Source organism: Ruegeria sp. YTSA168 (assembly GCF_059610045.1).
In genome coordinates this window covers 54,201-107,407 of the sequence record NZ_JBXWMW010000007.1, presented here as the reverse complement: position 1 = coordinate 107,407, position 53,207 = coordinate 54,201, and the positions used below count along the sequence as shown (strand labels likewise).

Annotated in this window: 67 protein-coding genes (1 of these 67 only partly in view); 38 read left to right on the top strand and 29 right to left on the bottom strand. The window is 57.4% G+C overall.

Annotation, left to right across the window (positions count from 1 at the left end; genetic code table 11):
• Positions 1 to 133 carry the beginning of an acetyl-CoA carboxylase carboxyltransferase subunit alpha gene (locus tag AC2FFE_RS14075; protein WP_496819803.1) on the bottom strand. 830 nt of this gene lie to the left of the window's left edge, so the window shows 133 of its 963 coding nt (coding positions 1–133); its start codon is at positions 131 to 133; its stop codon lies beyond the left edge, outside the window.
• A 124-nt stretch (positions 134 to 257) separates the two neighbouring features.
• Between AC2FFE_RS14075 and AC2FFE_RS14070 the strand changes: the two genes are divergently transcribed.
• Positions 258 to 1,091, top strand: a complete 834-nt coding sequence (locus tag AC2FFE_RS14070) for an AraC family transcriptional regulator (protein WP_496819805.1) — start codon at positions 258 to 260, stop codon at positions 1,089 to 1,091.
• Here the strand turns inward: AC2FFE_RS14070 and AC2FFE_RS14065 are convergent, their stop codons facing one another.
• Entirely contained in the window at positions 1,092 to 1,688 is a 597-nt protein-coding gene (locus tag AC2FFE_RS14065; RefSeq protein WP_496819806.1) for a LysE family translocator, read from the bottom strand.
• Positions 1,689 to 1,761: 73 nt separating this feature from the next.
• On the opposite strand from AC2FFE_RS14065, the gene AC2FFE_RS14060 reads away from it, so the two are divergent.
• On the top strand, positions 1,762 to 2,214 hold the full coding sequence (locus AC2FFE_RS14060) for an Lrp/AsnC family transcriptional regulator (protein WP_353013236.1): 453 nt from the start codon (positions 1,762 to 1,764) through the stop codon (positions 2,212 to 2,214).
• Positions 2,215 to 2,333: 119 nt separating this feature from the next.
• Complete coding sequence (locus AC2FFE_RS14055; protein WP_496819807.1) at positions 2,334 to 2,915, top strand: PA14 domain-containing protein; 582 nt, start codon at positions 2,334 to 2,336, stop codon at positions 2,913 to 2,915.
• Between the two features lie 54 nt (positions 2,916 to 2,969).
• On the opposite strand, the gene AC2FFE_RS14050 is transcribed toward AC2FFE_RS14055, so the two are convergent.
• Complete coding sequence (locus AC2FFE_RS14050) at positions 2,970 to 3,932, bottom strand: L-malyl-CoA/beta-methylmalyl-CoA lyase (RefSeq protein WP_496819808.1); 963 nt, start codon at positions 3,930 to 3,932, stop codon at positions 2,970 to 2,972.
• 295 nt (positions 3,933 to 4,227) lie between these two features.
• On the opposite strand from AC2FFE_RS14050, the gene dgcN reads away from it, so the two are divergent.
• Genes dgcN through AC2FFE_RS14035 form a run of 3 tightly spaced genes read left to right on the top strand, consistent with a single transcriptional unit; the run spans position 4,228 to position 7,134 of the window.
• Positions 4,228 to 5,229 carry an N-acetyltransferase DgcN gene (gene dgcN / locus AC2FFE_RS14045; protein ID WP_496819809.1) on the top strand — a complete coding sequence of 334 codons (1,002 nt, stop codon included), beginning with the start codon at positions 4,228 to 4,230 and terminating at the stop codon, positions 5,227 to 5,229.
• 52 nt (positions 5,230 to 5,281) lie between these two features.
• Positions 5,282 to 6,262 carry an N-acetyl-D-Glu racemase DgcA gene (gene dgcA / locus AC2FFE_RS14040; RefSeq protein WP_496846936.1) on the top strand — a complete coding sequence of 327 codons (981 nt, stop codon included), beginning with the start codon at positions 5,282 to 5,284 and terminating at the stop codon, positions 6,260 to 6,262.
• An 11-nt stretch (positions 6,263 to 6,273) separates the two neighbouring features.
• Entirely contained in the window at positions 6,274 to 7,134 is an 861-nt protein-coding gene (locus tag AC2FFE_RS14035) for a D-amino-acid transaminase (RefSeq protein WP_496846935.1), read from the top strand.
• Positions 7,135 to 7,176: 42 nt separating this feature from the next.
• Here AC2FFE_RS14035 and AC2FFE_RS14030 read toward each other — a convergent pair whose 3' ends face one another.
• The 3 genes from AC2FFE_RS14030 to AC2FFE_RS14020 form a co-directional block, all read right to left on the bottom strand.
• Positions 7,177 to 7,491 (bottom strand): DUF1244 domain-containing protein, encoded by a 315-nt coding sequence (locus tag AC2FFE_RS14030; RefSeq protein ID WP_496846934.1) that lies wholly within the window; start codon positions 7,489 to 7,491, stop codon positions 7,177 to 7,179.
• A 76-nt stretch (positions 7,492 to 7,567) separates the two neighbouring features.
• The gene (locus AC2FFE_RS14025) at positions 7,568 to 7,807 is read right to left on the bottom strand and encodes a DUF6868 family protein (protein ID WP_496846933.1); all 240 of its coding nucleotides are present in this window, start codon (positions 7,805 to 7,807) and stop codon (positions 7,568 to 7,570) included.
• 58 nt (positions 7,808 to 7,865) lie between these two features.
• Positions 7,866 to 8,603: an N-formylglutamate amidohydrolase gene (locus tag AC2FFE_RS14020; protein WP_496846932.1), complete on the bottom strand. Its 738-nt coding sequence runs from the start codon at positions 8,601 to 8,603 to the stop codon at positions 7,866 to 7,868.
• Positions 8,604 to 8,730: 127 nt separating this feature from the next.
• Here AC2FFE_RS14020 and pyk point away from each other — a divergent pair, with 127 nt between their 5' ends.
• The 5 genes from pyk (at position 8,731) to rplT (ending at position 13,178) form a co-directional block, all read left to right on the top strand.
• Positions 8,731 to 10,176 (top strand): pyruvate kinase, encoded by a 1,446-nt coding sequence (gene pyk, locus AC2FFE_RS14015; RefSeq protein ID WP_496819815.1) that lies wholly within the window; start codon positions 8,731 to 8,733, stop codon positions 10,174 to 10,176.
• Between the two features lie 239 nt (positions 10,177 to 10,415).
• Positions 10,416 to 10,853, top strand: coding sequence for a universal stress protein (locus AC2FFE_RS14010; protein ID WP_496819817.1), 438 nt, complete (start codon positions 10,416 to 10,418; stop codon positions 10,851 to 10,853).
• A 12-nt stretch (positions 10,854 to 10,865) separates the two neighbouring features.
• Positions 10,866 to 12,413: an alanine/glycine:cation symporter family protein gene (locus AC2FFE_RS14005; RefSeq protein WP_496846931.1), complete on the top strand. Its 1,548-nt coding sequence runs from the start codon at positions 10,866 to 10,868 to the stop codon at positions 12,411 to 12,413.
• Positions 12,414 to 12,597: 184 nt separating this feature from the next.
• Positions 12,598 to 12,798, top strand: a complete 201-nt coding sequence (gene rpmI / locus AC2FFE_RS14000; protein WP_010443552.1) for a 50S ribosomal protein L35 — start codon at positions 12,598 to 12,600, stop codon at positions 12,796 to 12,798.
• A 14-nt stretch (positions 12,799 to 12,812) separates the two neighbouring features.
• Positions 12,813 to 13,178, top strand: a complete 366-nt coding sequence (gene rplT, locus AC2FFE_RS13995; RefSeq protein WP_152457001.1) for a 50S ribosomal protein L20 — start codon at positions 12,813 to 12,815, stop codon at positions 13,176 to 13,178.
• Positions 13,179 to 13,269: 91 nt separating this feature from the next.
• Here the strand turns inward: rplT and AC2FFE_RS13990 are convergent, their stop codons facing one another.
• Entirely contained in the window at positions 13,270 to 14,226 is a 957-nt protein-coding gene (locus AC2FFE_RS13990) for an AraC-like ligand-binding domain-containing protein (RefSeq protein ID WP_496846930.1), read from the bottom strand.
• 128 nt (positions 14,227 to 14,354) lie between these two features.
• Between AC2FFE_RS13990 and AC2FFE_RS13985 the strand changes: the two genes are divergently transcribed.
• From AC2FFE_RS13985 to AC2FFE_RS13955, 7 genes are all read left to right on the top strand, one after another.
• Complete coding sequence (locus AC2FFE_RS13985; protein ID WP_496819821.1) at positions 14,355 to 15,368, top strand: carbon-nitrogen hydrolase family protein; 1,014 nt, start codon at positions 14,355 to 14,357, stop codon at positions 15,366 to 15,368.
• 66 nt (positions 15,369 to 15,434) lie between these two features.
• Complete coding sequence (locus AC2FFE_RS13980; RefSeq protein WP_496846929.1) at positions 15,435 to 16,124, top strand: pyridoxamine 5'-phosphate oxidase family protein; 690 nt, start codon at positions 15,435 to 15,437, stop codon at positions 16,122 to 16,124.
• Positions 16,125 to 16,179: 55 nt separating this feature from the next.
• Positions 16,180 to 17,442 (top strand): ABC transporter substrate-binding protein, encoded by a 1,263-nt coding sequence (locus AC2FFE_RS13975; protein WP_496846928.1) that lies wholly within the window; start codon positions 16,180 to 16,182, stop codon positions 17,440 to 17,442.
• A gap of 68 nt (positions 17,443 to 17,510) precedes the next feature.
• Positions 17,511 to 18,386, top strand: coding sequence for a branched-chain amino acid ABC transporter permease (locus AC2FFE_RS13970; protein WP_496846927.1), 876 nt, complete (start codon positions 17,511 to 17,513; stop codon positions 18,384 to 18,386).
• A gap of 4 nt (positions 18,387 to 18,390) precedes the next feature.
• Entirely contained in the window at positions 18,391 to 19,353 is a 963-nt protein-coding gene (locus AC2FFE_RS13965; protein WP_496846926.1) for a branched-chain amino acid ABC transporter permease, read from the top strand.
• Entirely contained in the window at positions 19,350 to 20,054 is a 705-nt protein-coding gene (locus AC2FFE_RS13960; RefSeq protein ID WP_496846925.1) for an ABC transporter ATP-binding protein, read from the top strand. Before AC2FFE_RS13965 ends, AC2FFE_RS13960 begins: the two co-directional genes overlap by 4 nt.
• Positions 20,055 to 20,058: 4 nt before the next feature.
• Positions 20,059 to 20,760 carry an ABC transporter ATP-binding protein gene (locus AC2FFE_RS13955; RefSeq protein WP_496846924.1) on the top strand — a complete coding sequence of 234 codons (702 nt, stop codon included), beginning with the start codon at positions 20,059 to 20,061 and terminating at the stop codon, positions 20,758 to 20,760.
• Positions 20,761 to 21,359: 599 nt separating this feature from the next.
• Here the strand turns inward: AC2FFE_RS13955 and AC2FFE_RS13950 are convergent.
• Positions 21,360 to 22,751 (bottom strand): aminotransferase family protein, encoded by a 1,392-nt coding sequence (locus AC2FFE_RS13950; protein ID WP_496846923.1) that lies wholly within the window; start codon positions 22,749 to 22,751, stop codon positions 21,360 to 21,362.
• Positions 22,752 to 22,974: 223 nt separating this feature from the next.
• On the opposite strand from AC2FFE_RS13950, the gene AC2FFE_RS13945 reads away from it, so the two are divergent.
• The gene (locus AC2FFE_RS13945; RefSeq protein WP_496846922.1) at positions 22,975 to 24,603 is read left to right on the top strand and encodes an acyl-CoA synthetase; all 1,629 of its coding nucleotides are present in this window, start codon (positions 22,975 to 22,977) and stop codon (positions 24,601 to 24,603) included.
• A gap of 1 nt (position 24,604) precedes the next feature.
• On the opposite strand, the gene AC2FFE_RS13940 is transcribed toward AC2FFE_RS13945, so the two are convergent.
• The 4 genes from AC2FFE_RS13940 to hmgA all read right to left on the bottom strand — a co-directional run bounded on the left by AC2FFE_RS13940 (position 24,605) and on the right by hmgA (position 28,335).
• The gene (locus AC2FFE_RS13940; protein WP_496846921.1) at positions 24,605 to 24,934 is read right to left on the bottom strand and encodes a DOPA 4,5-dioxygenase family protein; all 330 of its coding nucleotides are present in this window, start codon (positions 24,932 to 24,934) and stop codon (positions 24,605 to 24,607) included.
• A 91-nt stretch (positions 24,935 to 25,025) separates the two neighbouring features.
• Positions 25,026 to 25,661 carry a maleylacetoacetate isomerase gene (gene maiA / locus AC2FFE_RS13935; protein WP_496819829.1) on the bottom strand — a complete coding sequence of 212 codons (636 nt, stop codon included), beginning with the start codon at positions 25,659 to 25,661 and terminating at the stop codon, positions 25,026 to 25,028.
• 43 nt (positions 25,662 to 25,704) lie between these two features.
• Entirely contained in the window at positions 25,705 to 26,961 is a 1,257-nt protein-coding gene (fahA, locus tag AC2FFE_RS13930; protein WP_496846920.1) for a fumarylacetoacetase, read from the bottom strand.
• 18 nt (positions 26,962 to 26,979) lie between these two features.
• Positions 26,980 to 28,335 carry a homogentisate 1,2-dioxygenase gene (hmgA, locus tag AC2FFE_RS13925; RefSeq protein ID WP_496846919.1) on the bottom strand — a complete coding sequence of 452 codons (1,356 nt, stop codon included), beginning with the start codon at positions 28,333 to 28,335 and terminating at the stop codon, positions 26,980 to 26,982.
• Between the two features lie 56 nt (positions 28,336 to 28,391).
• Here hmgA and AC2FFE_RS13920 point away from each other — a divergent pair, with 56 nt between their 5' ends.
• The 4 genes from AC2FFE_RS13920 (at position 28,392) to AC2FFE_RS13905 (ending at position 32,146) form a co-directional block, all read left to right on the top strand.
• The gene (locus tag AC2FFE_RS13920) at positions 28,392 to 28,844 is read left to right on the top strand and encodes a MarR family winged helix-turn-helix transcriptional regulator (RefSeq protein WP_496819832.1); all 453 of its coding nucleotides are present in this window, start codon (positions 28,392 to 28,394) and stop codon (positions 28,842 to 28,844) included.
• 48 nt (positions 28,845 to 28,892) lie between these two features.
• On the top strand, positions 28,893 to 30,140 hold the full coding sequence (locus AC2FFE_RS13915) for an adenylate/guanylate cyclase domain-containing protein (protein WP_496846918.1): 1,248 nt from the start codon (positions 28,893 to 28,895) through the stop codon (positions 30,138 to 30,140).
• A 144-nt stretch (positions 30,141 to 30,284) separates the two neighbouring features.
• Entirely contained in the window at positions 30,285 to 31,496 is a 1,212-nt protein-coding gene (locus AC2FFE_RS13910; protein WP_496819834.1) for a GTP-binding protein, read from the top strand.
• On the top strand, positions 31,493 to 32,146 hold the full coding sequence (locus AC2FFE_RS13905; protein WP_496819835.1) for a DUF1826 domain-containing protein: 654 nt from the start codon (positions 31,493 to 31,495) through the stop codon (positions 32,144 to 32,146). The genes AC2FFE_RS13910 and AC2FFE_RS13905 overlap by 4 nt, the downstream gene beginning before the upstream one ends.
• A 29-nt stretch (positions 32,147 to 32,175) precedes the next feature.
• Here AC2FFE_RS13905 and AC2FFE_RS13900 read toward each other — a convergent pair whose 3' ends face one another.
• The 3 genes from AC2FFE_RS13900 to rplS all read right to left on the bottom strand — a co-directional run bounded on the left by AC2FFE_RS13900 (position 32,176) and on the right by rplS (position 33,870).
• A complete protein-coding gene (locus AC2FFE_RS13900) occupies positions 32,176 to 32,985 on the bottom strand; it encodes a division plane positioning ATPase MipZ (protein ID WP_496819836.1) in 810 nt (269 codons plus the stop codon).
• A 268-nt stretch (positions 32,986 to 33,253) separates the two neighbouring features.
• Entirely contained in the window at positions 33,254 to 33,475 is a 222-nt protein-coding gene (gene rpmE / locus AC2FFE_RS13895; RefSeq protein ID WP_496819837.1) for a 50S ribosomal protein L31, read from the bottom strand.
• 11 nt (positions 33,476 to 33,486) lie between these two features.
• Positions 33,487 to 33,870: a 50S ribosomal protein L19 gene (gene rplS / locus AC2FFE_RS13890; protein ID WP_170531453.1), complete on the bottom strand. Its 384-nt coding sequence runs from the start codon at positions 33,868 to 33,870 to the stop codon at positions 33,487 to 33,489.
• A 373-nt stretch (positions 33,871 to 34,243) separates the two neighbouring features.
• Here rplS and AC2FFE_RS13885 point away from each other — a divergent pair, with 373 nt between their 5' ends.
• Both AC2FFE_RS13885 and AC2FFE_RS13880 read left to right on the top strand, forming a co-directional pair.
• Positions 34,244 to 35,047 carry a glycoside hydrolase family 25 protein gene (locus tag AC2FFE_RS13885; RefSeq protein ID WP_496819838.1) on the top strand — a complete coding sequence of 268 codons (804 nt, stop codon included), beginning with the start codon at positions 34,244 to 34,246 and terminating at the stop codon, positions 35,045 to 35,047.
• Positions 35,026 to 35,241: a hypothetical protein gene (locus tag AC2FFE_RS13880; RefSeq protein ID WP_496846917.1), complete on the top strand. Its 216-nt coding sequence runs from the start codon at positions 35,026 to 35,028 to the stop codon at positions 35,239 to 35,241. The genes AC2FFE_RS13885 and AC2FFE_RS13880 overlap by 22 nt, the downstream gene beginning before the upstream one ends.
• Before the next feature lie 120 nt (positions 35,242 to 35,361).
• On the opposite strand, the gene trmD is transcribed toward AC2FFE_RS13880, so the two are convergent.
• The 12 genes from trmD to AC2FFE_RS13820 form a co-directional block, all read right to left on the bottom strand.
• Positions 35,362 to 36,171 (bottom strand): tRNA (guanosine(37)-N1)-methyltransferase TrmD, encoded by an 810-nt coding sequence (gene trmD / locus AC2FFE_RS13875; protein WP_496819840.1) that lies wholly within the window; start codon positions 36,169 to 36,171, stop codon positions 35,362 to 35,364.
• A complete protein-coding gene (locus AC2FFE_RS13870; RefSeq protein ID WP_496819841.1) occupies positions 36,168 to 36,983 on the bottom strand; it encodes a hypothetical protein in 816 nt (271 codons plus the stop codon). The genes trmD and AC2FFE_RS13870 overlap by 4 nt, the downstream gene beginning before the upstream one ends.
• On the bottom strand, positions 36,983 to 37,486 hold the full coding sequence (gene rimM, locus AC2FFE_RS13865; protein ID WP_496819842.1) for a ribosome maturation factor RimM: 504 nt from the start codon (positions 37,484 to 37,486) through the stop codon (positions 36,983 to 36,985). The genes AC2FFE_RS13870 and rimM overlap by 1 nt, the downstream gene beginning before the upstream one ends.
• Positions 37,479 to 37,628, bottom strand: a complete 150-nt coding sequence (locus tag AC2FFE_RS13860) for a hypothetical protein (RefSeq protein WP_496819843.1) — start codon at positions 37,626 to 37,628, stop codon at positions 37,479 to 37,481. The genes rimM and AC2FFE_RS13860 overlap by 8 nt, the downstream gene beginning before the upstream one ends.
• A gap of 3 nt (positions 37,629 to 37,631) precedes the next feature.
• Entirely contained in the window at positions 37,632 to 38,267 is a 636-nt protein-coding gene (bluB, locus tag AC2FFE_RS13855; RefSeq protein ID WP_496846916.1) for a 5,6-dimethylbenzimidazole synthase, read from the bottom strand.
• Positions 38,268 to 38,280: 13 nt separating this feature from the next.
• Positions 38,281 to 38,670, bottom strand: a complete 390-nt coding sequence (rpsP, locus tag AC2FFE_RS13850) for a 30S ribosomal protein S16 (protein ID WP_496846915.1) — start codon at positions 38,668 to 38,670, stop codon at positions 38,281 to 38,283.
• A 71-nt stretch (positions 38,671 to 38,741) separates the two neighbouring features.
• Positions 38,742 to 39,038 carry a chorismate mutase gene (locus AC2FFE_RS13845; RefSeq protein ID WP_496846914.1) on the bottom strand — a complete coding sequence of 99 codons (297 nt, stop codon included), beginning with the start codon at positions 39,036 to 39,038 and terminating at the stop codon, positions 38,742 to 38,744.
• Entirely contained in the window at positions 39,035 to 39,574 is a 540-nt protein-coding gene (locus tag AC2FFE_RS13840) for a GNAT family N-acetyltransferase (protein WP_496846913.1), read from the bottom strand. Before AC2FFE_RS13840 ends, AC2FFE_RS13845 begins: the two co-directional genes overlap by 4 nt.
• On the bottom strand, positions 39,571 to 40,161 hold the full coding sequence (locus AC2FFE_RS13835) for a GNAT family N-acetyltransferase (RefSeq protein ID WP_496846912.1): 591 nt from the start codon (positions 40,159 to 40,161) through the stop codon (positions 39,571 to 39,573). Before AC2FFE_RS13835 ends, AC2FFE_RS13840 begins: the two co-directional genes overlap by 4 nt.
• The gene (locus AC2FFE_RS13830; RefSeq protein ID WP_496846911.1) at positions 40,158 to 40,670 is read right to left on the bottom strand and encodes a GNAT family N-acetyltransferase; all 513 of its coding nucleotides are present in this window, start codon (positions 40,668 to 40,670) and stop codon (positions 40,158 to 40,160) included. The genes AC2FFE_RS13835 and AC2FFE_RS13830 overlap by 4 nt, the downstream gene beginning before the upstream one ends.
• Before the next feature lies 1 nt (position 40,671).
• Entirely contained in the window at positions 40,672 to 42,174 is a 1,503-nt protein-coding gene (gene ffh / locus AC2FFE_RS13825) for a signal recognition particle protein (RefSeq protein ID WP_496846910.1), read from the bottom strand.
• Positions 42,175 to 42,382: 208 nt separating this feature from the next.
• Positions 42,383 to 42,901, bottom strand: coding sequence for a hypothetical protein (locus tag AC2FFE_RS13820; protein ID WP_496846909.1), 519 nt, complete (start codon positions 42,899 to 42,901; stop codon positions 42,383 to 42,385).
• A gap of 89 nt (positions 42,902 to 42,990) precedes the next feature.
• Between AC2FFE_RS13820 and AC2FFE_RS13815 the strand changes: the two genes are divergently transcribed.
• From AC2FFE_RS13815 to AC2FFE_RS13795, 5 genes are all read left to right on the top strand, one after another.
• Entirely contained in the window at positions 42,991 to 43,521 is a 531-nt protein-coding gene (locus tag AC2FFE_RS13815; protein WP_496846908.1) for a prolyl-tRNA synthetase associated domain-containing protein, read from the top strand.
• 252 nt (positions 43,522 to 43,773) lie between these two features.
• On the top strand, positions 43,774 to 44,655 hold the full coding sequence (locus AC2FFE_RS13810; protein WP_496846907.1) for a LysR family transcriptional regulator: 882 nt from the start codon (positions 43,774 to 43,776) through the stop codon (positions 44,653 to 44,655).
• Entirely contained in the window at positions 44,648 to 45,562 is a 915-nt protein-coding gene (locus AC2FFE_RS13805) for a DMT family transporter (protein WP_496819854.1), read from the top strand. The genes AC2FFE_RS13810 and AC2FFE_RS13805 overlap by 8 nt, the downstream gene beginning before the upstream one ends.
• Before the next feature lie 66 nt (positions 45,563 to 45,628).
• Entirely contained in the window at positions 45,629 to 45,901 is a 273-nt protein-coding gene (locus AC2FFE_RS13800) for a hypothetical protein (protein WP_496846906.1), read from the top strand.
• 86 nt (positions 45,902 to 45,987) lie between these two features.
• The gene (locus AC2FFE_RS13795; protein WP_496819856.1) at positions 45,988 to 46,401 is read left to right on the top strand and encodes a universal stress protein; all 414 of its coding nucleotides are present in this window, start codon (positions 45,988 to 45,990) and stop codon (positions 46,399 to 46,401) included.
• On the opposite strand, the gene AC2FFE_RS13790 is transcribed toward AC2FFE_RS13795, so the two are convergent.
• The gene (locus tag AC2FFE_RS13790; RefSeq protein ID WP_496846905.1) at positions 46,394 to 46,735 is read right to left on the bottom strand and encodes an ArsR/SmtB family transcription factor; all 342 of its coding nucleotides are present in this window, start codon (positions 46,733 to 46,735) and stop codon (positions 46,394 to 46,396) included. The two genes, AC2FFE_RS13795 and AC2FFE_RS13790, sit on opposite strands and share 8 nt — an antisense overlap.
• A 231-nt stretch (positions 46,736 to 46,966) precedes the next feature.
• On the opposite strand from AC2FFE_RS13790, the gene AC2FFE_RS13785 reads away from it, so the two are divergent.
• The 6 genes from AC2FFE_RS13785 to AC2FFE_RS13760 all read left to right on the top strand — a co-directional run bounded on the left by AC2FFE_RS13785 (position 46,967) and on the right by AC2FFE_RS13760 (position 50,501).
• Positions 46,967 to 47,299 carry an AtpZ/AtpI family protein gene (locus AC2FFE_RS13785; protein WP_496846904.1) on the top strand — a complete coding sequence of 111 codons (333 nt, stop codon included), beginning with the start codon at positions 46,967 to 46,969 and terminating at the stop codon, positions 47,297 to 47,299.
• Between the two features lie 2 nt (positions 47,300 to 47,301).
• Positions 47,302 to 48,060: a F0F1 ATP synthase subunit A gene (locus AC2FFE_RS13780; protein ID WP_496819858.1), complete on the top strand. Its 759-nt coding sequence runs from the start codon at positions 47,302 to 47,304 to the stop codon at positions 48,058 to 48,060.
• A 48-nt stretch (positions 48,061 to 48,108) separates the two neighbouring features.
• Positions 48,109 to 48,333 (top strand): F0F1 ATP synthase subunit C, encoded by a 225-nt coding sequence (locus AC2FFE_RS13775; RefSeq protein ID WP_005981269.1) that lies wholly within the window; start codon positions 48,109 to 48,111, stop codon positions 48,331 to 48,333.
• Between the two features lie 86 nt (positions 48,334 to 48,419).
• Complete coding sequence (locus AC2FFE_RS13770) at positions 48,420 to 48,971, top strand: F0F1 ATP synthase subunit B' (RefSeq protein ID WP_496846903.1); 552 nt, start codon at positions 48,420 to 48,422, stop codon at positions 48,969 to 48,971.
• 5 nt (positions 48,972 to 48,976) lie between these two features.
• A complete protein-coding gene (locus AC2FFE_RS13765; protein ID WP_496846902.1) occupies positions 48,977 to 49,537 on the top strand; it encodes a F0F1 ATP synthase subunit B in 561 nt (186 codons plus the stop codon).
• Positions 49,538 to 49,751: 214 nt separating this feature from the next.
• Positions 49,752 to 50,501, top strand: a complete 750-nt coding sequence (locus tag AC2FFE_RS13760) for a phosphate ABC transporter ATP-binding protein (protein ID WP_496846964.1) — start codon at positions 49,752 to 49,754, stop codon at positions 50,499 to 50,501.
• A 62-nt stretch (positions 50,502 to 50,563) separates the two neighbouring features.
• Here the strand turns inward: AC2FFE_RS13760 and AC2FFE_RS13755 are convergent, their stop codons facing one another.
• The gene (locus AC2FFE_RS13755) at positions 50,564 to 51,334 is read right to left on the bottom strand and encodes a FadR/GntR family transcriptional regulator (protein ID WP_496846901.1); all 771 of its coding nucleotides are present in this window, start codon (positions 51,332 to 51,334) and stop codon (positions 50,564 to 50,566) included.
• Positions 51,335 to 51,490: 156 nt separating this feature from the next.
• On the opposite strand from AC2FFE_RS13755, the gene AC2FFE_RS13750 reads away from it, so the two are divergent.
• Together AC2FFE_RS13750 and AC2FFE_RS13745 are read left to right on the top strand one after the other, a co-directional pair.
• The gene (locus tag AC2FFE_RS13750) at positions 51,491 to 52,684 is read left to right on the top strand and encodes an aminotransferase-like domain-containing protein (RefSeq protein WP_496846900.1); all 1,194 of its coding nucleotides are present in this window, start codon (positions 51,491 to 51,493) and stop codon (positions 52,682 to 52,684) included.
• Between the two features lie 44 nt (positions 52,685 to 52,728).
• On the top strand, positions 52,729 to 53,124 hold the full coding sequence (locus AC2FFE_RS13745) for a hypothetical protein (RefSeq protein ID WP_496846899.1): 396 nt from the start codon (positions 52,729 to 52,731) through the stop codon (positions 53,122 to 53,124).
• Positions 53,125 to 53,207: the final 83 nt, after the last annotated feature.

Below are 53,207 nucleotides of genomic sequence, written 5' to 3'. Positions count from 1 at the left end.
CGGCCTTGGTATCCAGCGCGGCGGCTTCTTCGGCCACATCCATTTCTTCATTGGCGCGGGCCAGCGCGCGCAACTCTTCCGCTTTGCCTTCGATCTCGGCCAAGGGTTTTTCGAAATCCAGATACTGGGTCATGCCGCCTCACCTGCGTGAAATTTCCTAGCTATATGCCGTGTGGCTGCCCCGGATGCAACTCAGCAAGATTTGTGGTTCAAGAATATGCAAGTTCAGTCGGGCGAGGAAGAAAGGGAAGACACCAATGGTGACCCGCTACGAAGACCGAGTGCTGCGCGTTCTGACATATATTCATGACAACCCCGCAGGGGACCTGTCACTGGATGCGTTGGCCGATGTCGCCGCCATGTCGCGGTTCCACTGGCATCGCGTGTTTCGGGCCCTGACGGGCGAGACCTGCGCGCAGGCGGTGCGACGGTTGCGTTTGCATCGCGCCGCAACCTGGCTGTTGCAATCCGATAGGCCAGTGCCGCAGATCGCAGCCGAGATTGGGTATCCCAATCTCAAGTCTTTTACACGGGCCTTTTCTCAGGCCTATGGCAGCAGCCCTGCCGCGTTTCGCAAGACAGGCCAAGTTCTTCCGTCGCATCCACATCTCAAAACCGGAGAATATCCCATGTATCCTGTGACGACGCGAACAGAACCCACCCGCCGCATTATTGCTCTGCCTCACAAAGGCGCTTACTCCGAAATCGGTAGAAGTTTTGAAGCCTTCGGCGCCCTGTGCGAATCCCGACAATTGTGGCCCAAGATGGGCCCGGTGATCGGAATTTACCTGGATAACCCTGAAGCGGTGCCCTCGGATCAGCTGCGCAGTTACGCCGGCGCTGAATACCGCGGTGGTGAAACGCCCGAGGGTATGGAAGGCATGAACATCCCGGGTGGGAAAACGGCGGTACTGACGTTCAAAGGCCCGTATTCCGGCATTCATGCGGCCTATGACAGCCTGTTCGGAAATTGGCTTCCGACCTCGGGTGAGGAACCGGCGGATCAACCATGTTATGAGGTCTACCTCAACGATCCGCGTGAGACCGCACCCGAGGATTTGCTGACGGAAATCTGCCTGCCGTTGAAGTGATCAGTTAGGCCAAAGAACTGGATAGAGCGATGCAACCAGCAGCGCGGCCATCGTCCAGTTGAACACCACCAACCGGCGCGGATTCGTCAGGAACCGCGCCATTTGTTGCCCCAGTACCGTCCACGTGCTGACCGAGGGCAAGTTGACCGCCCCAAAAACAAGCGCGACGATGAGGATGACATTCAGAGTCTGGCCCGGCGCATAGGCGGTTGTGGCAGTCAGGGCCATTGCCCAAGCCTTTGGGTTGACCCATTGGAACGCGGCCGCTTGCATAAAGGTCATCGGCGTACCGACCTCGGCACTGTTCTCAGTTGGGGCTGCATGCGCGATCTTCCAGGCCAGGTACAGAAGATATACGACCGAGGCGATTTTCAGTATCGTGTAACTGATGGGATACTGATTGAACATTTGCACCAGGCCAGCGCCCACCAGCAGAACCATAAAGGTAAAGCCCAGACCAATCCCAAGCATATGCGGGATCGTCCGGCGAAATCCGAAATTCGCGCCCGACGCCATCAGCATCAGGTTATTCGGCCCCGGTGTGATTGAAGATACGAAAGCAAAGGCAATCAGGGCGAGCAGGATATCATAGGTCATGGGACGAATATTTGCGGCAATTTGCGCAAATGAAATTGCGTTCTTGTGCGTTATTGCCATAAATTCACAATGAATGGCGAAAATTGATCAAATAAACCGTGATATATTGCGTGAACTGACTGCGGATGGGCGCATTAGTAATCTGGAACTGGCGGATCGCGTTGGTCTGTCCCCCTCAGCCTGTTTGCGACGGGTACAGGAGCTTGAGAAGGCCGGGGTGATCTCGGGCTATCGCGCTGTCTTGAACCCGGTTGCGCTGGGCAAGGGCTTCGTCGCCTATATCGGCGTCGGATTGGGTGAACATACCAAAGCGGCCCAGGAAGGGTTCGAGCGTGCGCTGCAGCGTGCGCCCGAGGTTGTCGAATGTCACAACATCACTGGAACGATCGAATATCTGCTGCGTGTCGAGTGCGCCGACCTGCCATCTTACAAAACCTTCCATACCGAAGTGCTGGGCACGCTGCCGCACGTGACCTCGATCACCTCTTATGTGGTTATGGGGTCCCCCAAGGATCAGCGCGCCTGAGCCGTCAAAATGTGAAGACGTACACTCTTGCAGGGCTAAAACTCACATCTTAGTGTGGCCGCAATGACGTCGCAGACCCATCCATGTTGGCCAAACGCGGCGCATACAGGGAGTCTATGATGAAGATTTTACGAACCGGGGCGATTGCTGTTGCCGTGGCGATGATCGCCGGGTCTGTTGCGGCAGCACCGCTGAAGCTGCAACCCGCTAACCCTCAACCCAGCCCAAACTCGGGCCTTGATGTGAAATATGCCTGGGAAGGTAACCCGCCGCGCAAATTGCAGAGCCTGTCGAAAGCAGAGCAACTGCTGAAGAAAAGGGGTGAGCCCGGTACGCCATTGCTGGGCATGGATTACCGTGACACCACCGAAGGCGAACCGGTCCTGACGTTTAACGAAACCTACAATGTAGCCGCCGAAATCACTGGGTATCTCCGATTCGATTCCCCCGGTATCTACGAGTTAGAGACCTGGTCCAATGACGGTATCGACGCCTGGGTTGGTGGGCAGCAAATCGGTTATGTCAACGGCATCCAGAGTTGTGAGGCAAACCAGCGGACAGAGGTCGAAGTTCCAAGCGCTGGCTGGTACCCGCTTAAAATCACTTATTTTCAGAAAAAGGGTACGTCTTGCCTGATGATGAAATGGGGTAAGCAGGGCGAAAGGTTCACCTGGACGCCGGATGACGTATTTGGCCGATAGTCTAAAGATCTGTTGAAAAAAGGCGCCGCAATGGGCGCCTTTTTTTGAGTTTGTTCAGCCGTTTGCGGCGATCAGTTCGGCCTGTGCAACGATCACCTCAGCCTGCTTGATTGACGCGATGTCGACAAGACGGCCTTTGTAAACGGTCGCGCCTTCGCCATTGGCTTTGGCCTGCTCCATTGCGGCCAGAATCTCACGCGCTTCCGAGACGGCTTCGTCTGAGGGGGTGAACACCTCATTGGCCAGCGCGATCTGTTTGGGATGGATCGCCCATTTGCCGACCATCCCCAGAGTGGCGGACCGTTTGGCCTGCGCGATGTAGCCTTGGTCATCGCTGAAATCACCGAATGGTCCATCAACCGGCAGAACGCCGTGTGTGCGGCAGGCCGCGACGATGGCCGCCTGTGCCCAATGCCACGGATCGGACCAATGCTTCTCGCCTTCGCGCAGCATATAGTAGTTCTCTTGCGTGCCGCCGATCCCGGTGGTCTGCATCCCCATCGATGCTGCAAAATCTGCGGCCCCCAAGCTCATGGCCTGCATCCGAGGGGAGGATGCCGCGATCTCTTCGACATGGGCAATGCCTGCGGCGGATTCGATGATGACTTCGAATGAGATCGGCTTGGTCCGGCCCTTGGCGCGCTCGATGGCTGTGACCAGAGCGTCGACCGCATAAACGTCGGCGGCGCAGCCGACCTTGGGGATCATGATCTGATCCAATCGGTCATCGGCCTGCTCCAGAACATCCACCACATCGCGGTACCAATAGGGCGTGTCCAGTCCGTTGATCCGCACAGACATGTATTTGCCGCCCCAATCGATGGTATTCAGCGCCTCGATCACATTGGCGCGGGCGACGTCCTTATCAGAAGGCGCAACGGAGTCTTCGAGGTCCAGATTGATCACATCCGCAGCCGATGCGGCCATTTTGGGGAACAGTTTGGTGTTTGAGCCGGGGCCAAACAATTGACAGCGATTGGGCCGGGCCGGTGCGGCGGGTTGGATGCGAAAGCTCATCGGGACCTCGTGCGAGTAAGGAAATTACGATTTTTCTGTAAATTGAGGTATTAAATTACACGCGTTGGTGCAACCGTGATTTTGCGCCTGCGGCATTGCATGTGCAGAAACTGTTATTGTGGCATCCGAAATGGGTGATTAAAGTTTAATCACTTTAAAAAGATCGAAGATTCTTGCAGCTGAAAAGCACGTTGCGCAAAAAAATCGCGCGGTAACGTGGCAGGGTTGGTGAATACGCGAAACGCTCGTTCGCGGGCTTCTCTAGCTTAAGCCGGAATCAAAGGAGTGCACCGCAATGATCGAGACACCGTATCTGTTGTTTTTGGGCGATGCGCCCGACCAGTTGGCGGCCAAAGTGGCCATCGGTATCCGGGATTGGCGCCCGGAAAATGCAGTTGGCCAATTGCGTATGGTAGGCTGCGAGGCTGACCTCGGCCTGACGGATATGACGTTGGCCGAAGGCAAAGCCGCCGGGGCGAAAACGTTGGTGATCGGGGTTGCCAACCGGGGTGGCGTGATCAGCCAAGCCTGGAAAGAGGTCCTGATCGCAGCGCTGGAAATGGGTTATGATCTGGCATCGGGCCTGCATAACCTGTTGCGGGATGAGGGCGATCTGGTTGCCGCTGCGCAGACCCATGGGGGCACTTTGCACGATGTGCGGGTGCCGACCGTAGGATATCCGATCGCCAATGGCAAAAAGCGTATCGGCAAGCGCTGCCTTGCCGTTGGAACCGATTGTTCTGCGGGCAAGATGTACACGGCGATGTCGATGGATGCCGAGATGCGCAAGCGAGGCATGAAGTCCACATTCCGGGCCACTGGCCAAACCGGAATTTTGATCACTGGTCAGGGTGTTCCTCTGGACGCGGTTGTTGCAGATTTCATGGCGGGATCGGTGGAATACCTGACCCCCGAGAACGACCCTGATCATTGGGATCATATCGAAGGGCAGGGGTCTTTGTTCCACGTCTCTTATTCCGGTGTCACCATGGCGCTGATCCATGGCGGGCAGCCGGACGCTTTGATTTTGTGCCATGAACCGACCCGGACCCATATGCGTGGCCTGCCCGAGTATTCTCTGCCGACATTGCAGCAGCTACGCGACACAGCGTTGCCCTTGGCGCAGGTGGCAAACCCCGACTGTCAGGTGGCGGGTGTGTCGATCAACACACAGCATCTGAGCGAGGATGACGCGAAGGCATATATCGCAAAGGTTGAGGCAGAGTTGGGGCTTCCGGCCACTGACCCCTATCGCTTTGGTGCGGGCAAGCTGGTGGACGCGCTGGCTGCTTTGTGATCTGAACATCCCGCCAGTGGCTCCACACGTCTCTGGCGGGCGGTTTTTAAAAATGAAGGAGCTTCGCGTGCAGGTAGAGGTCTCTCGTGATGTGTTCCGACTGGCGCAGGTGTTCACCATCTCGCGCGGGTCGCGGACCGAGGCAAAGGTGCTGACGGTTCGAATTACGGACGGAACCCATCAGGGCTGGGGCGAATGTGTGCCCTACGCGCGCTACGATGAGTCGCTGGACTCGGTCGAAGCCGAGATCGCGGGTCTGCCTGCCGAGTTCACGCGTGAGACGTTGCTGGATTTGCTTCCAGCAGGGGCCGCGCGAAATGCTGTCGATTGCGCGCTGTGGGATCTGGAGTGCAAGCGCGTGGGTAAGCGGGCATGGGAATTGGCTGGTCTGCCGGTTCCGGGTCCTGAAATCACTGCCTATACACTTTCGCTGGCAACACCCGAAGCAATGCAGGCACAGGCGGCTGAGAATGCGCATCGTCCTTTGTTGAAGATCAAACTGGGCACGCCCGATGATATGCCCCGGCTCGAGGCCGTGCGGGCCGGCGCGCCGAAATCGACCATTATCATTGATGCCAACGAAGGCTGGTCCGCCGAGGTCTACGCCGACCTCGCGCCGCATCTGGTCCGGTTGGGTGTGGCGCTTGTAGAGCAGCCTTTGCCCGCAGGCGAAGATGATGCGCTGATCGGGATGAACAGGCCTGTGCCAGTTTGCGCAGATGAATCCTGCCATGATCGGGCCAGTTTGCCCGGACTGAAGGGCAAGTATGATGTGGTCAATATCAAGCTCGACAAAGCCGGGGGTTTGACTGAGGCACTAGCGCTGCGCGAGGCGGCTTTGGCCGAAGGCTACAAAATCATGGTGGGTTGTATGGTCGGCAGCTCTCTGGCCATGGCCCCTGCGACACTGTTGGCGCAGGGTGCAATGGTTACAGACCTTGACGGCCCGCTTCTGTTGGCCGAAGACCGCGACACACCGCTTACTTTTGATACCGCCGGAGTGCATCCGCCGAAAATGGGCCTCTGGGGCTGAGGAGACAACACATGACCCGCACTGTTTACGTGAATGGCGACTACCTGCCTGAGACCGAGGCCAAGGTGTCGATCTTCGATCGTGGGTTCCTGATGGCTGATGCAGTCTATGAGGTGACCAGTGTTCTAGACGGCAAGCTGATTGACTTCGAAGGTCACGCGGTGCGCCTGAAACGATCGCTGGACGAATTGCAGATGGCCGAGCCCTGCAGCAAGGACGAACTGCTGGAGATTCATCGTAAACTGGTGGAACTGAACGGTATCGAAGAAGGCCTGGTTTACCTGCAAGTTTCGCGCGGCAGTGACGGTGACCGGGATTTTGTGTTCCCGTCCGAGGATACAAAACCGACGCTGGTTCTATTCACGCAAAACAAGCCGGGTCTGGCAGATAGCCCTGCCTCGCGCAAAGGCGCCAAGATCATCTCGATTGATGACATCCGCTGGGGTCGTCGCGATATCAAGACCACGCAATTGCTGTACCCCTCGATGGGCAAGATGATGGCCAAGGCCGCTGGGTGTGATGATGCCTGGATGATCGAAGACGGTTATGTAACCGAGGGCACCAGCAACAACGCCTATTTCGTGAAGAACGGCAAGATCGTCACGCGTCCCTTGTCCAATGACATCCTGCACGGCATCACCCGCAAGGCTGTTCTGCGAATGGCGGCTGAGGCGCAGATGGAAGTTGAAGAACGCCTGTTCACCATTGATGAAGCCAAAGAGGCAGATGAGGCCTTTACCACCTCGGCCAGCGCTTTCGTCATGCCAGTGGTTGAGATCGACGGCGTCACTCTGGGCGACGGCACGCCGGGACGGATCGCCAAACGCTTGCGCGAGATTTATCTGGATGAAAGCCGCAAGGCTGCAATCTAATCACAAAGACCCGCCAATCCGGCGGGTCTTTCTCTAGGGGTGTCAGTCTTTTTTGCCCACATTCTCTTCGAAGGCCGTATTGAATGCGGCCTGTTTTTCCGGGCTGGCCTCGGTTTGGTAGTTGGCCTTCCATTCTTCCATGGTCATGCCGTAGAAAAGCTGACGGGCTTCGTCCTTGCCCATTTCGATGCCTTTTTCATTCGCCGCTTCCTGATACCAGCGTGACAGGCAGTTGCGACAGAACCCGGCCAGGTTCATCATGTCGATATTCTGAACGTCCGTGCGGTCTTCCATAAGGTGCTTTTGCAGCCGGCGGAATGCCGCAGCCTGAAGTTCGATTTCGGTTTGTTTGTCCATGGTCTGGCTCCGGGCAGTTGGGTGCGATGTGCATCTGACCTAACGGTCTGCGGGCGTCGTTTCAACAAGCTCTGTGTCAGGCCAGTTTCAAGGCCAGCCATGGGATGATGCAGAAAATCAGGGTCAGTATCTTGTAGTTGGCCAGATAGCGAAAATAGGCGCGTCTTACGTCAGGGCGTTCCATCTGGAACATGCGGCCATGAAATCCGGCTATCCAGTCCTGCATCAGAACGATCATAAGGGTTGAGAACAGCAATACCGCGATGTTGAGCAGCGCCATCCAACCAAAGACAGTTATCAGAAACTCCTGTGTCATGGTCACCTCCATCTGCCCTGAATATGGGGGCTAAATGGAGGTCTAACAATGACGTGGATCAAAGGTTGCTGGCCACCAAGGCGTCCTGCAGGATCACTGCCAAGCGCTCGGCCCAGGCCCGTTGCCCGGTGTGGTCTGCAATCAGGTCATTGCGCAGCTCGATCAGGGCGTTTGGCCGTTTATGGGCTGTCCCATGTTTATCAATTGCATCGCCGGTCAGAACGCCGGTGTAAGGTTCGTTTACACCAACGCACAGATCATCTTCTGATTTTAGCCGGTCGATCAGTGGGCGCGAAAACCGCTCATCCGGCGTGTGCAGAACACCGACATGCCAGGGGCGCGGCTCGCGTCCCCTGAGTTGTCGGGTGAACGAATGCATCGAGATGATAATTGCATCCGGTTTATTGACCAGCATTTTAAGCGCATCGTGATACGGGCGATAGCACTGGTTCAAACGCCGTTCCCGCTCGGCCTTGTCTGCATCACGATTGCCGGGAATGATTGAGCCGTCATAGAGTTTCATCAAAAGGGTCGGATCATCCTCACCCCGGTTGGGGTCGATCACCAGCCGCGAAAAATTTGCCGCGATGACCGGGGCGTTCAGATGTTCTCCCAGATGCTTTGACACTTCATAGGCACCGACGTCATAGGCGATGTGACGCTCCATGTCTTCTCTTGGAAGGCCCAAGTCTCCGCCATTGATCTCAGGCGGAACAGTGTTGGTTGCGTGGTCGCAGGTGATCAGCCAGCGGGAGGAGCGATCCTCGCCGTGCACAAAGTAAGGAGAATACGTCATAAGCCTGTCATCAAGTTTGCCGCAGGTGTAGGGCAGTTGCTTCGAAAAGGGAATTGCGCAATAAGCATCCCGGCAACTGTTTGCGGTAACATTTTGTGACTGCCGAGGGACGAGGAGAGCACAAGCAATGCGACGCCTTAGAAATGTAAAAATCGTGGCGACGCTGGGACCGGCGTCTAATGACTATGACACCATCCGCGCTTTGCACGAGGCCGGGGCGGATGTGTTTCGCCTGAACATGAGCCATGGCAGCCATGATGAGATTCGCGAACGGCACCGGATTATACGGCAGGTGGAAAAGGACCTGGACAGCCCGATTGCAATTCTTGCGGACCTGCAGGGCCCCAAGCTGCGGGTTGGTGTGTTTGCCAATGACGCCGAGGAACTGATTGAAGGGGCATCCTTCCGTCTGGATCTTGACCCTGCCGCAGGGGATGGCGCACGCGTTTGTCTGCCGCATCCCGAGATTTTCGCGGCGTTGGAGCCCGGTGCACATCTTCTGGTCAATGACGGTAAGATCCGACTGATCGTCGATGAATGCGGTCAGGATTTCGCGAATTGCACCGTTGAAATCGGCGGTACGATTTCGAACCGCAAGGGCGTGAACGTTCCGGACGTCGTGCTGCCTGTTGCGGCTTTGTCGGCCAAGGATCGGGATGATCTTGAGTTTGTCTGCCAGTTGGGCGTCGATTGGCTGGCGCTGAGCTTTGTACAGCGGGCCAAGGACGTGTTCGAGGCCCGCGCGCTGGCCGATGGCCGCGCCGCGATTCTGTCGAAGATCGAAAAGCCTGCTGCGGTTGAAGCCTTTGATGACATTTTAGATGCCTCGGACGGCATTATGGTCGCTCGCGGTGATCTGGGTGTGGAACTGCCCGTTTCTGCGGTGCCACCGATCCAGAAGCGTCTGGTACGTAAATGCCGTGGGGCAGCCAAGCCTGTGATCGTGGCGACCCAGATGCTGGAAAGCATGATCGAAAGCCCGATGCCAACACGGGCCGAGGTGTCCGACGTGGCCACCGCCATCTATGAGGGCACGGATGCCATCATGCTCAGCGCGGAATCTGCTGCGGGCTCTTATCCGATTGAGGCTGTGCAAACCATGAACAAGGTCGCTATCGAGGTCGAAGCTGACCCGACCTATACGCAAATCATTGCCGCCTCTCGCACCGCAAAGGGCACTACCGTGGCCGATGGGATTGTTGCTGCCGCCCGTGAGATTGCTGAAAAGACAGATATCAAAGCAATCTGCTGTTTTACGCAAAGTGGTACGACGGCTTCGTTGACGGCGCGGGAACGGCCTGGTGTGCCGATTATCGCGATGACGTCGCTGATGGGGACGGCGCGCCGGTTGTGCCTGAGCTGGGGTTGTAACTGCGTCATGACGCCCGAGTTGGAGCGTTTCAAAAGCGCGGTGGTCAATGCAGCTCGTGCGGCCCGCGCCGGTGGGTTTGCCTCTGCGACTGACCAGATCGTGGTGACCGCAGGCGTGCCATTCAACGTGCCAGGCACCACCAACATCTTGCGCGTGGCACCCTGCGACGAACGCCTGATCTACAGCACTGATCCCGAATAGCGGGGCACATCAATTGCTTCAAATCGGCCTGCTCTGCGTTGCGGGGTGGGCCGTTTTTCCAAGAATCTCCTGATTTCTAAGCGAATTTTGTCCGTTTAGGGCGAAACTTGCAGATTGTATTTCATTTTCCGGTGGAAATTCCCGATAAAGGCCCTAGGGCGATCACTCAACAAGTTCCAGGTTCCGGTCGCCCGCCGGGGGCACGGGCCCCGGATAACAACCATAAATGGAGGAACGAAATGACAAACAAAATTGTCATCGGACTGGATGGGACAGAGACCGGAGAACGCGCGCTCACCTTCGCCAAGGAATTGGCCAAAGTGATTGGTAGCTGCGAGCTTCTGGTGGCCTATGTCATCGAATGGTCGCCCTACACATTCCAGACCCCAGAAGAAAATGCCCAACGTCACAAACGGCGCGAGGAGGAGCTTGAACTGGCGACAACGCGCATTGTCACCCCTGCGGTGGACGGTCTGAAAGCAGCAGGCTTCACAGCTCAAGGCGTGGTGCGTCACGGGGACGTGGCAGAAACGCTGAATGCGATCACGGTTGAAAACAACGGGTCGCAGATTGTGGTTGGCCGATCCTCGGCCGACGGTATCAAAAAGCGTATCTTTGGCAGCTCGACGCAGAATCTGGTGATGCATGCCGACGTGCCGGTCACAGTTGTGAATTGAGGGGGCAGAACAATGAAAGCTTTGAAACTTCTTACTTTGCTTGTCGCGTCTTTGTTCACGGCAAGCGCGGCCCTGGCGCAAGAGGCCGGTCTGGATCAACAGATCAATGAAGCATTTGCCTCTGCGACCGGGCCCTTTGTCAGCTTTATCTTCGCGCCATTCCCGGGAACCAGCTTTCCCTGGATCGTGGGCTGGCTGGTTGTCGCGGCATCGGTTTTCTCGCTGTATTTTGCCTTCGTGCAATTTCGCTTCTTCGGTCATGCGATCCGGCTGGTGAAGGGCGACTATTCTGATCCCAATGATGCGGGTGAGGTCAGCCACTTTCAAGCCTTGGCAACAGCCCTGTCCGGTACGGTGGGTCTTGGTAACATCGCCGGTGTGGCGGTTGCCATCGGCATCGGTGGTCCAGGTGCGACCTTCTGGATGATATTGGCCGGTCTTTTGGGCATGGCCTCAAAATTCACCGAATGTACGCTGGGTGTGAAATATAGAAACGAGTACGAAGACGGTACGGTTTCTGGAGGCCCGATGTACTATATGTCCAAAGGGTTTGACGAGCTGGGTTTGCCGGGTGGTAAGATTCTGGCGGTTCTGTTCTCGATCTTCTGTATTCTAGGCGCGCTTGGTGGTGGAAACATGTTCCAGGCCAACCAGGCACATCAGCAGATCGCAGGCATCGTCGGCGACTATCCCGGGTGGATCACGGGCATCGTGTTCGCTTTGGTGGTGTTCCTTGTGATCGTGGGTGGTCTGAAGTCGATCGCACGTGTGACCGAGAAAGTCGTGCCCTTCATGGGGGTCATGTATGTGGCCGCTGCTTTGGTGATCATCATCATGAATGCCGACATGATCGGCTGGGCATTTGGTCAAATCTTCACAGGTGCCTTCACCGGGCTTGGTGTTGCAGGCGGTATGGTTGGTGCGCTGATTCAGGGCTTTAAACGTGCGGCGTTCTCGAACGAAGCCGGCGTGGGTTCTGCTGCGATTGCACACTCGGCCGTTCGGACCAAGGAACCGATCACCGAGGGCTTTGTCTCCTTGCTGGAGCCGTTCATCGATACGGTTGTCATCTGTACGATGACCGCCTTGGTGATCATCATCACCCAGCAGCTGATCATTGATCCCGAAACCGGAAACTACTTGCTGAACGAAGCAGGCAGCGCGATTGCAACCGTTGATGGCAATACCGGCGTCAGCCTGACCTCGGCAGCCTTTGGCAGCGCCTTTAGCTGGTTCCCGTTTGTTCTGGCGATCGCGGTGATCCTGTTTGCCTTCTCGACCATGATCAGTTGGTCCTATTATGGCCTCAAGGCATGGACCTATCTGTTCGGCGAAGGTCAGACCAAGGAGCTGGTGTTCAAGATCATCTTCTGCGTCTTCGTTGTCATCGGTGCTGCGGCCAACCTTGGTCCGGTTATCGACTTCTCGGATGCGGCGATCTTTGCGATGGCGGTTGTGAACGTCTTTGCGCTCTACTTCCTGATGAAAGTGGTGCGCCAGGAGCTTGCCTCCTACGCTTCACGGCTGCAAAGCGGTGAAATCCGCAAGTTCGAGCACTAAGCACTTTCACCGGGGCGGCCTGTGTCGCCCCGGTGCCTCTGACCTTCGGTGGAATCTGCGGATTCTGGTCAAAACCCCCTTGCCAGCATGACCGAACTTGCGTAAACGGCGCTTCTGTTGCGTGACCGGCCGAGATGGCATGCCGAGTCGCGTTTGAAACCGAACCCGAATGAAGGAGACGGAAATGCCTAAGATGAAGACAAAGTCGAGCGCCAAGAAGCGCTTTAAGGTGACTGCGACCGGTAAGGTCCTTGCTGGCCAGGCCGGCAAGCGTCACGGCATGATCAAGCGGACCAAAAAGTTCATCCGCGACGCTCGTGGCAACACCACCCTGTCCGCCCCCGACGCAAAGATCGTCAAGGGCTACATGCCCTACGACCGCTAAGAGGAGATTAAGATATGTCCCGCGTTAAAGGTGGAACCGTAACTCACGCCCGTCACAAGAAGGTTATCAAGGCCGCCAAAGGTTACTATGGCCGCCGCAAGAGCACCTTCAAGGTTGCCCGTCAGGCCGTCGACAAGGCCAACCAGTATGCAACCCGCGACCGTAAGAACCGCAAGCGCAACTTCCGCGCGCTGTGGATCCAGCGTATCAACGCTGCTGTCCGTTCGCATGACGAAGCACTGACCTATTCCCGCTTCATCAACGGCCTGAACCTGGCCGGGATCGAAGTGGACCGCAAAGTTCTGGCCGACCTGGCCGTGCACGAACCGGAAGCGTTCGGCGCGATTGTCGCCAAAGCTCAGGCTGCTTTGACTGCCTGATTCTCTGAAAAGAGACAGTGAAAGAAAGGCCGTCCCGCTTGGGGCGGCTTTTTTTGATTTAGGGTAGTGAATGTCGGCAAATCGCTCTAGGTTAGTTTTTTTCACTAGCCCTGTATGCACGGGGGGTCACCCCAAATTCAGAACGAAAAACCGTAGAAAAGTACTGAAGATTACTGAAACCGCAGTTCATTGCTATTTCGCTGATCGATAGACTTTCATAGCGCGGATCTTTCAACTGCGAGGCAACAGTATCGAGACGTTTCCGGCGGATTTCCTCGGCAATCGAACTGTTTTGCTTGGAGAGAATGCTGTTCAACCGGCGAACAGATATGCCAACCTCAAAGGCCACGCTGTTTCGGTCCAAATCTGGATCGCCATATTGCGACGCGATAATACTGCGCATCCGGATAATCATGTGCTGTTCAGGAGAGGCGAGGTCTGCCACCTGGCTACGGCCGGCCGCAAGGCCTGTGGCCAACAGGTCAATCAACGTTTCCTGCAAAAGCTCTGAAACTGTCGGATCGGAACCGTTCAAATGATCGGTGAGCGACAGAATGTTATCCCGAACCAACTTTCCAATCCCGGACTGCCCGTCTATCCGTGTGCCACCCATCATGCGCGCAATGGGTAGTCTTGCGAGCAGACGGTCCTTCGGTAGTTGAAGGACCGTCTTGGAAAAGCCGTTCTCCAACTCCAAAAGATACGGATGAGCACTGTCGTACACGCCGATATCGCCGGGCCTCAGAACAGACTGGTTACCGAATTGAGTGATTCTGGACGTGTTCTCACGCTGAAGACTTACGAGGAAAAATTCGTCTGACGCAGCCCGAATATCCCTTTTGCGCCGCACGACTGAGTGCTGCGCCCCGGATATCGCCGAAATGGACAGAACAGAGTGTCTGGATATGCTCAATTCACCCGTAAAATCAGATATTTGTTGAGATTCACAGCCCAATTGAACATAGCTGTCGCAAACCGCTTCGCGCCAATAGGCAAAGCGATCGCGCGGAGCAACATCCGTCGTCGAATATTGGGCGACTTGTGTCATGTGCAGCCTTCACAAACTGACGAGAGAGTTTATCAGACTGCCCAAAAACGCAAGTTTTTTGACCCGAACGCCAAAGTACGCTGAAGCCGGAAATGGCAATCTCCTCGGATCAAGAGGAGGTTCCAACCATGTCTACACAATTCAAAGCGGCTGCTGTTCAGGCCGCGCCCTGCTTTCTCGACCTTGATGCTGGTGTTTCAAAGGCCGTTGAGCTGATCGAAGAGGCTGCAGCCGGCGGCGCACATCTTGTCGCGTTTTCCGAAACCTGGCTTCCCGGCTATCCAAATCATGTCTGGTTGGGCCCGGTTGCCTGGCAAATGCAGTTCGTCGGACGCTATTTCGATAATTCGATCGTGGCGGGCTCCAAACACGAAGAGCGTCTCGCCAAGGCTTGCCGTGACAACAACATCCAGCTGTCGATCGGCGTCAGCGAACGCGACGGTGGGTCACTCTATATCGCTCAATGGCATTTTGATGAGACGGGTGAGGTCATCAACCGCCGCCGAAAGCTGAAACCCACTCATGTCGAACGCACCGTCTTCGGCGAAGGTGACGGTTCGGATCTGAATGTGGTCGACACAAAGATCGGGCGGGTCGGGCAGCTTGCATGCTGGGAACATATGCAGCCGCTGTCGAAATACGCCATGTATGCCCAGAACGAGCAGATCCACGTGGCCGCTTGGCCGAACCTCGCGCTTTACAAAGGCGCGGCCTATGCCTTGGGGCCCGAGGTCAATAATAGCGCCTCGATGATTTACGCGGTCGAGGGATCGTGTTTTGTGCTGGCGCCTTGTGCGCTGGTCACGAAGGAGATGCAGGACCTGCTGTGCGAAGGAAACGCAGAGAAGGAGGCTCTGTTGCCGGTTGGTGGCGGCTATACCGCGATCTATGCCCCAGACGGGTCGGAGATGGCCGAGCGCATCCCGCACGATCAGGAAGGCATCATGTATGCCGACATCGACCTGCACATGATCGGCTACGCCAAGGCCGCCGCAGACCCTGCGGGTCACTACGCCAAACGTGACAGCACCCGGCTCTTGATCAATCGCAAACGCCAGCGCCCGGTTGTGAATTTCGATGACGCTCCCGGCTGGGAGGAGATCGTTCCTGTTGCTGACACTCCGGCTGAAGCCGCTGAATGACGGGATCGCCGCGCCTCGTGCCAAACGGTGCGGGGCGCGCGCAGCCATTCTTTCAGGGAGGAAGAGATGACAGAACAAACACCCGCAATCCCCACGCATGAGGATTTCTATACCGACGCGCAGCGCAAGGTGCAGGACGAAAACGGGCACACCAAGCTATCGCACGCTGTGATTCAAGCCATCGTTCGAGATGAGTTGGAAGACTATCATATCGAGTACATCGAGACGCGCGACTACTTCTTTTTGTCAACCGTGACCGCAGAGGGCGAACCGACCGTCAGCTACAAAGGTGGACCGGTGGGGTTTGTGAAATCTCTGGGCGGTAACAGGCTGGTCTTTCCGAACTACGATGGCAACGGCATGTGGCTTTCGATGGGCAACATCGACGCGGCCAGCAAGGTCGGGATGCTGTTCATGGATTTTGTAACACCCTGGCGCATCCGTGTGCAGGGCGATGCCAAAATCTCAAAAGACCCGGAATTGATGGCGCATTTCCCCGGCTGCAACATGGTTGCGACGGTCGATGTCACGCGCGTGTTTCAAAATTGTGCCCGCATGATCCATAAACACAAGCGTGCCGAACCTCATTCGGTCTACGTCCCGGACGCCGAAGGGAAGCAGCCATTTCCGGCATGGAAGCGGATTGCACCGATCCAGGAATTCTTGCATGAGCGCGATCAGGGCAAAGCTGCCGAGAATGGCGGCACGATCACCGAAGAAGAATACATGACCAAGGTGATGGACGGCTCGTCCTGACCAAGGCTTGCCAAACGACCGCGTGACGGTCGGACAAACTAACAGGAGAAACAAGATGAAACACACATTAAACCTCTTCGGAGGCATGGTTGGGCTGTGCCTGATGGGCATTGCCCAGCCTGCCGCAGCCCAGGACGGCCCGGTCTGCGGTCTCAACACAGGCGAGGCAGCCACCGGCGAACCCATCAAGGTCGGCGGGATCAACGGTAACGCGCCTCCGGGCGATTTTTCGGGCGGCACCGATGCCGCCATGGCCTATTTCACCTGCGTCAACGCGAATGGCGGGATCAATGGACGACCCATTGAGTACATCGTCGAGAACGATCAGTGGAACCCGGAGCTGGCAAGCCAGGTCGCGAACAAGCTTGTCGTAGACGAGGGTGTCGTGGCGCTGGTAGGCAACGGCTCGGTCGTGGAAATGGCTGTGAATGCTCAGCTATATGCTAACCAAGGTATCATGGCGATGGCATCAGGCTGCGCGATCTCGGAATGCTACGAAAGCTCGAATATCGTTTCAGCAAACCAGGGTCCGCTGCCTTCGGGCATCGGTGCACTGAAGTTTGCAATCGAAGAGCTCGGAACCCAGCACGCCGCCTGCATTGGTTTCAACATTCCCAACAACGGTGGTTGGGCCTGCGATTGGATGAACCGCTACATGGAGGAGAAGGGCCTGCGCGGCACGTCGATCCTGATGGACCCGACAAGCGTGGATCTGAACGCGACCTACCTGCAAGCCCTGGCTGCAGGGGTTGATACGATCCTGCTGATGCTGCCCGCAGGGCCGGCGATTGGCCTGCTTGGCGTGGCCGAGGAACAAGGTGGGCGCGAAATGTTCAAATGGGTCTCGCCCACGCCGCTCTATGATCCCGGCGTCACCGAAGTGCTGGGCGACTATTGGGACGGCCATATCTACGTCAATATCGAGCTGAACCAGTTTGACAGCGACGGACCCGACAACCGCAACTGGATTGCCGTGATGGACGACTACGGTCAGGACGGCGACCGGCGCGATACCTTCAGCCAGTCGGGCTACATCTCGGCCAAGTTCTTTGTTGATGCGCTTCTGGAGCTTGACCCCCAAACGATCGACCGCGCCAGCGTGACCGAGGCCATCAAAGGGATCGTCGGCGTCGAAAGCGATCTGCTCTGCGGCCCCTATTACGTGGGCGAGGCCGACCGGCACATGCCCAACCACCAAGGCAGGATGGTCGTTTACCGCGATGGTGCTTTCGAATTGGTGCGCGACTGCTACGACATCGACAGCGCCTATCTCGATCCGATTCTGAGTCAGGAAAGTGCATTGGGCCTGCGGGACTAAATCCTCCCTGACCTGCCGGGCGGCAATCCTCCCTCGCCGTCCGGCCCTTTTCTTCAGGAGCATACGACATGTTAACGGTCTACGGCCTGTTTCTTGTATCCGGCCTTGCGGTGGGATCGCTTTATGCGCTTGGCGGGATCGGCCTCGTGATCCTGCGCTCTTCCACCGGATTTCTCAACTTCGCTTATGGGGCGATTGCCGCGTTCTCAGCAATGGTGGCCTGGCAAATCGGTAACTGGGGTGCTCCTGCGCCGCTGGCATGGGGCGGTGCAGTTCTGACCGGGTTCGTTTTGTCAGTGGCCTATGGCCGCGCCCTTGCACCGCATCTGTCGCACCGCGAACCGGCGGTGAAGGCGGTAGCCACGCTCGGCTACCTTTTGATCCTTCTCGGACTGATGGGCCTTCTTTGGGACGACACATTGCGCAAGCTTGAACTGCCCACGGACAAGGTAGCCGTGTTGGTGCTGGGGGTCCGCGTCACAGCCACGCGGCTGATCGTGCTTACGCTTGCCGTCGCGACGGTCGTCGGAATGATCTTCTATCTCGAACGGACGCGCACCGGTCTGAACATGCGCGCCTTGGCGGAAAACCGCGGCCATGCGGCTCTTATGGGTGTCCCGATCCTCAAAGTCGAAACACTTGCCTGGGGGATTTCAGGTGCGCTGGCGGGCGTGACCGGTGTGTTCTTCGGCTCTCTGGTGCGGCTGGAACCCACCGTCATCACCTTCATGGTGATCCCCGCGACGGCGGCAGCGATCTGCGGCCGATTGACATCGCTGCCCGCGACGTTGGTCGGAGGGCTCTTCATCGGGGTCGTCGAATCCATGCTGGCACTCAATCCCGCATTCTCGGCCTTTCGCACAATGGCGCCCTACATCATCGCCGGACTGATCATCCTGTGGATGCAACGCGGCACCAGACTGACATTCGCTACAGGAGAGTGATAACGTGAAACTCAACGTACAAATTGCTTTCCCGGTCCTTTTTTTCACGGTGGGCATCATTGCCTTCCCGTTGATCCTCGGGGCCTTCTGGATAAAGGTCTTTACCTCGGCTGCTATCTTTGCCCTGGCCGCAGCAGGGATCGGGCTGGTCTATGCCCAGCTAGGGCTGATCAACCTCGCCCAAATTGCCCTGATCGGTGCTGGGGGCTGGATCGCCCTGCGGCTCAACTATGGGACCGATCTGCCTGTCACGCTCATCATGGTCGTCTCTGGCATCGCCACCGGCGCGCTGGGCGCGCTCTTAGCCTTGCCCGCGCTCAGGATGAGAGGGCTTTATCTGGCGCTGGTCACGCTGATGGTCGCGGCCGGTTTTCAGATCCTCTTCAACGCTGTACAATTCCCAAATGGCGGCGGTGGGTTCTGGGGTGTGGCCCTGCAATCCGCGCAAACCGTGCGGCGTCCGAGTATCGCCGAGACAGACGCGGCCTATCTGGCCTATGTGATAGCCACACTCGCCCTCGGCTTCCTGCTGATCGAGGCCCACAAGCGCACAGCACCCGGACGGGCCTGGAAGACGATCCGTATGTCCGAGGCCAATGCCATGGCGGCAGGCATCAACGTGACTTGGTTCAAATTGTGGGCATTTGCGCTGTCAGGCGTTCTTGCTGGAACGTCTGGGGCGCTGTTGGCCGGGGCGATACGGCAGCTTGATGCACGCAGCTTTAGTGCGTCCGAGGGCATCCTTCTCTTTGCCCTCTCCGTCGTGGGGGGCGTGTACTCCTGGTTTGGCGCAGTCTTGGCAGGCGTGCTCTATAAACTCCTGCCGGCGCTCTTCAACAACCTTGGGGTTTCTTCCGACGCAGCTCTGATCGTTTTTGGCGTCGCCTTGCTGCACGCGATTATGACGGCACCACGCGGCATCGCGGGTCAAATCGAGAGCTTGTTCCAGAGAAAGGTCGAAACATGATCGACGTCACCAACCTGACTGTGAAATACGGCGGTGTCGTTGCGCTTGATGATGTGAGCGTCCACCTTACCGACGATGTTATCGGTCTGATCGGTCCGAATGGCGCCGGAAAGACCACGCTCATGAATGCCTTCTCGGGCTTTGCGCCAGTGACGGGTGGATCGATCGGCGTCAATGGCCGCGACCTTCTGACGATGCCACCGCACGCGCGGGCGCGATGGGGCCTCGCGAGATCGTTTCAGAAGGTGCAGATTGTGCCGGAACTGACGGTTCAGGATCACCTGCAGACCGTTCTCGATGGCAAGGGGTTGCCGCGCGCAGATCGAGCCGCCGAGATGGACCGCATCCTCGATTTTCTCGAAATCGCGCATCTGCGGCACCGGCAGGGTCAATATCTAAATCCGTTCGAGGCCCGCATGACCGAGATCGGCAAATGCCTGGTGGGCGGTCCGCGTATGGTGCTGCTGGACGAGCCAGGAGGCGGCTTCAGTGAGGTCGAGACGGTGCGACTGCGCAGGGTGATTACCCGAATACATTCGGAGTACGGTGCTCAGGTGTTGCTGGTCGATCACGATGTGGATCTGATCCGAGACGTCTGTTCGGTCACCGCCGTGCTCGATTTCGGAAAGCTAATTGCCTTCGGTCCGACAGCAGAGGTGCTGGCAAATGAGGTCGTGAAGGCCGCCTATCTGGGGAAATAGTCAAATGACCTTGTCTATCTATGACCTGACTGTTGAGACCGCTACACGCCGCGTAGTCGATGGCGTGTCCTTCGACGTACCCGAAGGCAAGATCATCTCGCTCCTTGGCCCCAATGGCGCGGCCAAGAGCGAATTGGTTCTCGGTCTTGCGGGGGTATTGCCCAAAACGGGTAGGGTTTGTCTCGACGAGGCCGATTTGACAAAGGCCGACCCGCAAACCATTCGGTCCGCAGGCGTAGCCGCAGTTCCTGAAGGTCACCAGACACTTGCTGGCCTCTCGGTCATCGACAACCTGCGCGCCGCCGGGCCGCATCTGAGCGATGCCGATCTGACAGCACAGACGGACTATGCGCTCGAGGTCTTCCCCGAGCTCAGGGTACTTCTCGGCAGGCGTGCGGGCGCGCTTTCGGGCGGGCAGCAGCAGATGGTTGCGATCGCTCAAGCGCTCGTCAGCAAACCCCGCATTTTGCTGATCGACGAGATGTCACTGGGATTGGCCCCAGTTGTCATTGAACGCCTCATTGAAGTGGTTCAAAAATTGCGAACGGACGGGTTAGGGATTCTCTTGATCGAGCAATTCACCCAACTCGCACTTGGGATTGCGGACCATTGCCATGTCATTAGCCAGGGCAAACTTCGGTTCTCCGGCGCGCCTAGGGAGTTATTCGAAGACCCGAGCCTGCTGGAACAGGCCTATCTGGGATGATCGTCTTCGTCCTCGTAGATCTACGGCGCTTTGTACTTTCGCATATCGGCTATATTTCTCAAATCGCGTTCCAGTGTTCTGAACGCCCCCCGGGGGCCATCAGTCGGCAACCCGACTACCGATGCGCGCTGAGGACGTGGCTGACCTTCCACTATTGCACGACGTCTTCTCTACATCGGATGGGAAAGCTGGGGTGTGCAGGTCAGATTGAGCGCTGATCGGTTCAACGCGCAGAGCATCAAATACGTGGACAGCGCAGTTCTGTTGGAGGCCGCGATTGACGGGCAAGGCGCGGGGTTGGCAAGACGACACTTCGCAGAGAGAGACTAAGAACCTAGTCGGCTGATCCGTTTTGATGAAAGCAGTGTTCCATTGGATCGCGGGCTTTACTTCGTCTGTCGCCCCGGCGATCAGGAGCGTGTCATGGTAAGAATTTTCAAGAAATGGCTCATGTCTATTTAGCTCTGGGTTCCGATCGAAGTCTCAAGAAAGCAATCGTTGGTTCATGCAGTCCACAAGCCCGCTTCGCCCGCAAAGCGGCCATTCACTTAAGTGGACCGGCGCTATGGGCGCCGGTTCAGAGTATTGTCCTGCCCCGTTTATCCAAACACGCGACCGAGAGCGCCATCGACCGCGTCGGTGATCTGGTCGATATCATCTGCGGTCGCAATCAGCGCGGGCGAGAAGCACAGCGTGTTGTTCCGACCGGGAACCGAGCGGTTGGTGACGCCGATGATCACGCCCTGGGCCATGCAGTCGGCAACTACAGCCTGTGCTAGTTTCTCGTCTACTGGTTCTTTGCTACTGCGATCCGCCACCAGTTCAGCCCCTAGGAACAGGCCCTTGCCGCGAACGTCGCCCACGACCTTGTGCTTATCCATCAGCGCCATAAGGTTGTCCGTCATCCGGTCGCCCATAGCAGTGCAGTTGCCCAGCAGGTTCTCGTCTTCGATGATGCGCATGTTCTCGATCGCAGCAGCAGGGCCGGCGGTGCATCCCCCGAAGGTCGAGATGTCGCGGAAATAGTTCATCGGGTCCGCCGCGTCGTCCTTGAACATATCAAAGACGTCTTCGGTGGTTACCAGACAGGCGATGGCCGCATAGCCCGAGGCGACACCCTTAGCCATGGTTACAAAGTCGGGCTTCACGCCATATTGCTGGTAGCCAAACCAGGTGCCAGTCCGGCCTACGCCGCAGACGACCTCGTCAATATGCAGCAGGATGTCGTATTTCTTGCAGATCTCCTGCACACGCTGCCAATAGCCTTCGGGCGCTTCGATCACACCGCCACCTGCAGTGACCGGCTCAAGGCACAGCGCACCAACAGTGTCGGGGCCTTCGCGCAGAATCACCTCTTCGATTTGATCGGCAGCCCATTCGCCGAAATTCTCTTCCGGCGCGCCGTCCAACTCGTGCTTGCGGTACTCCATGCAGTGTGGAACACGGACGAAATCGGGTGCAAACGGCCCGTATTGCGCGTTGCGCTCGTCTTGTCCACCTGCCGACATCGCGGCCAGGGTCGAGCCGTGGTAGTCGCGGTCGCGATACAGGATTTTGGTTTTCTTGCCGCCATAGCGCTTATGCGCAATTTGGCGGATCATTTTGAAGGCTTTCTCGTTCGCCTCAGAGCCTGAGTTGGTGTAATACACCCGGCTCATCCCCGGCATCTTTTCGATCAGCTTTTCCGCAAACAGCGCTCCGGGAATCGAGCCCGCCGAATTAGCAAAATAGCATAGCTTCATCAGCTGGTCATAGACGGCCTTGCAGATCGATTCGCGGCCATAGCCGACATTCACGGTCCAGACGCCACCGGAGACTGCATCCAGATGCTCTTTGCCTTTCTGGTCCCAGACACGCATGCCTTTGCCTTCAACGATGATGCGGGGATCATTGGTTTCAAAGGGTTTATGCTGGATCAGGTGATGCCAGATATGGGCGCGGTCGGCCTCGACCACGCGGGAAAGATCGTTTTCACTGAACGTTCCGTCCATGACATGTCCTTTCAATCAGGTGCGGTGTGCAGGATGTGGGTCAGAGCCCACAATAGCATGTGTTTGCGATGGCTCAGATCACCGCGAATGACCGCTGGAATATAGGGCCAGATCGTATCTTAGCATAAAGCCAGAACGTATGTTTGGCGTATTTCTACGGGTTTGTCAGCGCCGCAAGTTTGTGCTCAAGTCGACCAACACGCGAATTGGGGAGGATTGGCGTATGCAAGCGGCCAACATATATGAGCGTCACCTGGACAAAACCCGTGCGAATTATACGCCCCTGTCCCCGCTCAGTTTTATTCAAAGGACGGCGGCGGTTTATCCGGACTACCCGTCAGTTGTATATGGAGATCGCCGTTACACCTGGGCGCAAACCTATAGCCGCTGCAGCAGGTTAGCCTCGGCCTTGGCGGTGCGGGGCGTCGGAAAAGGGGACACTGTTTCGATCATCGCGGCCAATATTCCCGAACTCTACGAGGCGCATTTTGGGGTGCCCATGGCGGGGGCTGTTCTGAACGCGATCAACACGCGGCTGGATGCACCGGTCATTGCCTTTATCCTGACCCATGCCGAGGCAAAGGTTCTGTTGGTTGATACAGAGTTTTCAGCGGTGGTCAAAGAGGCACTGTCGCAGGTCGAGCATGACATTCTGATTGTCGATATCGAAGATCCCAGCTTTGAAGGTGGCGAAAGACTGGCGGATTTGACCTACGAGGCTTTGCTGGAAGAAGGTGACCCGGACTATGACTGGGCGTTGCCCGACGATGAATGGGATGCGATTACGCTGAACTACACATCCGGAACGACTGGCAACCCGAAGGGTGTGGTCTACCACCACCGTGGTGCGGCATTGAACGCGCAGTCCGACCTGCTTGATTGGAATATGCCGCGCCATTCGATCTATCTGTGGACGCTGCCGATGTTTCACTGCAACGGGTGGTGTTTCCCATGGGCGATGGCGGCGAATGCTGGGGTATCGGTTTGCCTGCGTGCTGTTCGGGCGGAACCGATCTATGCCGCATTCCGGGATGAGAAGGTCACTCATTTTTGCGGCGCGCCGATTGTTCTGAATATGCTGGCACATGCGCCGGATCACTTGAAAGATTTCGACCATCAGATCAAGGTGATGACAGCAGGAGCCCCGCCACCCGCCGCGGTCATCGAAGCGATGGAGGCGATGGGGATTGAGGTGACCCATGTTTATGGCCTGACCGAGACCTATGGGCCGTCAGTCGTCTGCGCGTGGAAAGAGGAATGGAATGCGCAGGGCCCCGAAGATCGTGCGGCTCTGAAGGTGCGGCAGGGCGTGCCCTATTCGGCGCTGTCGGGCCTGATGGTAGCCAATCCTGAGACACTGGAGCCTGTCCCGGCAGATGGAGAGACCATGGGTGAGATTTTCATGCAGGGCAATGTGGTGATGAAAGGGTATCTGAAGAACCCAGATGCCACGGATACAGCATTCAATGGCGGATGGTTTGCATCAGGCGATCTGGGAGTGATGTACCCGGATGGCTACATTGCGCTGAAAGACCGGTCCAAGGACATCATCATTTCGGGGGGTGAGAATATCTCATCCGTCGAAGTTGAAGGTGTTTTATATAAGCACCCTGCGGTTATGGAGGCAGCGGTCGTTGCGCGCCCGGACGACAGATGGGGCGAGACGCCTTGCGCCTTCGTTGAACTCAAGCCCGGTGCGAATGCAACCGAGGCCGATTTGATCGCGTTTTGCAGGGATAACATGGCCCATTTCAAAGCGCCCAAGACTGTTGTGTTCGGGGCGTTGCCAAAGACGTCAACCGGGAAGATACAGAAATTTGTGTTGCGCGATAAGGCACGGGTGTTGGAATAGGTCAGCCGAAGATCGACAGGTCAAGCGGCAGAACCTCACCCATCCACAAGGCGTGATCGCGGTGATCGGCAAGGGGATCTCCGGTTTCAGGATGGGTGAACACTGTCAGCCCCTGACGATTTAACATGAGCCACGGGATCACCTGATCAAACGTGTCAGCCGAGAACCCTAATTGGCAACTCCAGAGTGGGTGAGGACCAACATTGCGGGTGTGCATGCGGCCCATTTGAACCGGGAAGAGGCGCGCTGCGTCCTCACAGATATGTTGCGCTGCCTTTTGTGTTTGGGCGTCAAAGTAGACATGTGCGTGATAGCCGGTGATCTCGGACATGGGGACCTCGTGTTCTTGTACGACACCAATGAGCTAGGCATGGCAAAAGCGATTGAACAGCCGTAGCTGCGCACAGATCCTGTGCGGGCGCTTACGGCTGGTGCTGATCCGGGTGCGCTGCAGCAAAGGCCGGGTGGTTTGCGCAGGCGGTATCGACACTCAGAAGGTTGGGCATATCCGTCAGATCGACCTGCCACCGGCGCGCATTGTACAGCTGTGGGATCAGACACAGATCAGCAAGGCCCGGCTGCGTGCCGGTGCAGTAGGGGGCCTGTTCGAAACTTCCAAGCAGTGTTTCAAAGGCCAACAGCCCCGGACGAATAAAGCGTTTCATCCAGTCCCCGGGCATCCCTTCGGCGTCACCGCTCAGATGTGTTGCATATCGGGCCACTGCCAGATTGCAAACCGGGTGGATATCAATCGCAATAGACTGCGCCAATGCCTGCGCTTTGGCGCGCGCGGCGGGGTCAGTAGGCAGAAGGCCAAGATGTCGGGTCTGATCCAGATAGTCGATGATGGCCAATGACTGGGTCAGTTGCAGGCCGTCAATCTCAAGCACGGGCACCAGCCCTTGCGGATTTCGCCTCAGGTGCTGGTCAGATTTATGCGCTGCATTCGTCAGATCAACCGAGACCGAGCGATACGCAATCCCGGCTAGATTAAGCGCAATCCGTACCCGATAGCTGGCCGACGAACGCCAGTAGTCATAAAGGATGGTCTCGGTCATTTTGCACCTCAGATAGGCGAGTTTAAAAAATGGGTTCAGCGCCTCATCTTTTGTAAGGATCTTCAAGCGCAGGAAGGATCGTTCCCGTACAGGTGCCAAACCCGATCACATAGCCGTCGCCCTTGGCATGCCCTTTCAAGGTTAGCGTGTCGCCATCCTGAATAAAACTGCGGGTCTCACCACTATCCAACTTCAGAGGCTCTTTGTCGCCCCAGCTGAGTTCCAGCAACGACCCCCGGTTTTGCGTTTCAGGGCCAGAGATCGTACCAGACCCCAGCAGGTCCCCGGTGTTCATCGGGCAGCCCGACGTGGTGTGATGTGCCAGCTGTTGCGCGGCGGAATAATACATCTCTTTGTAGTTGGTCCGGGCGATCACCGTTTCCGGCTGTCCCGCAGGGGCCATCGCCACTTCGAGGTCGATATCATAGAGCATTGGGCCGCAATCCTTCAGATGATCCAACAACTCGAACTCTCGGGCAGGGGTGTCGCACCGAAACGGCTCCAGCGCGGCTTTGGTGACGATCCAGGGGCTGATCGAAGTGGCGGTGGCCTTTGCCTGGAAGGGCCCCAATGGTTGGTATTCCCACGCCTGGACATCTCGGGCTGACCAATCGTTCAGCAGGACATAGCCAAAGATGTTGTCATCCGCTTCCTGTACCGAGATCGGACCCTCGGATGGGGTTCCCACAATGGCACCCATCTCAAGCTCGATATCGAACCGTTGCGAAGGCGCAAAACGGGGCAGGGCATCGTTGGGTCCCTTCAACTGGCCCCAAGGGCGGCGGATATCCGTACCAGACACCACGACGGATGAGGCGCGCCCGTTATAGCCAATCGGGATGTGCAGCCAGTTGGGTGGTAACGCATTTTCCGGCCCGCGGAACATAGTGCCCACATTCGTGGCATGATGTCGACCTGCGTAGAAGTCAGTGTATTCACTGACTGCCAAAGGCATGTGCATCTGCACGTCGCCCTGCGACACCAGCAGGGGTTCGACCTTGCCTTGCTCCTCCGCGCGTTCCGACAGCAACTCGGTCAGCCGGTTGCGCAAGGCGGCCCATACGGCGGGCCCTTGTTCCATCAAAGGGTTCCAGAAAGGCAGGTCAAAAAGGGGATCGTCGCCAAGCACGATTAGCCCGGTTTCTTCGGCCGCTGTCACGTCGAAGATCATGTCACCAACGGCAACGCCGCAACGCAGTTCGTCTTCAGCAACCGAGAAGACTCCATACGGCAGGTTGTTCAGCGGAAAGGGGTGGGTCGGGTCGTTGGCCGAGGTCACCCAGGATTTCATCAATGGCATATTGTCTCCAAACCTGTGTTATTTCTTACCCGGTGTTCCGTCGAATTTCTTTTCCAGCGAAGTCCAGCAATCGATGTAGTCATCCTGCAAAGGTGCTTCAGTGGCTGCAAACTCGGTCAGGTGCTGCGGGAAGCGCGTTTCGAACATGAATGACATCGTTCGGTCCAGCTTATCCGGCCCAAGATTGGCGTTTGAGGCATTTTCGAATGCCTCGCGATCCGGTCCGTGCGGGATCATCATGTTGTGCAGGCTCATCCCACCTGGGACAAAACCCTGCGGCTTCGCATCGTACTGGCCGTAGATGTTGCCCATCAGCTCAGACATGATGTTCTTGTGATACCAGGGCGGGCGGAATGTATCCTCTGCCACCATCCAGCGTTCGCGGAACAGGACAAAGTCGATATTGGCCGTGCCGGGTTGGCCTGACGGCGCTGTCAGGACGGTAAAGATCGACGGGTCCGGGTGATCGAACAGGATGGCCCCAACCGGGCAGTAGGTGCGCAGATCATATTTGTACGGTGCATAGTTGCCGTGCCATGCAACCACATCCAGCGGGCTGTGACCGATCTTAGTGGTGTGGAATTGCCCGCACCACTTGATGGTTACGGTCGAGGGCACTTCGCGGTCTTCAAACGCGGCAACCGGGGCTTTGAAGTCGCGGGGGTTGGCCATGCAGTTGGCCCCGATCGGGCCACGGCCCGGCAGTTCGAACTTCTGCCCGTAATTCTCGCACACAAATCCGCGTGCCGGGCCTTCCAGTACTTCGACACGATACAGCAGCCCGCGCGGCAGGATGGCGATTTCCTTGGGCTCCAGATCGATGATACCAAGCTCGGTGGTGAATCTCAGCCGGCCTTCCTGTGGCACGACCAACAGCTCGGAATCGGCCGAGAAGAAATAGTCATCAACCATCGACTCAGTAACCAGATAGATGTGGCTGGCCATTCCCACCTGCGTATTCACATCCCCGGCCGTGGTCATGGTACGCATACCGGTTAGCCAGGTCAGGCCACCGTCAGCGTGTGGAACCGGGTCCCAGCGGTACTGGCCCAAAGAGATCACATCCGGATCGATACAGGGGGCTGATTTCCAATACGGCAGGTCAGTCTTTTCATACCGGTGCGAGTGTTTGACCGAGGGGCGAATGCGATAGCACCAGGTTCGTTCAGGCGGGTTTGCGGTAAAGGCGGTGCCGCTCAGCTGTTCGCCATAAAGACCATAGTTGCAGCGCTGCGGGCTGTTCATGCCCTGGGGCAGGGCACCAGGCAGCGCCTCGGTTTCGAAATCATTGCCAAAGCCGGGCATATAGCCGGAATGGGTTCCAACGGGCGTGCTGGCCTGTGTCAGACTGTGCGGTTCTACCGGACGATTCATTGTGGTTCCTCCGTTTGGTGCTTGTCGGATAATAGTTGTTTTTGTAACTAACAAGCATGAGAAACGATAAAACCTCCGACACTGACGGTTTCGACCTTCAGAACTTTCTGCCGTTCCTGTTGAACCAGGCGGCAGAATCCGCCTCGATCAGTTTTCAGAAGGTCTACAAAGATCGCTATGGGATGCTGCGCACCGAATGGCGGGTGCTGTTTCATCTGGGTTTGTTTGGCACAATGACCGCGAAACAGATCGGGCATCGGGCAAAGACACATAAAACCAAAATCAGCCGCGCGGTTCAGCAACTGGAGAATCGGCGCTTTTTGAAACGAACCCGGGATGATCGCGACGGGCGCGTGGAATGGCTGACGCTGACACCAATGGGTGAGGCGACCTATCGTGAGTTGCGGGATATTGCTGTGCAACATGATGCCAAACTGGCTGGTCAGTTCGATACCGATGAAATTGCGATCCTGCGAAAAATGCTAAGACGGCTGGCCGGTTTCGAGTAACCTCTGGTAGAACGGTGCATCCGTCCCCATTTGTTGCAAAGAATTTACATGGACGTTCAAATGATGCCTTCTGACCGCCTTCCGCCTGCATTTTTCGACCTGATTGATTGGTTGGTCCGGAAAGGACTGGAAGGTGCCGGACAAGAAGAATTGCTGGAAGGGTTTTGTTCCACTTTGGTGGATCAGGGTATCCCTTTGATGCGGTTCCATGCGGCACAGTCGACCCTGCACCCGGCCTATGGCGGCTTTGGGTACAGTTGGTACCGGACCAGTGGCGGAACATCGGAGAAGTTCGAGAACACGGATACACCAAGCGAGCAATGGTTGCGCAGCCCCCTGTATGCTTTGCTGAACGAAGATTTGGACGATATTCGTGTCAAACTGGTGGATCAAAATGAACCAAGCCGATTTCCGCTGCTGAATGAGCTGCGAGAGGAAGGTGCGACTGACTACTACGCCACTGGCATCCCTTTCGATCTATCCGAACAGGTGCGTCACACAGGGCCCGACAAGGTCAGCGACGGGGTGCTGATGTCTTGGACCAGCGATGCGCCAACGGGTTTCGAAGATGGTGACTTGGCGCGGATCAATGCGGTTTTGCCGCATCTTGGGTTGGCGCTGAAATCTGCGAAGAACCAGGTGATGTCAAAGGATTTGATGCGGGTTTATCTGGGGCGCGATGCCGGCGATCGCGTGTTGTCCGGCGAAATACGACGCGGGTCTTTGCAGCAAATTGATGCGGTGATCTGGACCTTCGATCTGGAAGGGTTCACCAATATGTCCGAGGATCTGCCCGGAGATCAGATCATCGAAATGCTGAATGACTATTTGGCAGTTGCGGTCGGCGTGGTTCACGATTGCGGCGGAAACATCCTCAAGTTCATGGGCGACGGGCTGATGGCCATGTTCGATGTCGGTGAAATTGACGCTGATGCCCGCGCAGCACTATCGGCGATACCCCTGCTGCAAAAGCGGATGCAGGAGCTCAATACGCGGCGCGAGGCCAAAGGGCTGCCGGTATCAAACTACACGCTGGCCCTGCATTCGGGCGAGATTTTGTATGGCAATATCGGATCGGAAGCCCGATTGGATTTTACAGTGATTGGTCCAGCGGTAAATCAGGCCGCACGGATTGCGGGGATGCATAAATCTCTGGGTCAGAGAATCCTCGTATCAGACGACGTTGCACGCGCGGCCGATCCGTGTGAGCCCGAACTCATCTCGGTCGGGCGATACATGCTGCGTGGCGTTAATGAGCCGAAAGAGCTGTTTACCGTCTACAACCCGATCAGCTGATACAGGCCTTGGGGCGGTTGCAGAAAAAGACCCCTTGCCATTGATAATGTAATTACATAACAAAATAGCTATGCTCGGCGCGCCCCGGACCGGTTCGGTCTGACGCACCAAACAACCCAGATGTAACAGAACAGGTAGCATGCTATGACCGATACCCGGCTTCCCGTAACAGTTCTTTCAGGTTTTCTCGGCGCCGGTAAAACCACGCTGTTGAATCGTGTTCTGAACAATCGCGATGGCCGCCGGGTGGCGGTGATCGTCAATGACATGTCCGAAGTGAACATCGACGCCGATCTGGTGCGTGCCGACACCGAACTGTCGCGCACTGATGAGACGCTGGTTGAGATGTCAAACGGTTGCATCTGCTGCACGCTGCGTGACGACCTGTTGGACGAAGTTCGCCGTTTGGCCGGTGAAGGCCGGTTTGACTATTTGTTGATCGAGTCGACCGGAATTTCCGAACCTTTGCCTGTCGCAGCTACATTCGATTTCCGCGATGAGTTTGGGCAAAGCCTGTCCGACGTATCACGGCTGGACACTATGGTCACTGTGGTCGACGCGGTGAACCTGCTCCAGGACTATTCCAGCCACGATTTCCTGAACGATCGTGGTGAGACAATGGGCGAAGAAGATGAGCGTACTCTGGTACATTTGCTGACCGACCAGATCGAGTTTGCGGATGTGGTGATCCTGAATAAGATTGACGATGCAGGGCCTGAGCGTGTGGATGCGGCGTGTAAGATCATTCGCAGCCTGAACGCGGACGCAAAAATTATCGAAACGAACCATTCCGATGTCGCGGCTGATGCCATTCTCGATACTGGGATGTTCGATTTTGAAAAGGCACATGAGCATCCAATGTGGGCCAAAGAACTCTATGGGTTTGCGGATCACGTGCCGGAAACCGAAGAATATGGCGTTACCAGCTTTGTCTATCGTGCTCGGCTACCCTTCGTGCCCGAGAAAATCCTTGAGGTACTGAACGGTGACTTGCCTGGCGTGATCCGTGCCAAAGGGCATTTCTGGATCGCCACGCGCCCGGATTGGGTGGCCGAGTTCTCGCTGGCGGGCGCGTTGTCCTCGGTTCAACCACTGGGCACCTGGTGGGCAACGGTTCCCGAGGATCGCCGCCCGGATCACGAAAGCGCTCGGGCCTATATACAGGCCCATTGGCAGGAGCCATGGGGCGATCGCCGGCAAGAGATCGTGTTTATCGGCAGCGGTATCGACTGGCCGACGCTCAAAGCGCGGCTGGATGCAGCGTTGCTGCCAGCGATGGCTGCGGCCCGTGTCGAAGACCTGCCGGATCTTCCCGATCCCTTCCCGCTGTGGCGGCGCGCCGAGGCGGCTGCATGAGCTTTGTCCGGGAGGTAGTGAAGGACGCGCCCATAGGTGTTGGCGTCTTCTCAACCCCCGAGGGTCTGAGCGCGATTCATCATCCCGGCTGTGCTGCTGCGATCTGGCGCAGGGCTCCCTTGACCCATTTCCAGGACTGGCTGAATGCGCTTGAACCAGAAGTACTGCCCAAGGCGCGCATGATCCTTCGACCGGACGCGGTGCGTGATGCAATGGGCAAGATTTGTCAAAGCTTGGGCACGCCGGAGTGCATCGAACGGGACCGCCTGATCGACGATGTTGCCGCGCTTTCGGTGTTGTTTGCCGATGTGATGCAGGCAACCTGGGTGCGGTTGCGTCTGGATGTTGTGGCGACCAATGCCTGTCGACGGTTCCACATTGACGCTGTCACGGCCCGGCTTGTTTGCACATACCGTGGGACGGGAACGCAATATGGAATCTCCTCCAACGGAGAAGATCCGAGCCGCGTGTTCACTGTTCCGACCGGATCGCCAATCCTGCTGCGCGGAACCCGTTGGCCAGAGACACCGAAATCAGGCCTTCTGCATCGATCACCACCGATTGAGGGCACGGGCGAAACACGGTTGCTGCTGGTTCTTGACCCAATTGTTGATCCGGCGGATGAAACTGATCCGGTTCTGTATCACTGAAAGGCTGCCCGTGTTTGGGCGCCGAGCGATCAGAAATCGATTTCCACGCCCGGCAGGTTCAGCTCGCGCATCATGTCGCGCAGCTCTTGCCGGGCGGCAATGTTCGAGATGTTCAGCTGTTTAACCCCGATGTCCTTGAGGTCCAGTAAGGTCAGCCCGCGGGGAAACAACTCGCGGAATATCACACGTTCCGAAAAGCCCGAGGCAACGCGAAAGCCGATGCGCTGCGACAGCATCTCGATCGCGCGTTGCATCTTTTCCTTGTTGACCATGCGCTGGGTACCAACCCGGTTGCGTACGACCACCCAGTCGATAGGTTTAAGACCGGCCTGTGCCCGCAGCTGACGCGCGTTCCAGACCATCTCGGAATAGACTGAAGGCCCCAGAATCTTTTCACCCTTTGAATCGATGCGCGCCAGCAGGTCAAAATCGATAAAGCTGTCGTTCAGCGGGGTGATCAAAGTATCTGCCAGCGAATGTGCCACCTGGCTGAGCCGCGTGTGCGATCCGGGGCAGTCGATCAGAATGAAGTCACTGTCGCTTTCCAACTCGGCCACGGCTGCCGACAGGCGGTGATCATAGATATTCTCACCCGGTTTCAGGGTGCTTGCGTCGATCTCGGGCAGGTCGTGGTGGAGCGGGCTGGGCAGCGTCAGCTCGGCTCCTTTGAGAAAGTTGCTGCGGTTCTCAAAATAGCGGCCAAGGCTGCGCTGGCGCAGGTCCAGATCCAAAGTACTGACCTTGTTGCCCAGGCGAGCCAATGCCGTCGCCACGTGCATCGAGACGGTCGATTTCCCGGCGCCGCCCTTTTCATTCCCGACTACAATGATATGTGCCATGCTTGTATTCCCAAGTCCCGCCGTGCTTGTCTACACGTTGTTGGAACCCACTATATGTTGTGTCTGAGGGGATGAAAAGAACCTCTGACCGTGGTTTGTGGCGATATCCAAGACAATTTTGGAAAACTCAACACCCGTCGCGGGTTAACGTGGGGTGCTTGCAAAGCCAGTGCGGCTGATTCATCGCTCTATCGGATTTGACGCAAAGCCATGAACGAAAAAGGCCACCCCGAATAGGGTGGCCTTTCGCATGCAAGTTGGGTCAAGCTTAGAAGCCCAGACCTTCGTATTTCTTCTTGAACTTCGATACACGGCCACCGGCGTCCAGCAGGCGCGAGGTGCCACCGGTCCAGGCAGGGTGCGAGGACGGATCGATTTCCAGAGCCAGCTGGTCGCCTTCGGCGCCCCAGGTGGATTTCATCTGAACCACAGAGCCATCGGTCATTTTGACGTTGATGACGTGATAATCGGGATGGATGTCTTTTTTCATCTTTCCGCTCCTTACGCCTCGGCGCCAGCCTTGGGCTTGTAGTTGGTAACTTCTGCGATACGTGCGGATTTACCGCGACGGGTACGCAGGTAGTACAGTTTGGCGCGACGGACGCGGCCACGGCGGACAACGGTGATGCTGTCGATATTGGTCGAATGCAGGGGGAACACACGCTCCACGCCTTCGCCAAACGAGATTTTGCGAACGGTGAACGAACCGGCGATCCCTTCGCCGCCCTTGCGCGCGATGCAGACGCCTTCGTAGTTCTGCACACGGGTGCGCGACCCTTCGGTCACCTTATAGCCGACACGGATGGTGTCTCCGGCTTTGAAATCGGGGATGTCTTTCCCCAGGGCGGCAATCTGTTCCGCCTCTAGCTGTGCGATCAGGTCCATCGCATTTACTCCTATCTGCTCGTGGTTGGTCCACGAAGTTTGGGCACGGGCTGAGAGCTCTTGGTCTTCACCGGGTCCTGCGAACAGCCCGCCAGAGGTCAGATCGAATGTTCCTTATGCCTGGTCCGTCCCTGTCGCGCCGGGGCCGAAGAAAGCCAGGCGTCACGTCAGACAACAAACCAAAACACCGGAGTCGCGTCTCGCGGCACCGGATTGCGCTGCTTTAGGGGGTTTGCGGGCAGGGATCAAGCCTAAATTGTGGGCGGCACCGGTAAGATTTCGCCACTTTGCAACTGCCCCGTTGCCTTGGCGGGTGGTTCAGGCATTCTGGCTTCAATTCAACGAGCAGATATTTCAAAAACAGGACGATGTCATGCGGTTACCCGTTTTGCTGGCACTTGTGGGCCTTACTGTGATCTCATGCGGGCGACAGGGGCCGCCGCCCCAGGTTGTTGAACAGGTGCCTGGCGTAGATCGAACGGCCCCATCGGTGATCTATCCGGATTTCGGTGACGCTGACCCGCATGATTGGGAGGGGCGGCATCCCGGGCTTTATCCAGTGCATGGGCTGGATGTGTCCCGCTGGCAGGGGCCGATTGATTGGCGTCAGGCCAAAGCATCGGGCGTCAGCTTTGCCTTCCTCAAAGCGACCGAAGGCGGTGACGTTGCAGACCCGCTGTTTCAGGATCATCGCCGGGGCGCGCAGGCGGCAGGCGTGCCCTGGGGGGCGTACCACTATTACTATTTCTGCCGGTCTGCTCGGGAACAGGCGGGCTGGTTCATTCAGAACGTGCCCAAAGGTGCAGACCTGCCGCATGTGCTGGATATGGAATGGACGCCCCATTCAAAAACCTGCACCATACGCCCCGATGGCCGTACTGTCCGGGCCGAGGCGCAGCGCTTTCTGGATATCCTTGAACGCCACTATGGCCGAAGGCCCATCGTCTATACCACCGTGGATTTTTATGAAGACACTCAGATCGGACGCCTGCCCAAGACGGATTTCTGGCTAAGGTCGGTCGCAGGGCACCCGAGCAAGGTCTATCCGCGGGCGGTTTGGCGGTTCTGGCAATACACCGGCACCGGATTGGTGCCGGGTGTTCAGGGCAAAGTGGATATCAACGTCTTTCACAGCTCGCCTGAGGTCTGGTCGCAATGGAAAGCGGCTGGTTCCTAGGGGTTAGCTGTGCCATAGGTCTCGATCGTGCCACCAGCAACGAGGTGATCCAAGCGGCGCTCGCGTTCTTCACCATACGAGTCGCGCAACCACAACCGTTCACCTTGATCCAGTTTGCGACGCTCAAAGCCGCGCTTCGCCAGGCAACGATCAACCTGGTCGATTTCACCTTGATCACGCAACGCGTCTTGTGATCTGTAAGCCAGGATTGATCCTACAACCTCTAAGCGCGACTAAACCGCAGAATCCTCAACCGCAAACAGAATGGAATGTTTCGCTGGTGGCTGATGCTTTGAGGCCACAATGGGCAAGGATCAATCAGAGTTTTTGCCCGTATTCCCAACGTAGTCCTTCCAGATATCCGGACGGCGTTCACGGGTAATCTGTTCGGCCATCTGACGTCGCCATTCGGCAATGCGGCCGTGGTGGCCGGACATCAGGATCTCCGGGATCGGGCGGCCCTTCCATTCGGCGGGGCGGGTGTATTGCGGGTGTTCGAGCAGGCCCGAGGAAAAGCTCTCTTCTTCAGTCGAGGCCTGATTGCCCAGAACGCCGGGGATCAATCGCACTGTGGCGTCGATCAATGCCTGCGCCGCAATCTCTCCCCCGGTCATCACGAAATCACCCAGCGAGACCTCTTGTACTCCGTAATGCTCCAGCACCCGCTCATCGACACCTTCAAACCGACCGCATAGCAACGTCATCCCATCGCAACGCGCCAGATTTTGCATCATCTTCTGATCCATCCGGCGACCGCGCGGGCTAAGGTAGATCAGCGGCCAGTTGCCTTGAATACCCGCCATCGAGTGCTCGATGGCGTCGCCTAACACGTCTGCACGCAGAACCATACCCGCCCCTCCCCCTGCGGGTGTGTCATCGACGTTGCGATGTTTGCCGATACCGAACTGTCGCAAGTCTACGGTTTCCAACTGCCACAGCCCCTCTTGCAAGGCCTTGCCCGTTAGGCTTTCACCCAAGACACCGGGAAATGCCGCCGGGAACAATGTTATGATCTTGGCCTTCCACACCCCATGTAAATCTGGTGTGGGCGTCATCAACTCACGCGGTTTCAGGGTGGGGCGGATGGCTTTGCGCCCGTGGGATTTGCTTGGTGTATCGGTCATGTCTGATCCGCCAACGCGCGCCGGACGCTTTTGACAAGGGCTTTCTTTTGCGCAACCAGCGCTGTGTCGTCCAACGAGGATCGATTGAGCGCTAACAATTCGATCAGCGCCTCCTGCGGCAGACTGGTATTGGATTTTGACGGCGGTACAAGCTTGGATGCATTGTCTTGCGGCAGCCCTAAATACTCTGCAAACGGGGTGCCGGGGCCAAAGCGGGTTTCTTGTAAATCCTCTAGCCATCTTGTCTGCACATGCACTTCGGGCAGTCGTTCCTGAATTCTGTCGGCGACGCTCGGCAAATCTGGAAGGTGATCCAGCGCCGCGCAAAACGCATCGAAATCCTCAACCAAGCGTCGGCGCTGTAAATCATGAGCCCAAAGGCTGCGCAGCCATTCAGAGCGTTCGCGTAGCGACAGATAAATGGTGATGTCGACCTCGTCCCCGATCAGTTGGCGGCGAATGGTGCCCACCAATGTCGACGCAAGCTCGGGCGTGGCAGCATAGCCTTCGGCGCGATTTCGGCTTGGCCGCAAGCCGCCAAAGTTCTCCTCGCTGATGATCAAACCCCGGCGCGTGCCGAAATCGATCTGTCCTAAAAACGTGTTCATCTTGCTGCCGAATGTGGCCAGCGTGTCGTCCAGCCTATAGACCGAATGGCGCGTCGCCGCATTTGCCAGGCCCGATTTCCGCGTTTTGTAGGGCAGGACCAATGAGAAATGCGGCCAGATCAGCTCGCGATTTTCATAGAGAAAGGATTGCGCCGCTGTGGTGCCGGTTTTGTGCAGCCCAAGATGCAGCAAAACGCGCCGCATCAGATCAGCCCCTCGGGCGGGTCTGCAACGATTCGGCCCTTCTCCAGATCGACTGTCGGCACCGCCTCAAGCGTGAAGGGCAGCAGGACAGTTGATTTCAGTCCCGGCCCATGCAGTTCTAACAGGTCGGCTGCACCATGGTTCTGAACGGATTTCACCTGTCCCAGCAGGGTGCCGCCGGTGTCAAAAACCTCAAGTCCGATCAGGTCGGCGTGGTAAAACTCGTCATCCGGCAAAGATGGCAATTGATCGCGGCGCGCAAACAGGCGCAGGCCTTTCAGGTCATCTGCCTGTTCCTTGGTTTCCACTCCGCCCAATCGTGCAGCAAACCCGTTCTTGATGGTGCGGGTCAAAACCAGAGGATAGCGTTTTTTGCCAGCCTCGTCAGTCAGGGGGGAATAGGTCTCAATATCCGATGGTTCGGCGCAAAAGCTTTTCAGCCGTACTTCGCCGCGTACTCCGTAAGAGCCCGCGATGGTGCCGACACAGATTAGATCACTCATTTGCACCACCCGGAGTTACGCATATGCCGCTCTTCCACTCTCCCAGACCCTCGCAGGCTTCGCGTTGATTGCTGCGTTCAAAGAACACACCGACAATAAAGGCGATCACCAGCAGGATGGGAAGGCGTAACAATCCAAACATCAGCTATCGTACCTCGATGGCAAGAGCATCGTCCCTGCATTCCCAGCCCGCCCGTTCCAGTTCCGGCGTGTCCGAGGGTTCTTCCGGCCAGCCGATGCAGAAATACCCGATCAGGCGCCAGGCGTTTGATACGTTAAGGTCGCGGCTCAGCCGGTCGGGATCCAGAATGGAAACCCAGCCCAGCCCAAGCCCATAGCTGCGCAGGGTCAGCCAGAACAGGGTAATCGCTGAGACGACGGAATAGCGCCGCATCTCGGGCATGGACTCAGCCCCCAGACCAAGCCCCTTATCGGTGCTGTCATCGCAGAACACCGCCAATTGCACCGGGGCCTCTTGCATACCTGACAGTTTCAATTGGCTGTAAAGTTGCGCTTTTTCGCCCGAATAGCCTTTCAGGGCCTCGGTGTTTGCGGCTTGGAAATTTTTCAATGCCGCATCGCGTGCGGCTTGGCTTTCGACGCGGATGACGCGCCAGGGCTCACTGAGCCCCACAGAGGGCGCCAGCCGAAACGCGTCGAGACAGCGCGTCAGCACTGCCTCGTCAATTGCGTCAGTGCGGAACCGGCGCACATCGCGCCGGAGCCGCATCAGCAGGTCGAACTGCGTGCGAAAATCGTCGGTGAAAGTCTGATCCCGCACAGCAACCGCCTGCTTACTCTTCTGCAGCTGCGTCTTCAACAGGTGCAGCCGCAGCTTCGGCTGCTTCAGCGGCCTTGGCTGCTTTCTCTTCCGCGCGTTCCTGAGCTTTCTTGCCCGGAGCCCCTTTGTTGGGGTTGTTGCGCTCGGCCTTGTCGCGGGTGCCGGCTGCTTCCAGCATACGTGCGATCCGGTCGGTGGGCTGTGCGCCCTGATCCAGCCAGTACTGGATGCGCTCCATGTTCATTTTCACGCGCTCTTCGCTGTCTTTCGGCAGCAGCGGGTTGTAGGTGCCCAGTTTCTCGATGAAACGGCCGTCGCGCGGCATGCGGCTGTCAGCAGCCACGATGCGGTAGAAGGGACGTTTTTTCGAGCCGCCGCGGGCGAGACGAATTTTCATTGCCATGATGGTATCTCCTTTAGATGGCGTGTGCCGGGAATTGCCCGGTCAATTCTGGTGCTTGTTGAACCGGAGGTTCACTCTTGATGTTTCCGGTGGTGTCGGATGACTTCCTGAATGATGAAATTCAGGAAAGCCTTGGCGAAATCGGGGTCCAGATCGGCCTCTTTCGCCAGGTCTTCTAACCGTGCGATCTGCGCAGCTTCGCGCGTGGGATCGGACGGGGGAAGGTCGTGTGCGGCCTTGAGCTTGCCAACGGCCTGCGTGTGCTTGAACCGCTCGCCCAGCGTGTAGACAAGGATCGCGTCCAGCCGGTCGATGCTTTCGCGATGGTCCTTCAACAGCGTGGCAGCTTGTGTCGCGGGGTTGGTCATTGGCCGGTCCTTTCGGTGGTCAGGTCAATCTGCGGGTGGCGCCAGATTTGAGCGTGCTTGCCCAGAAGCTCGGCGCGTTCAGTTTCCAATGTGGCCCCAAGCCGTTCCGCCAATGCGCGCGAACGATCATTGGCGTGGGCGATATAGCTGATCACACCGTTCAGACCCTGATGTCGCGCTGCGTAGTCGCGCGCGGCGAGTGTCGCTTCGAAGGCCAGTCCTTTTCCTTCAAAGTCGGACATCACTACCCAGCCGAGTTCGGGTTCGGCCCAACCCGGTGCATCCATCATGCCAACCCAACCGGCAAATTGGCCGGTGGATCGTTCGGTAATGTGCCAGCCGCCATAGCCGTGAAGCGCCCAGTGACCAAGACGCCCGGCCAGAGATCTCCACGAGTCCATCTCGTTTCGTGGCCCGCCTACCATGTGGCTGCGTTCGGTGGCAAAGAAAGCGGTGATCGCGGGCAGATCATCCAGATGCGGCGCGCGCAGGATCAGGCGGTCTGTTTCGATGGTGGGGATGGTGAAGGTTGTCATGCGTAAGCCTCCATCCCGCCATCGCCATCAGCCGACAAGTGTCGATAGACCAGAGTCACGCCATCCGCTTCAACGATCTCGCGTTCCACAAACGCGCCGAGTCGTTCTGCCAGACGTTGAGAGCGTTCATTCCCTTTGACGACAAAACTCGCCAAAGTGTCCCAACCGAGTTGCTCGAAGGCAAAGCCGCGCGCGGCACTGGCTGCCTCAAACGCATAGCCGTGGCCTTCGCCGTCTTCGGTGAAGATAAAGCCAAGCTCTGGTTCGGGGTCTTCCGGTTCAAATCCCAGAACGACAAACCCCAAAAGCGTGCCTTCTGTTTTCGTCGCGACCGACCACAATCCATGGCCGCGCAAGGACCAAATGGCCACCATCTGGGCAAAGTCGTACCAAGCGTCTTCACGCGACATGACAGACAAATACCGCGCGCGCGGGCTTGCCACGATCCGGGCGTAGGTGTCAAAATCCGACAAATGTGGCGCGCGCAGAACCAGACGCCCGGTTTCGAGTGTTGGAATGGCACCCGCCACGCGAGACGCCAGTTCAGCCCCCTGAGCATTTGGCGCAGCTTCAAAACGGAAGGTCATTGGATTGACCCCGCGTCCAGATGATAAGTCAACGCCCCGGGATACCACTCTGGCGCAGGCGCATCGGTCAAGCGTGCATTCAGGCGTTCAGCCACGCGCACGGACGGTGTGTTGCCGGGCTGTACGAGGATTTCTAGCAGTGGCCAGCGACACTCGCCCAAAAGGTGATCGCGGACGGCGATGCTGGCTTCGGTGGCATATCCGTTACCCTCGCAGGCTCCGTCCCATAGTGTCCAAGTCAGCTCTGGCACTTTGTTTGCGTCGATGTTCAACGGACCGACATGTCCGATGGGGCGATCATCCAGAGTGATGGTGTAGCGGCCGAAGCCACGGATTTCCCAGTGACCAAGTACGGCCGCAAACTTATCGAAACACTCGGCCTCAGTATAAGGACCCCGCACGAATTTACTACGCGGACCCATGTAATAGGCCGCATATGCAGGCAAGTCCGATGGGTCGGGCCGGCGCAAACGCAAACGTGCTGTAGTTATGTCCGAAGCGACGATCACGTTACTTCTTCTTCCCGAATCCGCTGAGGCCTGGAGGCAGCGCCATGCCGCCACCCATGCCGGGCAAGCCACCGCGGCCACCCATCGCCTTGGCCGCCTGTTCCAGCGCCTTGGGGTCCATGCCGGCCGCCATTTCTTCGGGTGAGGGACCGCCTTTGCCGAACATGCCTTTCATGGCCTGTTTCAGCATCTTGCCTTTGCCCATCTTGCCCATCTTCTTCATCATGTCTGACATCTGCCGGTGCATCTTGAGCAGCTTGTTGAGGTCGCTGACCTCCATGCCGGAACCAGCGGCGATACGTTTCTTGCGGCTGGCCTGCAACAGTTGGGGATTGGCGCGTTCGCGTTTGGTCATCGACTGGATCATGGCGATCTGGCGCTTGAGCACCTTGTCGTCCATGCCCGCCTCTTCGACCTGCTTGGCCATTTTGCCCATACCCGGCATCATGCCCATCATGCCCTGCATGCCGCCCATCTGGATCATCTGTTCCAGCTGCATCTTCAGGTCGTTCATGTTGAACTGACCTTTGACCATGCGCTTCATCATGCGCTCGGTCTGTTCCATCTCCATCGTTTCCTGGGCTTTTTCAACCAGGGCCACGATGTCGCCCATGCCCAGAATACGTCCGGCGATCCGGTCCGGCTCGAAGGTCTCAAGCGCATCCATCTTCTCGCCCAGACCGACGAAACGGATCGGCTTGCCAGTAACGGCCCGCATCGACAGAGCCGCCCCGCCGCGACCGTCACCGTCCATACGGGTCAGAACCACGCCGGAAATGCCGACCTTGGCGTCGAATTCCTCAGCCACTTCAACAGCGACCTGACCGGTCAGGCCATCGACCACCAGTAGGGTCTCGCGAGGATCCACTACGTTGCGGACCTGTTCGACCTCGTCCATCAGGACTTCGTCAATGTGCAGCCGGCCTGCGGTGTCGAGCATGTAAACGTCGTAGCCACCCAAAGTGGCCTGCTGCTTGGCGCGCTTGGCGATGTCGACGGGTGACTGGCCAGGCACGATCGGCAGCGTATCGACGCCAACTTGCGTGCCCAGAACCGCCAACTGATCCATCGCTGCCGGGCGATAGACGTCCAGCGAGGCCATCAGGACCTTCTTGCCCTCTTTTTCTTTCAGGCGCTTGGCGAGCTTACCGGTTGTTGTGGTTTTACCCGAACCCTGCAAACCAACCATCAGGATCGGGGCAGGCGGGTTGTCGATCTTCAGCGCGCCGGGGTCATCCTCGCCACGCAGGGTATCGACCAGCGCGTCGTGTACGATCTTGACGACCTGTTGTCCGGGGGTGATCGATTTCGTAACCGCTTGACCGGTGGCCTGCTCCTGCACCTTCTTGACGAATTCACGCGCCACCGGCAGCGAGACGTCAGCCTCAAGCAGGGCAACGCGGACTTCACGCAGGGCGGTTTTCACGTCTTCTTCGGACAGGGCGCCTTGTTTCGTCAGCCGGTCAAAGACGCCAGAGAGGCGTTCGGATAGATTTTCAAACATGCCTTCGGCCTCCTATGCCGGTTGTCTTATGGCGTGCCCTATGTAGGATGCGCCGGTTAAATGCACAAACGCCCCCTCCCACTGAATTAGACGTGGGGGTAATGCCAAATGGCATTGCCCCCACGGGCGAAACTCGCTGGTGGGGGGCGATCCCTGAACGACTCAAGGGACCGGAAGATCAGACGCTTCCGGATGTTTGGATGGGGCTTTAGGCGGATTGGCTGTCAGAGTCAACCTTGCGCGCCGGAAGCCAGTCGTTAACCGCATCAACCAGTTGGTGGGCGCCGCGACCGTTCGAGAAGGCCTCGACAATGGGATGTCGCCCGGCGCTCATACCTTCATCCAGTATCAGGACAGGGCGATACAGGGTCGATGTCCTATTGTCGCTACGTGAGGTCGTGCTTTCGGTTTCCGCGTGCGAGAGGTTTGAGAGCTTGTGCACGACAGCTTCATAGCCAAAGACGTACTGTCTGCGGATCAGGATGCTGTCCGTGTTGCGATCCAGTATGATCTGCACACGCCGGACAAAGACACAGAAGGCACCGACGCCGATGCCGCCGCCAAATAGCGCGAAGAATAAACCGAAGAGTATACCCTCGCCGCCTTCGCTGGCCATGAATACGCCAACGCTAACAAAGGTCAAAATGAAGAACACCAGCGTTATGCCGATGAACCATGGCGTATTGGACAAGATCAGTTGGTTCGGAGTGTTGCGCGTGACTTTCATGGCGGCACGCTAGCACCGAATACGGCGCCTGTCGTGGCTTGAATTTGCCCCTTAGGTGCGCGATGAGAGCGCCATAGAAGGAGGAGCCCATGGACGCATCATCAGCTTTTCAGGATACATTGCCGCTTAGTTCGGATGCGCTTTTGGCACAGCTGGATGCTTGGGGGCTGACGTATCGCTTGCACACGCATATCCCGCTGCGCACCGTTGAAGACTCCAAGGCGGTTGAAGAACAGTTCATGATCCCTGGTGAGAACGCGCTGCGTCTCAAGAACCTTTATCTACGCGACAAGAAAAAGCGGAACTATCTAGTGACGCTGGAACAAAGCCGCGAGATCGATCTGAAAGCGCTGGGCGCCGAGTTGGGGGTTGGCAGCTTGTCCTTTGGATCGGCGGATCGGCTGTTGCAAAACCTTGGTATCCGCCCCGGTGCCGTAAGCCCCCTGGCGATGATCAACGGCGTTCAGAATGATGTGCGGTTTTTTATGGATAGCGCGGCGCAGCAGGTGGACGTCATTTACATGCATCCGCTGGTCAATGACCGGACCATCGCGATCTCTCGTGGTGATCTGACGACATTCTTCGAAAAGACAGGATGTAACGTGAACTGGTTGCCCTAGGCCCCCTCAAAAGCCAGCGCAAGTGCGGCTGAGGCATGGGCGGCAGGGCCAATCCAGGCCTTGGCTGGGTAACCGTCAAAAGGGTACAGGTCGGGGGATCTATAAAAAGTGCTTTTATCCACGGAAAACTTTGGATCACTTGATGTGACAGGGCTGGTCGGTACGGTTGAGTTGATATGAGCATTGTTTTTTCGAACAAATCCCGAATATACCAGCGGGTATTGTTGGAAATTGCACAATGGTGACACTGCCGTGGATAACTGGGACGAAGTGAGAACGGCCTATCAGGTGGCGCGTATGGGAACCGTTAGCGGCGCGGCTGATGTACTGGGTGTGCATCACGCGACGGTCATCCGCCATATTGATGCGATCGAAGCTCGGCTGGGGGTGAAGCTGTTTCAACGTCACGCCCGTGGGTATACGCCGACCGAGGCGGGTGAAGATCTGTTGAGGGTGGCGCAGGCGACCGAGGATCAGTTCAACCAGCTTGTGGGGCGGATGAAGGGCCGGGGCGATGATGTCTCGGGCGAGCTGGTTGTGACTTCTTTAGCGTCACTGGTGCCTTTGGTGGCCCCGGCGCTCAGCGAATTCCAGCAAGCACATCCGGGCCTGATCGTGCGCTACCTGACCGGGGACCGCTTGTTCCGGCTTGAATATGGCGAGGCGCATGTTGCTATCCGGGCCGGGTCAGCGCCGGACCAGCCGGACAATGTAGTGCAGCCCTTTGTGACTCAGGACGTGGGTTTGTTTGCAAGCAAGGACTACATTGCCCGTCGGGGTAAGCCGCAAAGTGTCGAAGAATTCCCGCAGCATGCTTTTGTCGGTAATGATGACGAAACCAGCCGCGCGCCTTTTGCGCAATGGTTGCGGGCGAATGCCCCGGCCGAGGCGCTGACGTTTCGCTGCTCGAACAATTTCACAGTGGCCGAGGCGGTCAGGGCTGGGGCCGGGATTGGATTCATAGCCCGCTGGGAGGCGGCCCGATATCCAGATCTGGAAGAAGTGATGCAGAACCTGCCGGAATGGTCTGGAAAGCTGTGGCTAGTGACCCATGTCGATCTGCACCGCACCACCAAGGTTCAGGCTTTTCTGAAGTTCCTGAAGGCGAAGTCCAAGGATTGGATCTGTGACTGAGCAAACCCGTGGCCATCTGGCCATGCTGGTCTTTTCGGCGCTGGTGGCGGGCAGCTTTTCGCTGGGATCGATAATTGCGAATGAGATTGCGCCGGCTGCGCTGAATGCCGTGCGCTTTGGAATTGCGGCGGTCGTGATCGGGATCGCCGCCTTCGTTACAACCGGTGTGTCGCGTGCGGCGCTGCAAGCGCCCTGGCGCTACTTGGTTCTTGGAGGTTTGTTTGCCACCTATTTCGTGCTGATGTTCTACGGCCTGCAGACGGCCCCACCGGTCAGCGCAGCGGCTGTGTTTACTCTCACCCCTGTCTTGTCGGCCATTGCCGGATGGGCCTTGTTGCGTCAGATCACAACTCCAAGGATGGCGCTTGCGCTTTCTGTGGGGGCCACCGGGGCGCTATGGGTGATCTTTCGCGCCGATTGGCAGCTTTTCCGCGCCTTTCAGATTGGCCAAGGTGAAGTCATCTATTTTGTTGGCTGTGTCGCCCATGCGATCTACACACCGATGGTGCGCAAGCTGAACCGAGGCGAACCTGCGGTCGTGTTTGCCTTTGGCACTTTGGTCGCGGGATGCGGTCTATTGGTGGCATTTGGCTGGTCAGATTTGGTTAGCACCGATTGGTCGCGCTTGCCGACCATTTTCTGGATCGGTCTATTATATGTCTCCTTCTTCGCCACGGCGGTCAGCTTTGTGCTGGTACAGTTCGCGGCGCTCAGGCTGCCCTCGGCAAAGGTAATGGCCTATACCTATCTAGTGCCCAGCTGGGTCATTCTGTGGGAGATCGCCCTGGGCAACGGCGTCCCAACCGGATTGATCATCATCGGCATCGCGCTGACCGTCTTGGCCTTACTCTTGCTGTTGAAAGAAGAAACGCCCAGCACAAGCGCTGATTTATACACTGCGGATTGAGGCTTGTGTTCGCGTCTGCGTCTGGCACCATGCAATCGGTGAAGATAAAAAATGTCGGGTAGGTCAATGAAACTCACTCTATCGAGCTCAGTCGTGTTGCTATTGGCGGCCTGCGGGCAAAGCAATTTGCAAGGCTCCGGTGACGAGACAATCACGCAAGCCAGTTGTGAGGCATTGGTCTCAGCCGAAAGTGGCGTGCGTATCGACGCCGTCAAAGCGCAGGAAACACAAACGAACCCGACGGGGTCTGTCACAACGGTTCTGGCCGAAGGTCAAAACGACCCGCGGTCGTGTTCGACCGATCAAACGGGTGTCATTACCAGCGTGATACAGGGCTAAACTGGCGGCAAAAGCCTCTGTTGAGGCAGATCAAGGTCCTGAACGTACCCGGTGTCTATGCTTTTCCGTAAGGAGAGGAGGACACCATGTTTCAACATATCATGATACCAGTAGACCTTCATTTGCCACCCGAGGTCCATAAGGCGATTGCCGTGGCCGGTGACATCGCCAAATGGCAGAACGCGCGGGTGACCCTCGTCAGCGTCACGGGCACGCAGCCTGGGGACGCGCCTGTTTCCCAAGATTCAGTTGCTGAGGGGCTGGCTGCGCTTTCCAAGGATCTGACAGCGAAAGCTGGTGTGCAGGTCGAAACCCGAAACATCCATTCCGTCGATGTCGCAGCAGAGGTGGATGGCGATCTGGCTCGTGCGGTAGAGGAACTGGGTGCGGATCTGATCGTCGTCGGAACCCATGCGCCGCGCATCACGGACTATATCTTCTCAAGCCATGCGGGGTATCTGGCGAAACACGCCAAGGTGTCTGTCTTTGTGGTCAGGTAGGACCATCCTGCGACGTGGGCAGTTCCGCTTCCAAAAACCGTTCGAACGCATCTAGGTTGACCGGCTCGAACTGCCCGAATCCCTGCATCCAGACCGAGGCGGCGCGTAACGCGTCTGGCTCCAGCTTGCACCATTTGACGCGTCCGCGTTTTTCCTGAGAGATCAGCTTGGCCTTGGTCAGAATGACCAGGTGCTTCGAGATGGCTGCCAGCGACATCTCGAACGGCTCGGCCACATCTGTCACGGCCATATCATCCTCAAGCAGCATCGCCAGGATGGCGCGGCGGGTCGGATCGGCAAGCGCTGCGAACACGGTATCCAGGTCATTAGACATGGCCCGCTGAACCATACTGCACGGATTTGGTCAACCGATTGGTTGAATATCGGAAATTGCATCGATTTCCGGCCGTGGCGGGCACGCGCATTGTTTCGCTCGTTGTGAAAGTGACAAAATATATATAAATAACAATGCACTAAGATGCGGCAATTCGGGCATTCAACAGCGTTGACTCTGTGCCCCTTCGCCCTTAGCACCTAGCCTCAAGACTGTGCGAGGAAAACGCCCGTGACCGATGACGACCAAAAGCAGCGTATGGCGCAGCTGGAGGCCAAGATCGAAGCGGCGAAAAAGGCCAAAAAGCCTGAGACCCGTGCAGACAGTGACGTATCCGGAGGCGAACTTGCCTGGAGGATGGTCATCGAAATGGTATCCGGTCTGGGGATCGGATTTGGCATCGGATACGGGCTGGATAGCCTGCTCGGGACGATCCCGATCTTTCTGGTGCTGTTCACATTGCTGGGCCTTGTCGCGGGCGTGAAGGTTATGCTCCGCAGCGCGAAAGAGGTTCAAGAGAAACAAGCGGCGGCTGAGGCGGCCGAGAAGGACGAGAGGGACTGAACGTGGCAACTGAGACCACCGCAGCAGAAGGCAGCAGCCTGGTTTTCCACCCGATGGACCAGTTCATCGTTAAGCCGTTGTTTGGTGACGGTGCAGTGGGCATGTTCACGATCACCAACGTGACCCTGTGGCTGTTCCTTGCAATTGTCGCCGTGGTTCTGTTGCTGGTTCTGCCGACCTCGAAACGCGCGATCGTTCCGACACGCATGCAATCGGTTGCGGAGCTCACCTACGGTTTCGTCTATAAAATGCTGGAAGACATCTGCGGCAAGGAAGGCGTCAAGTTCTTCCCCTATGTCATGACCCTGTTCATGTTCATCGTCTGCGCGAACTTCCTGGGCCTGATCCCGACCTCGTTCACCACCACATCGCATTTCGCCGTGACCATCCCGCTGGCGCTGGCCGTGTTCCTGACTGTGACCATCTTGGGCTTCGTCAAGAACGGCGCTGCGTTCCTGGGTCTGTTCTGGGTATCCAGCGCGCCTCTGGCACTGCGCCCAATCCTGGCAATCATCGAGCTGATCTCGTACTTCGTGCGTCCCGTCAGCCACTCCATTCGTCTTGCTGGTAACGTCATGGCTGGCCACGCGGTGATCAAGGTTTTCGCGGGCTTCGCCGCGGTTGCCGTGATCTCGCCCGTGTCCGTTCTGGCGATCACCGCAATGTATGGTCTTGAGGTCCTTGTGGCCTTCATTCAGGCCTACGTATTCACCATTCTGACCTGTGTGTATCTGAAAGATGCGCTGCATCCGTCGCACTAAGGTTCGAACACCCAACATCGAAACTTCCAATTCGTAAGGAGAAACATCATGGAAGGCGATCTCGCACACATCGGCGCAGGCCTGGCAGCAATCGGTTCCGGCGCAGCCGCAATCGGGGTGGGCAACGTAGCAGGCAACTTCCTGGCCGGCGCCCTGCGCAACCCTTCGGCGGCTGCTTCGCAGACCGCAACCCTGTTCATCGGTATCGCGTTCGCAGAAGCCCTGGGGATCTTCGCATTCCTGGTCTCGCTGCTGCTGATGTTCGCCGTATAATCTGCGGAACCTGATCCTTACGCGCAGGTGGGTCCAAGCCATAGCGGCCCACCTGTTGTAAAGACAAGTTTCCGACGGAGGATATCATGGCGACTGAACCCATTACAAAAGAGGTAGCCGGCTCGTGCGTCGACTCCTATGGCTCTGCCATCGGGATGCCGCAGCTCTGCTTCGATTGGTTCCCCAACCAGATTTTCTGGCTGGTCATTACGCTGGTCGTCATCTTTCTGGTCCTGTCCCGCGTGGCTTTGCCCCGCATCGCGGCAATCCTGGCGGAGCGTCAGGGGACCATTACAAATGACCTGGCTGCGGCCGAAGATCTGAAGGCCAAGGCGGTCGAGGCCGAAGAGGCCTATAACAAGGCGCTGGCCGATGCCCGTTCTGAGGCGCAGCGTATCGCAGCGGAAGCCCGCGCCGAAATCCAGGCTGGTCTGGATGATGCGATTGCTAAGGCGGACGCGGAAATCGCTGCAAAGGCGGCTGAATCGGAAAAGGCAATTGCCGACATCCGTGCCGGTGCGCTGGATAGCATTCAAGTGGTTGCCAAGGATACGGCGGCTGAACTGGTCACTGCACTGGGCGGCGAGGCGGATGCCAAAGCCATCGACGGTGCGATCGACGCTCAGATGAAAGGATAAGTGACATGCGGAACACTCTTGCCCTTATCCTGACCCTTTGCGCCGCCAGCCCCGCGCTGGCCGCAAGCGGCCCGTTCTTCTCGCTTGGCAATACCGACTTTGTGGTCCTTCTGGGCTTCATCGTTTTCATTGCGGTTCTGTTCTATTTCAAGGTCCCGGGCATGATCGGTGGTGCTTTGGACAATCGCGCCGAGGGCATCAAGTCGGAACTGGACGAAGCCCGCGCCCTGCACGAAGAAGCCCGCAGCCTGCTGGCCTCGTACGAGCGTAAGCATCGCGAAGTGCAGACACAGGCAGACGCCATTGTGGCCGCTGCCAAGGAAGACGCAGTCCGTGCTGCTGAACAGGCAAAGGTTGATCTGGAAAACTCGATCGAGCGCCGTCTGGCGGCTGCTCAGGATCAGATCGCATCGGCGGAAGCCTCGGCGGTGAAAGAAGTCCGCGATCAGGCGATTTCTGTGGCGGTCTCGGCGGCTAGTGCGGTTCTGGCCAAACAGATGAACGCGGCGCAAGCCAACAAGCTGATTGACGCGTCCATTGCGGATGTGGATGCCAAGCTGCACTGAGCTTGCATCAAATCAGACCCATTAAACCCGGCCTGAGTGCCGGGTTTTTTGTGACCCTTTTATGAAGTTCTTTTGAACATTGCGCTGGATCAAACGTTGCTGCGCGCAGCTATGGGATCCTCTGCCCGACGCTTTGCAGGAGGTTCCAATGCTCGACACTGAACACCACGATCTGCACAAATCAGCACAGCAACTCAGAAACGCCCCGCCGGTGATGGAGGTCAGAAACCTCTCACTCTACTACGGGGCAAAGCAGGCTCTCAAAGATGTAAGCTTTGACTTGTACGCCAGCGAAATCCTGGCTTTCATCGGCCCTTCGGGGTGCGGAAAATCAACCGCTCTTAAATGCCTTAATCGCATGCATGACGAAACCCGTGGTGTTCGTATTGAAGGGTCGATCACCATGGCTGGCGTGGATATTCATCACCCCAGCATCGACCCGCCGATCCATCGCCGAAAATTCGGCTGGGTCGCGCAGAAGCCGAACCCGTTCCCGATGTCGATTTGGGAAAATGTGGCCTATGGCGCCCGACTGCATGGGCTTTGCACCTCGTCAGATGAAGTGTCAGCACATGTCGAACACTGCCTCAGGCGGGCGCATTTGTGGGATGAGGTTAAGGACGATCTGCATCGCAAAGATGGAACAGACTTGTCAGGCGGACAGCAGCAGCGCCTTTGTATTGCGCGCGCATTGGGGACCAAGCCCGACATCATGCTTATGGATGAGCCGACAGGGTCCATCGACCCGATCGCCACCGCCAAAGTCGAAGAACTTATGCTGGAGCTTCGCGAGGATCATAGCATCGTGGTGATCACCCATTCCATGATGGAGGCCCGGCGCGTCGCCGACTGTGTCGCCTATTTCCATCTGGGAGAGTTGTTGGAGCTGGGCCCAACAGAGCAGGTGTTTGAACATCCCGCACATGAAAAGACCCGATCCTTCATTCTTGGCAAGATGGGGTGACAAAGACGGGCCGCATTTGTGGGATGTGGTTCAAACGCGCTTAAGACTCGGCGTGGTAAAGCTCAAACACCGCCTGTCTCATGTTGCAGGCGCTGCTGTGCGATTTCTTCATTGCGCTGGGCCTTTTGCTGATCGCCCATGCAGATTTTGACAAAGTTCAGGTGGTCTTCAACCGCACGGCGCGCGCCTTTTGGGTCGCGGTCTTGCAGGGCCGTGTTGATGGAGCGGTGTTGATCCAGTATGGCATCGCGCGTGGTGCGCTGCTGGAACATGACCTGACGATTGTAGAAAACGCCCTGCCGCAAAAGATCGAACATCGATCGCATCATGTGCAGCATCACGACGTTATGGCTGGCCTCGATGATCGCCATGTGGAATTGCGCGTCCAGATGCGCCTCTTCGTCGGCTGCATTGCGGGCATGTGCGTCTTCCATCTTGTTCAGAATGGTCTGCACAACCTTCAGATCGCTATCCGATCCCAGCCGGGCGGCGCGCTCCGCCGCCAGCCCTTCCATATCGCGCCGGAAGGACAGATAGTCGAACACCGCCTCATCGTGATTGCCGAACAGCCGGATCAATGCGGGCGAGAAGGCTGATCCCAGAACCTCGGCCACATAGATGCCTGACCCGGCCTTGGCGGTCAGCAATCCCTGTTCCTGCAGGTCCGAGATCGCCTCACGCAGCGACGGGCGTGATACTCCCATCCGGTCTGCCAGTTCCCGTTCTGAGGGCAAACGCTCACCCGGGCGCAGGATGCCGCGCAGGATCAGCAGTTCGATCTGGCGAACGACAGCCAGAGACAGTTTTTCAGTCTGAACTTTTTGAAATGGCATAGGGTATTCCGGGTGCGCCAAAATTGGTCAAGTCATTTGACCACGATTGAAGGCGGCGTTCAAGCCGATCACGGTGCTTGAAATAATAGGTCAGCATTATTGACTTAGAAAGTGAAGTGCCTAGTCTGTGCGCTGGGGCAGAGGAGGCCCAGACAGATGGATCAGCTATACGCCACCCGTACATCAAGAATGAAGGCATCCGAAATCCGTGAGTTGCTGAAGCTGCTGGGCCAACCGGGCATTATCTCTTTTGCGGGTGGTATTCCCGATCCTGACCTGTTTCCCGCGGACGCCTTTGCAGAGGCGTTTCAAAACGCACTCGGGCCTGAAAAGCAGGCGCAGGCGCTGCAATATTCAGTCAGCGAAGGGTATGCCCCTTTGCGTGAATGGTTGGCGCATCATATGCGCGGGATCGGTGTGGAGTGTGATGTTGACAACATCCTGATCACCTCTGGTTCGCAGCAGGCGCTGGATTATCTGGGCAAGCTGTTCCTGTCTCCGGGTGATAGGGCGTTGGTTGGCTGGCCGACCTATCTGGGAGCGATCAACGCCTTTGACGCCTATGAACCACGTTTTGACCGGCTTGACCCCCATGGCAATCGCGGCGCGGCGGAATATCGGGATGCTGCCGGTGATGGGGCGGTAAAGTTCGCGTATCTGTCGCCTGACTTTTCAAACCCGACGGGGGAAACCGTTGATCTGCGCGGACGCGAGACATTGCTTGATCTGGCAGAGGAGCTTGATTGTGCCATAATCGAGGACGGGGCCTATCAAGCGTTGCGCTATGACGGAGAGGCCATACCGTCGATCCTGGCGCTGGAGCTTGCGCGCAAAGGAACGATCGAAGCGTGTCGCACGATTTACTGCGGCAGTTTCTCAAAAACACTGTCACCGGGGCTGCGTATGGGGTGGGTCGTCGCGGCCAAACCGATCATTTCGCAGATGGTGCTGTTGAAACAAGCCGCCGATCTGCACTCGGCAACCATCAACCAGATGGCTGTTCACCACGTGGCTGAGACCTGTTTCGACACGCATATCCCTAAGGTCCGTGCGGCCTATCGCGCGCGCCGCGACTCGATGCTGGCGGCGTTGGAACAGCATATGCCAGCTGGCGTTCAGTGGACCCGGCCCGAGGGTGGTATGTTCGTTTGGCTGACTTTGCCGTCAGAAATCGATGGCGCCGTCTTGCTGGAGAGAGCTTTGGAGACAGAAAAGGTGGCCTTTGTTCCCGGTCGGGCCTTTTTCCCGGACGGAAGCGGTGCCGACACGATCCGGCTGAGCTTTTCGAATTCCAACGAAGATGCGATCCGCGAGGGTATTCGCCGCTTGGGTGTCGTGCTGCGCGGGTGAGTGCGGAAAGGTTCTGTTAACCAATTCACTGCAAACCTGCGGGCATGTTTCGGTATCTTGCCCCTTTGCTGCTGGCGGCCTGTTCGGCTGGCACGCCTCATTTCCGCGATCTGCCTGCGACGCGCGTATCGGTCAACGGCAGCGTGTTTGACGTGCGTGTGCGCGGGGAGTTGGCCGAGGCGGTCCGAGTGAACGCTCAATATGCGCCTCGGTTGGGGCCAATCCGGGATCGGGCCGCGCTTGCCATGGCGCAGGTGTCCGGGTGTCCCATTTTGGATGTGCTGGGTGATGCCGCAGTGACGGTCGGAGTGCTAGGCTGTGACCGCGAAGCCGGGGAACGTTTGCTGCTGACTGCAATCTCGCGCCCCAACTACGAATGCATAAACTACGGCGCATCCAGTGGCTATGCCTACGAAGTGTTCGAGTGCACGCCGTATTGAAACACGGGTTTCACCTCGTATTTTGGCAAGATATTGTGGATAACTCGCCGCAATATGCCATATCCTGCGCATACACGTTGACA

Coding starts and splice junctions, on each gene's coding strand:
- AC2FFE_RS14070 (WP_496819805.1), top strand. CDS start 258: ATGGTGACCCGCTACGAAGACCGAGTGCTGCGCGTTCTGACATATATT.
- AC2FFE_RS14065 (WP_496819806.1), bottom strand. CDS start 1,688: ATGACCTATGATATCCTGCTCGCCCTGATTGCCTTTGCTTTCGTATCT.
- AC2FFE_RS14060 (WP_353013236.1), top strand. CDS start 1,762: ATGGCGAAAATTGATCAAATAAACCGTGATATATTGCGTGAACTGACT.
- AC2FFE_RS14055 (WP_496819807.1), top strand. CDS start 2,334: ATGAAGATTTTACGAACCGGGGCGATTGCTGTTGCCGTGGCGATGATC.
- AC2FFE_RS14050 (WP_496819808.1), bottom strand. CDS start 3,932: ATGAGCTTTCGCATCCAACCCGCCGCACCGGCCCGGCCCAATCGCTGT.
- dgcN (WP_496819809.1), top strand. CDS start 4,228: ATGATCGAGACACCGTATCTGTTGTTTTTGGGCGATGCGCCCGACCAG.
- dgcA (WP_496846936.1), top strand. CDS start 5,282: ATGAAGGAGCTTCGCGTGCAGGTAGAGGTCTCTCGTGATGTGTTCCGA.
- AC2FFE_RS14035 (WP_496846935.1), top strand. CDS start 6,274: ATGACCCGCACTGTTTACGTGAATGGCGACTACCTGCCTGAGACCGAG.
- AC2FFE_RS14030 (WP_496846934.1), bottom strand. CDS start 7,491: ATGGACAAACAAACCGAAATCGAACTTCAGGCTGCGGCATTCCGCCGG.
- AC2FFE_RS14025 (WP_496846933.1), bottom strand. CDS start 7,807: ATGACACAGGAGTTTCTGATAACTGTCTTTGGTTGGATGGCGCTGCTC.
- AC2FFE_RS14020 (WP_496846932.1), bottom strand. CDS start 8,603: ATGACGTATTCTCCTTACTTTGTGCACGGCGAGGATCGCTCCTCCCGC.
- pyk (WP_496819815.1), top strand. CDS start 8,731: ATGCGACGCCTTAGAAATGTAAAAATCGTGGCGACGCTGGGACCGGCG.
- AC2FFE_RS14010 (WP_496819817.1), top strand. CDS start 10,416: ATGACAAACAAAATTGTCATCGGACTGGATGGGACAGAGACCGGAGAA.
- AC2FFE_RS14005 (WP_496846931.1), top strand. CDS start 10,866: ATGAAAGCTTTGAAACTTCTTACTTTGCTTGTCGCGTCTTTGTTCACG.
- rpmI (WP_010443552.1), top strand. CDS start 12,598: ATGCCTAAGATGAAGACAAAGTCGAGCGCCAAGAAGCGCTTTAAGGTG.
- rplT (WP_152457001.1), top strand. CDS start 12,813: ATGTCCCGCGTTAAAGGTGGAACCGTAACTCACGCCCGTCACAAGAAG.
- AC2FFE_RS13990 (WP_496846930.1), bottom strand. CDS start 14,226: ATGACACAAGTCGCCCAATATTCGACGACGGATGTTGCTCCGCGCGAT.
- AC2FFE_RS13985 (WP_496819821.1), top strand. CDS start 14,355: ATGTCTACACAATTCAAAGCGGCTGCTGTTCAGGCCGCGCCCTGCTTT.
- AC2FFE_RS13980 (WP_496846929.1), top strand. CDS start 15,435: ATGACAGAACAAACACCCGCAATCCCCACGCATGAGGATTTCTATACC.
- AC2FFE_RS13975 (WP_496846928.1), top strand. CDS start 16,180: ATGAAACACACATTAAACCTCTTCGGAGGCATGGTTGGGCTGTGCCTG.
- AC2FFE_RS13970 (WP_496846927.1), top strand. CDS start 17,511: ATGTTAACGGTCTACGGCCTGTTTCTTGTATCCGGCCTTGCGGTGGGA.
- AC2FFE_RS13960 (WP_496846925.1), top strand. CDS start 19,350: ATGATCGACGTCACCAACCTGACTGTGAAATACGGCGGTGTCGTTGCG.
- AC2FFE_RS13955 (WP_496846924.1), top strand. CDS start 20,059: ATGACCTTGTCTATCTATGACCTGACTGTTGAGACCGCTACACGCCGC.
- AC2FFE_RS13950 (WP_496846923.1), bottom strand. CDS start 22,751: ATGGACGGAACGTTCAGTGAAAACGATCTTTCCCGCGTGGTCGAGGCC.
- AC2FFE_RS13945 (WP_496846922.1), top strand. CDS start 22,975: ATGCAAGCGGCCAACATATATGAGCGTCACCTGGACAAAACCCGTGCG.
- AC2FFE_RS13940 (WP_496846921.1), bottom strand. CDS start 24,934: ATGTCCGAGATCACCGGCTATCACGCACATGTCTACTTTGACGCCCAA.
- maiA (WP_496819829.1), bottom strand. CDS start 25,661: ATGACCGAGACCATCCTTTATGACTACTGGCGTTCGTCGGCCAGCTAT.
- fahA (WP_496846920.1), bottom strand. CDS start 26,961: ATGCCATTGATGAAATCCTGGGTGACCTCGGCCAACGACCCGACCCAC.
- hmgA (WP_496846919.1), bottom strand. CDS start 28,335: ATGAATCGTCCGGTAGAACCGCACAGTCTGACACAGGCCAGCACGCCC.
- AC2FFE_RS13920 (WP_496819832.1), top strand. CDS start 28,392: ATGAGAAACGATAAAACCTCCGACACTGACGGTTTCGACCTTCAGAAC.
- AC2FFE_RS13915 (WP_496846918.1), top strand. CDS start 28,893: ATGGACGTTCAAATGATGCCTTCTGACCGCCTTCCGCCTGCATTTTTC.
- AC2FFE_RS13910 (WP_496819834.1), top strand. CDS start 30,285: ATGACCGATACCCGGCTTCCCGTAACAGTTCTTTCAGGTTTTCTCGGC.
- AC2FFE_RS13905 (WP_496819835.1), top strand. CDS start 31,493: ATGAGCTTTGTCCGGGAGGTAGTGAAGGACGCGCCCATAGGTGTTGGC.
- AC2FFE_RS13900 (WP_496819836.1), bottom strand. CDS start 32,985: ATGGCACATATCATTGTAGTCGGGAATGAAAAGGGCGGCGCCGGGAAA.
- rpmE (WP_496819837.1), bottom strand. CDS start 33,475: ATGAAAAAAGACATCCATCCCGATTATCACGTCATCAACGTCAAAATG.
- rplS (WP_170531453.1), bottom strand. CDS start 33,870: ATGGACCTGATCGCACAGCTAGAGGCGGAACAGATTGCCGCCCTGGGG.
- AC2FFE_RS13885 (WP_496819838.1), top strand. CDS start 34,244: ATGCGGTTACCCGTTTTGCTGGCACTTGTGGGCCTTACTGTGATCTCA.
- AC2FFE_RS13880 (WP_496846917.1), top strand. CDS start 35,026: ATGGAAAGCGGCTGGTTCCTAGGGGTTAGCTGTGCCATAGGTCTCGAT.
- trmD (WP_496819840.1), bottom strand. CDS start 36,171: ATGACCGATACACCAAGCAAATCCCACGGGCGCAAAGCCATCCGCCCC.
- AC2FFE_RS13870 (WP_496819841.1), bottom strand. CDS start 36,983: ATGCGGCGCGTTTTGCTGCATCTTGGGCTGCACAAAACCGGCACCACA.
- rimM (WP_496819842.1), bottom strand. CDS start 37,486: ATGAGTGATCTAATCTGTGTCGGCACCATCGCGGGCTCTTACGGAGTA.
- AC2FFE_RS13860 (WP_496819843.1), bottom strand. CDS start 37,628: ATGTTTGGATTGTTACGCCTTCCCATCCTGCTGGTGATCGCCTTTATT.
- rpsP (WP_496846915.1), bottom strand. CDS start 38,670: ATGGCAATGAAAATTCGTCTCGCCCGCGGCGGCTCGAAAAAACGTCCC.
- AC2FFE_RS13845 (WP_496846914.1), bottom strand. CDS start 39,038: ATGACCAACCCCGCGACACAAGCTGCCACGCTGTTGAAGGACCATCGC.
- AC2FFE_RS13840 (WP_496846913.1), bottom strand. CDS start 39,574: ATGACAACCTTCACCATCCCCACCATCGAAACAGACCGCCTGATCCTG.
- AC2FFE_RS13835 (WP_496846912.1), bottom strand. CDS start 40,161: ATGACCTTCCGTTTTGAAGCTGCGCCAAATGCTCAGGGGGCTGAACTG.
- ffh (WP_496846910.1), bottom strand. CDS start 42,174: ATGTTTGAAAATCTATCCGAACGCCTCTCTGGCGTCTTTGACCGGCTG.
- AC2FFE_RS13820 (WP_496846909.1), bottom strand. CDS start 42,901: ATGAAAGTCACGCGCAACACTCCGAACCAACTGATCTTGTCCAATACG.
- AC2FFE_RS13815 (WP_496846908.1), top strand. CDS start 42,991: ATGGACGCATCATCAGCTTTTCAGGATACATTGCCGCTTAGTTCGGAT.
- AC2FFE_RS13800 (WP_496846906.1), top strand. CDS start 45,629: ATGAAACTCACTCTATCGAGCTCAGTCGTGTTGCTATTGGCGGCCTGC.
- AC2FFE_RS13795 (WP_496819856.1), top strand. CDS start 45,988: ATGTTTCAACATATCATGATACCAGTAGACCTTCATTTGCCACCCGAG.
- AC2FFE_RS13790 (WP_496846905.1), bottom strand. CDS start 46,735: ATGTCTAATGACCTGGATACCGTGTTCGCAGCGCTTGCCGATCCGACC.
- AC2FFE_RS13775 (WP_005981269.1), top strand. CDS start 48,109: ATGGAAGGCGATCTCGCACACATCGGCGCAGGCCTGGCAGCAATCGGT.
- AC2FFE_RS13770 (WP_496846903.1), top strand. CDS start 48,420: ATGGCGACTGAACCCATTACAAAAGAGGTAGCCGGCTCGTGCGTCGAC.
- AC2FFE_RS13765 (WP_496846902.1), top strand. CDS start 48,977: ATGCGGAACACTCTTGCCCTTATCCTGACCCTTTGCGCCGCCAGCCCC.
- AC2FFE_RS13760 (WP_496846964.1), top strand. CDS start 49,752: ATGGAGGTCAGAAACCTCTCACTCTACTACGGGGCAAAGCAGGCTCTC.
- AC2FFE_RS13755 (WP_496846901.1), bottom strand. CDS start 51,334: ATGCCATTTCAAAAAGTTCAGACTGAAAAACTGTCTCTGGCTGTCGTT.
- AC2FFE_RS13750 (WP_496846900.1), top strand. CDS start 51,491: ATGGATCAGCTATACGCCACCCGTACATCAAGAATGAAGGCATCCGAA.
- AC2FFE_RS13745 (WP_496846899.1), top strand. CDS start 52,729: ATGTTTCGGTATCTTGCCCCTTTGCTGCTGGCGGCCTGTTCGGCTGGC.